Annotated in this window: 55 protein-coding genes and 4 tRNA genes (2 of these 59 cut by a window edge); 44 read left to right on the top strand and 15 right to left on the bottom strand. The window is 60.0% G+C overall.

Translation table 11 applies throughout. From position 1 onward, the window contains the following. From P3S72_RS19275 to P3S72_RS19150, 26 genes are all read left to right on the top strand, one after another. Window positions 1–652, top strand: the 3' portion of a protein-coding gene (locus P3S72_RS19275; protein ID WP_276193639.1) for a hypothetical protein. The gene continues 86 nt to the left of window position 1, outside the view; only the last 652 of its 738 coding nucleotides appear in the window; the start codon falls outside the window, past its left edge; the stop codon is at window positions 650–652. A 183-nt stretch (window positions 653–835) separates the two neighbouring features. Continuing rightward, on the top strand, window positions 836–1,387 hold the full coding sequence (locus tag P3S72_RS19270) for a terminase small subunit (RefSeq protein WP_276193638.1): 552 nt from the start codon (window positions 836–838) through the stop codon (window positions 1,385–1,387). Further along, the gene (locus P3S72_RS19265) at window positions 1,350–3,407 is read left to right on the top strand and encodes a terminase gpA endonuclease subunit (protein WP_276193637.1); all 2,058 of its coding nucleotides are present in this window, start codon (window positions 1,350–1,352) and stop codon (window positions 3,405–3,407) included. Before P3S72_RS19270 ends, P3S72_RS19265 begins: the two co-directional genes overlap by 38 nt. Continuing rightward, a complete protein-coding gene (locus tag P3S72_RS19260; RefSeq protein WP_276193636.1) occupies window positions 3,398–3,604 on the top strand; it encodes a primosomal replication protein PriB/PriC domain protein in 207 nt (68 codons plus the stop codon). The genes P3S72_RS19265 and P3S72_RS19260 overlap by 10 nt, the downstream gene beginning before the upstream one ends. Further along, window positions 3,601–5,136 (top strand): phage portal protein, encoded by a 1,536-nt coding sequence (locus P3S72_RS19255; RefSeq protein ID WP_276193635.1) that lies wholly within the window; start codon window positions 3,601–3,603, stop codon window positions 5,134–5,136. Before P3S72_RS19260 ends, P3S72_RS19255 begins: the two co-directional genes overlap by 4 nt. Next, window positions 5,102–7,120, top strand: a complete 2,019-nt coding sequence (locus P3S72_RS19250; protein ID WP_276197958.1) for a ClpP-like prohead protease/major capsid protein fusion protein — start codon at window positions 5,102–5,104, stop codon at window positions 7,118–7,120. Before P3S72_RS19255 ends, P3S72_RS19250 begins: the two co-directional genes overlap by 35 nt. A gap of 65 nt (window positions 7,121–7,185) precedes the next feature. Next, window positions 7,186–7,500 carry a hypothetical protein gene (locus tag P3S72_RS19245; RefSeq protein ID WP_017848173.1) on the top strand — a complete coding sequence of 105 codons (315 nt, stop codon included), beginning with the start codon at window positions 7,186–7,188 and terminating at the stop codon, window positions 7,498–7,500. After that, window positions 7,500–7,883, top strand: a complete 384-nt coding sequence (locus tag P3S72_RS19240; RefSeq protein WP_276193634.1) for a hypothetical protein — start codon at window positions 7,500–7,502, stop codon at window positions 7,881–7,883. The genes P3S72_RS19245 and P3S72_RS19240 overlap by 1 nt, the downstream gene beginning before the upstream one ends. Then, window positions 7,858–8,370, top strand: coding sequence for a hypothetical protein (locus P3S72_RS19235; RefSeq protein ID WP_276193633.1), 513 nt, complete (start codon window positions 7,858–7,860; stop codon window positions 8,368–8,370). Before P3S72_RS19240 ends, P3S72_RS19235 begins: the two co-directional genes overlap by 26 nt. Continuing rightward, window positions 8,367–8,972 carry a phage baseplate assembly protein V gene (locus P3S72_RS19230; protein WP_276193632.1) on the top strand — a complete coding sequence of 202 codons (606 nt, stop codon included), beginning with the start codon at window positions 8,367–8,369 and terminating at the stop codon, window positions 8,970–8,972. The genes P3S72_RS19235 and P3S72_RS19230 overlap by 4 nt, the downstream gene beginning before the upstream one ends. Window positions 8,973–9,010: 38 nt before the next feature. After that, window positions 9,011–9,247, top strand: coding sequence for a hypothetical protein (locus P3S72_RS19225; protein ID WP_276193631.1), 237 nt, complete (start codon window positions 9,011–9,013; stop codon window positions 9,245–9,247). Window positions 9,248–9,252: 5 nt separating this feature from the next. Further along, window positions 9,253–9,579, top strand: coding sequence for a GPW/gp25 family protein (locus tag P3S72_RS19220; RefSeq protein WP_276193630.1), 327 nt, complete (start codon window positions 9,253–9,255; stop codon window positions 9,577–9,579). Next, window positions 9,576–10,475, top strand: a complete 900-nt coding sequence (locus P3S72_RS19215; RefSeq protein ID WP_276193629.1) for a baseplate J/gp47 family protein — start codon at window positions 9,576–9,578, stop codon at window positions 10,473–10,475. Before P3S72_RS19220 ends, P3S72_RS19215 begins: the two co-directional genes overlap by 4 nt. After that, window positions 10,453–11,058, top strand: a complete 606-nt coding sequence (locus P3S72_RS19210) for a phage tail protein I (protein ID WP_276193628.1) — start codon at window positions 10,453–10,455, stop codon at window positions 11,056–11,058. The genes P3S72_RS19215 and P3S72_RS19210 overlap by 23 nt, the downstream gene beginning before the upstream one ends. Continuing rightward, window positions 11,055–12,845 (top strand): phage tail protein, encoded by a 1,791-nt coding sequence (locus tag P3S72_RS19205; RefSeq protein WP_276193627.1) that lies wholly within the window; start codon window positions 11,055–11,057, stop codon window positions 12,843–12,845. Before P3S72_RS19210 ends, P3S72_RS19205 begins: the two co-directional genes overlap by 4 nt. Before the next feature lie 10 nt (window positions 12,846–12,855). Further along, complete coding sequence (locus tag P3S72_RS19200; RefSeq protein WP_276193626.1) at window positions 12,856–13,242, top strand: hypothetical protein; 387 nt, start codon at window positions 12,856–12,858, stop codon at window positions 13,240–13,242. A 204-nt stretch (window positions 13,243–13,446) separates the two neighbouring features. After that, on the top strand, window positions 13,447–14,613 hold the full coding sequence (locus tag P3S72_RS19195; protein WP_276193625.1) for a phage tail sheath family protein: 1,167 nt from the start codon (window positions 13,447–13,449) through the stop codon (window positions 14,611–14,613). A gap of 12 nt (window positions 14,614–14,625) precedes the next feature. After that, window positions 14,626–15,129 (top strand): phage major tail tube protein, encoded by a 504-nt coding sequence (locus P3S72_RS19190; RefSeq protein ID WP_276193624.1) that lies wholly within the window; start codon window positions 14,626–14,628, stop codon window positions 15,127–15,129. An 11-nt stretch (window positions 15,130–15,140) separates the two neighbouring features. Next, on the top strand, window positions 15,141–15,452 hold the full coding sequence (locus P3S72_RS19185) for a phage tail assembly protein (RefSeq protein WP_276193623.1): 312 nt from the start codon (window positions 15,141–15,143) through the stop codon (window positions 15,450–15,452). A gap of 148 nt (window positions 15,453–15,600) precedes the next feature. Next, window positions 15,601–18,084, top strand: a complete 2,484-nt coding sequence (locus P3S72_RS19180) for a phage tail tape measure protein (RefSeq protein WP_276193622.1) — start codon at window positions 15,601–15,603, stop codon at window positions 18,082–18,084. Window positions 18,085–18,093: 9 nt separating this feature from the next. After that, window positions 18,094–18,939: a phage tail protein gene (locus P3S72_RS19175; protein WP_276193621.1), complete on the top strand. Its 846-nt coding sequence runs from the start codon at window positions 18,094–18,096 to the stop codon at window positions 18,937–18,939. Further along, on the top strand, window positions 18,914–19,120 hold the full coding sequence (locus P3S72_RS19170) for a tail protein X (protein WP_017848158.1): 207 nt from the start codon (window positions 18,914–18,916) through the stop codon (window positions 19,118–19,120). Before P3S72_RS19175 ends, P3S72_RS19170 begins: the two co-directional genes overlap by 26 nt. A 93-nt stretch (window positions 19,121–19,213) precedes the next feature. Continuing rightward, window positions 19,214–20,263 carry a contractile injection system protein, VgrG/Pvc8 family gene (locus P3S72_RS19165; protein WP_276193620.1) on the top strand — a complete coding sequence of 350 codons (1,050 nt, stop codon included), beginning with the start codon at window positions 19,214–19,216 and terminating at the stop codon, window positions 20,261–20,263. A gap of 54 nt (window positions 20,264–20,317) precedes the next feature. Continuing rightward, the gene (locus P3S72_RS19160) at window positions 20,318–20,923 is read left to right on the top strand and encodes a glycoside hydrolase family 19 protein (RefSeq protein ID WP_276193619.1); all 606 of its coding nucleotides are present in this window, start codon (window positions 20,318–20,320) and stop codon (window positions 20,921–20,923) included. After that, window positions 20,920–21,291 (top strand): hypothetical protein, encoded by a 372-nt coding sequence (locus P3S72_RS19155; protein WP_276193618.1) that lies wholly within the window; start codon window positions 20,920–20,922, stop codon window positions 21,289–21,291. Before P3S72_RS19160 ends, P3S72_RS19155 begins: the two co-directional genes overlap by 4 nt. Then, window positions 21,288–21,542, top strand: a complete 255-nt coding sequence (locus tag P3S72_RS19150; RefSeq protein ID WP_276193617.1) for a hypothetical protein — start codon at window positions 21,288–21,290, stop codon at window positions 21,540–21,542. Before P3S72_RS19155 ends, P3S72_RS19150 begins: the two co-directional genes overlap by 4 nt. A 61-nt stretch (window positions 21,543–21,603) precedes the next feature. On the opposite strand, the gene P3S72_RS19145 is transcribed toward P3S72_RS19150, so the two are convergent. From P3S72_RS19145 to folD, 3 genes are all read right to left on the bottom strand, one after another. After that, window positions 21,604–21,918: a hypothetical protein gene (locus tag P3S72_RS19145; RefSeq protein ID WP_276193616.1), complete on the bottom strand. Its 315-nt coding sequence runs from the start codon at window positions 21,916–21,918 to the stop codon at window positions 21,604–21,606. A 734-nt stretch (window positions 21,919–22,652) separates the two neighbouring features. Beyond that, a complete protein-coding gene (locus tag P3S72_RS19140; protein WP_276193615.1) occupies window positions 22,653–22,937 on the bottom strand; it encodes a hypothetical protein in 285 nt (94 codons plus the stop codon). A gap of 141 nt (window positions 22,938–23,078) precedes the next feature. Beyond that, entirely contained in the window at window positions 23,079–23,933 is an 855-nt protein-coding gene (gene folD, locus P3S72_RS19135; RefSeq protein ID WP_276193614.1) for a bifunctional methylenetetrahydrofolate dehydrogenase/methenyltetrahydrofolate cyclohydrolase FolD, read from the bottom strand. A 275-nt stretch (window positions 23,934–24,208) separates the two neighbouring features. Between folD and P3S72_RS19130 the strand changes: the two genes are divergently transcribed. The 10 genes from P3S72_RS19130 to P3S72_RS19085 all read left to right on the top strand — a co-directional run bounded on the left by P3S72_RS19130 (window position 24,209) and on the right by P3S72_RS19085 (window position 33,608). Next, a tRNA-Arg gene (locus P3S72_RS19130) sits at window positions 24,209–24,285 on the top strand. A 32-nt stretch (window positions 24,286–24,317) separates the two neighbouring features. Beyond that, window positions 24,318–24,393 (top strand) — tRNA-His (locus P3S72_RS19125). A 58-nt stretch (window positions 24,394–24,451) separates the two neighbouring features. After that, window positions 24,452–24,536 (top strand) — tRNA-Leu (locus P3S72_RS19120). Window positions 24,537–24,613: 77 nt separating this feature from the next. Beyond that, window positions 24,614–24,689: transfer RNA gene (locus P3S72_RS19115), tRNA-His, on the top strand. Between the two features lie 400 nt (window positions 24,690–25,089). Next, window positions 25,090–26,400 (top strand): trigger factor, encoded by a 1,311-nt coding sequence (gene tig / locus P3S72_RS19110; RefSeq protein WP_276193613.1) that lies wholly within the window; start codon window positions 25,090–25,092, stop codon window positions 26,398–26,400. A gap of 91 nt (window positions 26,401–26,491) precedes the next feature. Then, a complete protein-coding gene (clpP, locus tag P3S72_RS19105; RefSeq protein WP_048725112.1) occupies window positions 26,492–27,127 on the top strand; it encodes an ATP-dependent Clp endopeptidase proteolytic subunit ClpP in 636 nt (211 codons plus the stop codon). A 112-nt stretch (window positions 27,128–27,239) separates the two neighbouring features. Further along, window positions 27,240–28,523 carry an ATP-dependent Clp protease ATP-binding subunit ClpX gene (gene clpX, locus P3S72_RS19100; protein ID WP_017848146.1) on the top strand — a complete coding sequence of 428 codons (1,284 nt, stop codon included), beginning with the start codon at window positions 27,240–27,242 and terminating at the stop codon, window positions 28,521–28,523. Between the two features lie 161 nt (window positions 28,524–28,684). Then, window positions 28,685–31,081 (top strand): endopeptidase La, encoded by a 2,397-nt coding sequence (lon, locus tag P3S72_RS19095; RefSeq protein WP_276193612.1) that lies wholly within the window; start codon window positions 28,685–28,687, stop codon window positions 31,079–31,081. 148 nt (window positions 31,082–31,229) lie between these two features. Further along, entirely contained in the window at window positions 31,230–31,502 is a 273-nt protein-coding gene (locus P3S72_RS19090) for an HU family DNA-binding protein (protein ID WP_003174819.1), read from the top strand. A 231-nt stretch (window positions 31,503–31,733) separates the two neighbouring features. Next, on the top strand, window positions 31,734–33,608 hold the full coding sequence (locus tag P3S72_RS19085) for a SurA N-terminal domain-containing protein (RefSeq protein ID WP_276193611.1): 1,875 nt from the start codon (window positions 31,734–31,736) through the stop codon (window positions 33,606–33,608). Between the two features lie 48 nt (window positions 33,609–33,656). Here P3S72_RS19085 and P3S72_RS19080 read toward each other — a convergent pair whose 3' ends face one another. Then, window positions 33,657–34,823, bottom strand: coding sequence for an MFS transporter (locus tag P3S72_RS19080; RefSeq protein WP_276193610.1), 1,167 nt, complete (start codon window positions 34,821–34,823; stop codon window positions 33,657–33,659). Window positions 34,824–34,943: 120 nt separating this feature from the next. On the opposite strand from P3S72_RS19080, the gene P3S72_RS19075 reads away from it, so the two are divergent. Beyond that, on the top strand, window positions 34,944–35,843 hold the full coding sequence (locus P3S72_RS19075; RefSeq protein WP_276197957.1) for a LysR family transcriptional regulator: 900 nt from the start codon (window positions 34,944–34,946) through the stop codon (window positions 35,841–35,843). An 89-nt stretch (window positions 35,844–35,932) separates the two neighbouring features. Beyond that, window positions 35,933–36,703, top strand: coding sequence for a DUF2242 domain-containing protein (locus P3S72_RS19070; RefSeq protein WP_276193609.1), 771 nt, complete (start codon window positions 35,933–35,935; stop codon window positions 36,701–36,703). A 275-nt stretch (window positions 36,704–36,978) separates the two neighbouring features. On the opposite strand, the gene P3S72_RS19065 is transcribed toward P3S72_RS19070, so the two are convergent. Together P3S72_RS19065 and P3S72_RS19060 are read right to left on the bottom strand one after the other, a co-directional pair. Next, a complete protein-coding gene (locus P3S72_RS19065) occupies window positions 36,979–38,013 on the bottom strand; it encodes an AraC family transcriptional regulator (protein ID WP_276193608.1) in 1,035 nt (344 codons plus the stop codon). Between the two features lie 4 nt (window positions 38,014–38,017). Continuing rightward, the gene (locus tag P3S72_RS19060) at window positions 38,018–39,148 is read right to left on the bottom strand and encodes a nitrilase-related carbon-nitrogen hydrolase (RefSeq protein WP_276193607.1); all 1,131 of its coding nucleotides are present in this window, start codon (window positions 39,146–39,148) and stop codon (window positions 38,018–38,020) included. A 211-nt stretch (window positions 39,149–39,359) separates the two neighbouring features. Between P3S72_RS19060 and P3S72_RS19055 the strand changes: the two genes are divergently transcribed. Together P3S72_RS19055 and P3S72_RS19050 are read left to right on the top strand one after the other, a co-directional pair. After that, window positions 39,360–41,399 carry an NADPH-dependent 2,4-dienoyl-CoA reductase gene (locus P3S72_RS19055; RefSeq protein ID WP_276193606.1) on the top strand — a complete coding sequence of 680 codons (2,040 nt, stop codon included), beginning with the start codon at window positions 39,360–39,362 and terminating at the stop codon, window positions 41,397–41,399. A 58-nt stretch (window positions 41,400–41,457) separates the two neighbouring features. Beyond that, window positions 41,458–42,348: a pyridoxal-phosphate dependent enzyme gene (locus tag P3S72_RS19050; protein WP_276193605.1), complete on the top strand. Its 891-nt coding sequence runs from the start codon at window positions 41,458–41,460 to the stop codon at window positions 42,346–42,348. Here the strand turns inward: P3S72_RS19050 and P3S72_RS19045 are convergent. The 3 genes from P3S72_RS19045 to P3S72_RS19035 all read right to left on the bottom strand — a co-directional run bounded on the left by P3S72_RS19045 (window position 42,345) and on the right by P3S72_RS19035 (window position 44,969). After that, complete coding sequence (locus P3S72_RS19045) at window positions 42,345–42,890, bottom strand: cytochrome b (RefSeq protein WP_276193604.1); 546 nt, start codon at window positions 42,888–42,890, stop codon at window positions 42,345–42,347. The two genes, P3S72_RS19050 and P3S72_RS19045, sit on opposite strands and share 4 nt — an antisense overlap. A 114-nt stretch (window positions 42,891–43,004) precedes the next feature. Then, window positions 43,005–43,832, bottom strand: coding sequence for a phosphonoacetaldehyde hydrolase (gene phnX, locus P3S72_RS19040; RefSeq protein WP_276193603.1), 828 nt, complete (start codon window positions 43,830–43,832; stop codon window positions 43,005–43,007). A gap of 27 nt (window positions 43,833–43,859) precedes the next feature. Beyond that, on the bottom strand, window positions 43,860–44,969 hold the full coding sequence (locus tag P3S72_RS19035) for a 2-aminoethylphosphonate--pyruvate transaminase (RefSeq protein ID WP_276193602.1): 1,110 nt from the start codon (window positions 44,967–44,969) through the stop codon (window positions 43,860–43,862). Between the two features lie 125 nt (window positions 44,970–45,094). On the opposite strand from P3S72_RS19035, the gene P3S72_RS19030 reads away from it, so the two are divergent. Both P3S72_RS19030 and P3S72_RS19025 read left to right on the top strand, forming a co-directional pair. Continuing rightward, window positions 45,095–45,952 carry a LysR substrate-binding domain-containing protein gene (locus tag P3S72_RS19030; protein ID WP_276193601.1) on the top strand — a complete coding sequence of 286 codons (858 nt, stop codon included), beginning with the start codon at window positions 45,095–45,097 and terminating at the stop codon, window positions 45,950–45,952. Between the two features lie 101 nt (window positions 45,953–46,053). Then, the gene (locus tag P3S72_RS19025; RefSeq protein ID WP_276193600.1) at window positions 46,054–46,761 is read left to right on the top strand and encodes a YebC/PmpR family DNA-binding transcriptional regulator; all 708 of its coding nucleotides are present in this window, start codon (window positions 46,054–46,056) and stop codon (window positions 46,759–46,761) included. Between the two features lie 290 nt (window positions 46,762–47,051). Here the strand turns inward: P3S72_RS19025 and P3S72_RS19020 are convergent, their stop codons facing one another. The 6 genes from P3S72_RS19020 to P3S72_RS18995 all read right to left on the bottom strand — a co-directional run bounded on the left by P3S72_RS19020 (window position 47,052) and on the right by P3S72_RS18995 (window position 53,829). Continuing rightward, window positions 47,052–47,888 carry an IS3 family transposase gene (locus tag P3S72_RS19020; protein WP_276193551.1) on the bottom strand — a complete coding sequence of 279 codons (837 nt, stop codon included), beginning with the start codon at window positions 47,886–47,888 and terminating at the stop codon, window positions 47,052–47,054. After that, window positions 47,885–48,187: a transposase gene (locus tag P3S72_RS19015; protein ID WP_276193552.1), complete on the bottom strand. Its 303-nt coding sequence runs from the start codon at window positions 48,185–48,187 to the stop codon at window positions 47,885–47,887. The genes P3S72_RS19020 and P3S72_RS19015 overlap by 4 nt, the downstream gene beginning before the upstream one ends. Before the next feature lie 1,844 nt (window positions 48,188–50,031). Further along, entirely contained in the window at window positions 50,032–51,345 is a 1,314-nt protein-coding gene (locus P3S72_RS19010) for a protein kinase (protein ID WP_276193599.1), read from the bottom strand. Between the two features lie 40 nt (window positions 51,346–51,385). Next, a complete protein-coding gene (zapE, locus tag P3S72_RS19005) occupies window positions 51,386–52,480 on the bottom strand; it encodes a cell division protein ZapE (RefSeq protein ID WP_276193598.1) in 1,095 nt (364 codons plus the stop codon). Between the two features lie 108 nt (window positions 52,481–52,588). Further along, window positions 52,589–53,326, bottom strand: coding sequence for an anti-sigma factor (locus P3S72_RS19000; RefSeq protein WP_276193597.1), 738 nt, complete (start codon window positions 53,324–53,326; stop codon window positions 52,589–52,591). Further along, entirely contained in the window at window positions 53,323–53,829 is a 507-nt protein-coding gene (locus P3S72_RS18995) for a sigma-70 family RNA polymerase sigma factor (protein ID WP_247407728.1), read from the bottom strand. The genes P3S72_RS19000 and P3S72_RS18995 overlap by 4 nt, the downstream gene beginning before the upstream one ends. Before the next feature lie 198 nt (window positions 53,830–54,027). Between P3S72_RS18995 and P3S72_RS18990 the strand changes: the two genes are divergently transcribed. Continuing rightward, window positions 54,028–55,635, top strand: coding sequence for an amino acid adenylation domain-containing protein (locus tag P3S72_RS18990; protein WP_276193596.1), 1,608 nt, complete (start codon window positions 54,028–54,030; stop codon window positions 55,633–55,635). Next, window positions 55,628–56,185 carry the beginning of a hypothetical protein gene (locus P3S72_RS18985; protein WP_276193595.1) on the top strand. The gene runs 741 nt beyond the window's last position, so the window shows 558 of its 1,299 coding nt (coding positions 1–558); it begins with the start codon at window positions 55,628–55,630; its stop codon lies beyond the right edge, outside the window. Before P3S72_RS18990 ends, P3S72_RS18985 begins: the two co-directional genes overlap by 8 nt.

Here is a 56,185-nt window from a genome sequence, read left to right as displayed (position 1 = left end):
GGCCCTGACCGCGACCCGGCTGGCCCAGCGGGTCAAGGAAGGCACCATTATGGTGATGCGGAAGCGCCTGGATCGGCCAACCCCGACCACGCTGAATAGTCTGTTTGTGAAGATGGCCACCAAACAGCGTGCCGCTGAAGTCTATTTCAAAGACTCGTGGGCATCTGGCGTTCCTGCCGACACTTACCTGCAGCAGGCGGTAAGCGGTGGGATGCGGCCCCATAAGCGTTTCGAGAAGTCGCTGATAGCGCGGGGCATCATGCGCAGCGGCCAATACGCGGTGCCTACCACGGCTTTCATGAATCAGTACGGCAACGTGTCACGCGGCACGATGCTGAAGATCCTTTCTGGCCTGGGGGCTGCTGAGTCAGCGCGGGGCTATCAGGCCAATGCCAGTGGCAGCGCCCGAAGCCGCCGCAAGGGCAACGCCCATCGCTTCTTTTCTGGCGAGGTCGACGGTACGCAAGGTGTGTGGGAGCGCAAGTCGATGGGCATGGGGGATGCAGTGCGGCCGGTATTCATCTTCGCTGACTCGGCCCCGCGATATCGCACCATCTTCCCGTTCTTCAAGATCGCCGAGAACATCGTGAAGGCCAATCGAGAGGAAGAGTTCGCCGCCGCTTGGGCCCAGGCACTGGGCAGTGCGCGGTGATGCATGTCATTCGGTCGAAAAGGTGAAAAAGTGGCTTTTTCGTTGCTTTTCTCACCTTTTTTGCTTGACAGGCCAGCCGGGGGCAAAAACCAAAAGGTACTCCCGGACCCCACCCCCTAAGGGGGTAATTCGGGCCCCGCCTTATTGCTATGTATGACCCTTTTCCAGAGGTTGGTTGTTGTTATGTCTTCCAAGATCACCACGATCACGCGGCAGCCTGGCTGGCTGAACAAGAAGAACATGGCCGACAGCCTCGGAATTTCGGTGCAGGCCTTTGATAAATGGGACGTCGCGGCAGTCGCGAAGATCGGCCGAGAATCGTTTTATGACGTCCGTTCGGTGCTGGATAACCGCCTTCAGCACCAGACCGGTAAGCAACAACCAGACGGCGAAGAACGTGACCCGCACATTGCTTACAAAATTGATTGCGAGCGGCTGCGGCTGACCAAAGAGCAGGCCGATGCCCAGGCACGCAAAAACCGCATCGGCGACAAGGAACTGGCCCCGGTTGCTTTCATGACTTTCGCGCTCTCCAAGTTGTCGGCGCAGTTGGCCGCAACCCTTAATACCATCCCCAAACTCGTGAAGCGCAAGCACCCCGATATCGCCGTGCGTCACCTTGATGCAGTCGAGAACGAAATTGCCGTTACGCGTAACGCTGCTATTGGGCTGGCTGACCGTGTGCCGGAGCTTTTGGATGAGTACATCTCCACCTTGGATGAGGTCGCTGGTTGACGCTATCCGGCGCGGGCTGAAGAGCCTGCACAAAGATGCCCCGATGACGGCGGTCGAGTGGGCGGACGAGTATTTCTACATGTCGTCGGAGTCCTCCTACGGGGAGGGCAAATGGACCACCGAGGCGTTTCAGGTGCCCTTGCTCAACGCCATGGGCAACGACCTGATCGAAGAACTGAACCTGCTGAAGTCGGCGCGGGTGGGCTACACCAAGATGTTGGTGGCAAACATCGCCTACAAGATCGAACACAAAAAGCGCAGCGTCTGCATGTGGAGCCCGACCGACGACGACGCCAAAGACATCATGAAAAAGCACGTCGATCCGATGATTCGCGACGTGCCGGTGATCAAGGCTCTGGCGCCCTGGTGCGGAAAGAAACACGGCGACAACACCCAAGAATCCAAGGTCTTCGAAAACCGCAAGGTTCTGTGGTGGTTGGGCGGGACCGCCGGCGGTAACTACCGCGAGAAAAGTCCCGATGAGGTCGGTTACGACGAGCTGTCGAACTTCGATGAGGACATTGACGGCGAGGGTTCGCCGACGTTCCTGGGCGATAAACGCCTTGAGGGTGCTACCTACCCGAAGTCGATTCGCGGTTCCACGCCCAAGTTGGCGGGCACCTGCCAGATCACCCGGGCGGCCGAGGAGTCGGCTTACCTGATGCGCTTTCACATCCGCTGCCCGCATTGCCGTACTGAACAGACGTTGAAGTGGGGCGGCCCGGATGAGCCGTTTGGCATCAAGTGGCTGAAGGATGAGCGCAACGAGGTCGTCAAGGCTTGGTATCTGTGCGAGTCCGGTCACGGCTGCACGTTCGAACATCACGAGATGATTGAGGCGTCCCGGGCGGGCCGGTATATCTGTGAGAAAACAGGCATCTGGACGTGTGACAGCATCGAGTGGTTCGAAGCTGACGATACGCCGATGCGCACGCCGCGCCGGCTCACGTTCCATATCTGGACGGTGTATTCGACGTTCACGACCTGGGTAAAAATCGCCGACGAGCGCGTCAAGGCCGGTAAGGATCGGGGCAAGCTCAAGACCTTTACCAACACCACGTTGGGCGAGACGTGGGAAGAAGATCAGACCGAGAAAGTCGATTGGGAGCTGTTGCACGGCCGGCGTGAAGTCTACGCCGCCCAGGTGCCGCCGCGCGTTGTTGTGCTGACCGGTTCGATTGACACCCAAGACGACCGTTACGAGTTGCGGGTGTGGGGTTGGGGGGCCGGCGAAGAAGCGTGGCTGATCTATCGCAAGATTCTGTACGGCGATCCGTCCAGCGCGGTGCTCAAGCGCAAGGTAGGGCTGGAGTTGCACCGCATGTTCACCCGTGCTGACGGTGCGGTGATGCGGGTCGAGCGTTGGTGCTGGGACTCCGGCGGCCACCACTCAGACGCGGTCCGGGCTGAAAGCCGCAAGCATGGCGTGCATTGGGTGATCCCGATTTTCGGGGCCAGCACCTACGGCAAGCCGATTGCGAGCTTCCCACGGCGCAAGGAAAAGAAGTCCAAAACCTACCTGACGGAAATCGGCACCGACAACGCCAAAGAGGTGATCTACAACCGGCTCAAGTTGCAGCCGGATGGCGATCGGCCGGTGCCGGGGCTGGTGCATTTCCCTGCCGACGACCAGATCTGCGATGGCGACGAGCTGAAGCAGCTCACCAGTGAAACCAAAAAATGGATCATGGCCCGCGGACGCCGCGTGCTTCGATGGGATGCCAGCAAGAAGCGCAACGAGGCGCTCGACTGCTTTGTGTACGCCTTGGCGGCACTGCGGATCTGTCAGGAGAAATTCGGCCTCGATCTTGATCTTCTGGCCAGCCAGAACCCGGCAACGAGCGCATGGGAAGTGTCCGACGAACCTGACGAGCCGGACGATACCGAAGACGGCACCGAGCCAGAACAACCCATCGTCGAGCCGCCGCCAGAACCGGCACCGGCGTCGATCCCATCTCAACCAGACCACCAGCCTGCCGCCGGCGGCTGGATTGAAACAGGAGCGAACGCATGGCTCTGACAGCTCAGGAAATGCTTGATAAGTACCTGCAAGCCGAAGCGGACGTGCTGGCCGGCAAAGACGTGCAGTTCAACGGCCGCAGGGTCGTTATGTCCGACTTGCCGGCCATCCGCACCGGGCGGCTGGAATGGGAGCGGCGTGTGGCAGTGGCGCAGCGTGGGGGGCGTCCGGGTTATTCCCTGGCGACCTTCGGTTGAATCTGCTGGATAAAGCCCTGGCGCCGCTCTTTCCCGGCATGGTGGCCGAGCGCTTGCGCGCCCGGAACGTGATCATGGCCTTTGAGGCGGCCACGGTGACCCGCACGCACAAGGCCAAGAAGCAGCCGCGCAGCGCTGACGGCTCGCTGAATCGCACGCTGAAATCGTTGCGTGAGCAGTGCCGCAAGCTGGACGAGGATCACGACATTGTCACCGGGTTGTTTGATCGCCTGGAGGAACGCGTGGTGGGCGGCCCCGGCATTGCCGTGGAGCCGATCCCATTGGGTTACGACGGCAATGTGCATGTCGTTTTTTCCGCCGCGATCAAAGCCTTGTGGGGGGAATGGTCGCTCGCGCCGGAGTCGTCTGGGGAGCTGAGCCGGCCGCAGATGGAACGCTTGGTCTGTCGCACCTGGCTGCGCGATGGCGAGACCTTGGCGCAGAAGCTGATCGGCAAGGTGCCGGGCTACGAGCATTTGCACGGTGTGCCCTTCGCCCTGGAGCTGCTGGAGCCGGATTACCTACCCATTGAGTACACCGATTTATCCAAGGGCATCGTCCAGGGCGTCGAGCGCAACGCGTGGCGCCGGGTGCGGGCTTATCACCTGCTGAAGACCCACCCCGGGGATCTTGGCGGCAATCTGGCGCAGAAGACCAAGCGGGTGCCGGTCGAACAGATGATTCACATCGCGCACCGCAAGCGTATTGGTCAGAACCGTGGCCAGCCGCTGCTGCACGCGGTTCTGATCCGTTTGGCGGACATCAAGGACTACGAGGAAAGCGAGCGGGTCGCGGCGCGCATCAGCGCGGCGTTAGCCATGTACATCAAAAAGGGCTTGCCTGACGACTTCGTCCCGCCAACTGCGGGTGAGGCTCGCCCCGAGCGAACCTTCCCGATCGCGCCGGGCATCGTGATCGATACGCTGTTGCCCGGTGAAGACATCGGGATGATTGAAAGCAATCGACCGAATCCGTTCCTTGAGGGATTCCGCAATGGCCAGCTCAAGGCGGTCGCGGCAGGCTCGCGCAGCACCTATTCCAGCGTGGCGCGCAGCTACGACGGCACCTATTCGGCCCAGCGTCAGGAGTTGGTCGAGGGACAGTTGGGCTATGACCTGCTGCAGCACGAATTCATCGACTACTGGTGCCGTCCCGTTTATCGCGAATGGCTGCGCATCGCGATCATGAGCGGGCAATTGGTGGTGCCGGCGGACGTCGACCCGCGATCGATCTACGGGGCGTTCTATCAAGGGCCGGTGATGCCATGGATCAATCCGGTGCATGAGGCCACGGCCTGGAAACTGCTGGTCGAGGCCGGTTTTGCCGATGAGGCCGAAGTGGCCAGGTCGCGGCAGCGCAACCCTTCAGAGCTTAAGGCGTCGCGTCTGGCGGAAGTCGCCGCGAACCGCAAGGACGGGCTGGTCTTCAGCTCTGACTATTACCACCAAATCTACGGGAAGAATCAGCCCAATGATGACGAAAAACAACGGACCGCTGATGCGGCCACAGGGGTCGGCCCCAAGGACGAATGAGCCAGACGGCGGGCAGAGCTGGTATCAGTTACGCGCTGCGGCTCGGGGCGTGGTTGACCTGATGTTGTACGGCGATATCGGCGCCTGGGGGATTTCGGCCAATCAGTTCGCCCGGGATCTGAAAGCCCTGGGTGACGTGTCACAAATCAACCTGCACGTTCATTCGCCGGGTGGCGACGTGTTCGAAGGCATGGCCATGTACAACCTGCTCAAGAACCACCCAGCACGGGTGGAGGGCACCGTAGACGGTCTGGCGGCGTCCATGGGTAGCGTGGTGCTGATGGCCTCGGACGTGATCCGAATCCCGGCCAACGCCATGATCATGGTGCACAAGCCCTGGGGCATTCAGGGTGGTGACGCCGATGAAATGCGCCGCTATGCCGACTTGCTGGACAAGGTCGAGGACTCGCTGGTGGCGGCCTACACCAGCAAGACCGGCAAAACGGTCAACGAGGTCAAGGCTTTGTTGGCCGCTGAAACATGGATGACCGGCGCCGAGGCGGTCGAGCTGGGTTTCGCCGATGCACTGGTGGATGCCCTGGAAACCTTCGCCAAACTCAATTCACAACGCATGCAGGACTTCAATAAAATGCCCGAGACCTTCAAAAACCTGTTCGACCCGCGCGGCTCGGTAACCCCACCGGCCAATCCTGCGCCCGTTGTCCCGGCGCCGACTGCGCTGAACGCCGAGCAAATCATGGCTCAGGGCGTGGCAGCCGAAGCCGCGCGCCGTACCGCCATCAGTGGCGCCTTTGCCCTGTTTGCCGGGCATGAGGCACTGCGCGATACCTGCCTGGGCGACACGGCGTGCACGCTGGAACAAGCCAACGCCAAGCTGCTGGCGGCGATCGGCGCGAAGACCACTCCGACCGGCAACCTTGGTCACCCGGGGCATGTCAGCAACGGCAATCTGGTGGGTGACTCTGTGCAGGCCTCGCTGTTGGGACGCCTTGGCATCCAAGACAACCAAGCGGACAACGCATACAACCACATGACCCTGCGGGAGTTGGCCCGCGCGTCGCTGGCCGATCGCGGTATTGGCGTGGCGACCCTGCGCCCGATGGACATGGTCGGTCTGGCTTTTACCCATGATTCCAGCGACTTCGGCAACATCCTGCTGGATGCTTCGCACCGTTCGTTGTTGGCGGGCTGGGAGGATGCAGAGGAAACCTATCACCTGTGGACGCGCCAAGGCCGCTTGAGCGATTTTAAGGTGGCCAACCGCGTCGGTCTGGGTGCTATGTCGACGCTGCGTGAAGTGCGCCCAGGCGCTGAATACAAGTACATCACCCTCGGCGACACCGGCGAGACGATTCGCTTGGCCACCTACGGCGAGATCTTCAGCATCAACCGTCAAGCCATCATCAACGATGACCTCGACGCCCTGAGTGCGATTCCGCGGCTGATGGGGGCGGCGGCTCGCGCAACCATTGGTGATCTGGTGTACGACACTCTGATCAATAACGGCAAGATGAAGGATGGCAAGCCACTGTTCGAGGCCTCGCGCAAGAACCTGTTCACCGGTGCCGGCTCGGCGCTGTCGATCGCGGCAATGAGTGCGGCCAAAACCGCCATGGCGCTGCAGAAGGGCAAGCCGGCCAAGGAGGGCGAAAAGACCCGCACGCTGAACGTCCGCCCTGCGTTCCTGTTGTGCCCGGTCGCGCTGGAAGACCAAGCCAATCAGTTGATTCGCTCGACGTCGGTGCCGACCGCCCAGGTCAATGCCGGCGTGGTCAACCCGATTCAGAACTTCGCCCAGGTGATCGGCGAACCGCGTCTGGACGACAATTCGTCGACGTCGTGGTATTTGGCTGCGAAGCAAGGTAGCGACACGATCGAAGTGGCCTATCTCGACGGTGTTGATGTTCCGTACATCGACCAGATGGAAGGCTTCACCAGCGACGGCATCGCGACCAAGGTTCGCATCGACGCCGGCGTTTCTGCGCTTGATGCGCGCGGCCTGAACAAGTCCGCCGGCGCCTAACGCGTCGCCCATCCCATGACCCCGCCCAGTGCGGGGTTTGTTGTTTCTGAAGAGGGAAAAAGTCTATGTCCACCAACTATGTAAGCAATGGCGAAACCGTCACCTTGCCAGCCCCCACCGGCGGCTCTGTCGCGGGCGTGCCCCAGGTGATCAATGATCTGGCCGTGATGCCGCTGCAGGGCGGCCCCAAGGGCACGGTGATCGTCTACCGCACCGGCGGCAACTGGAGCGTGCCGGCCGATGCCGCGCTGAAGGCGGGCATGAAAGCCAGCGTCAAGGCGGGCGCCCTGGTCGCGTCGGGCACGGCGGACTCGGCCCCCTACGGCAAGCTGTTGACCGATTCGGTCGGCGGTTATGCCGAAGTGCTGATCGTTCAGTAATGGCCGGTGCCCGTTTCAGATACGTGGCCGACCGCGTGGACGCGTTACTTGTGAGTCGTTTGGGCGATCCGGTCACCCTCGCAGACGGGCGCGACATATCAGGGGCCTTTACCTCCCCCTTTGTCGGCGCAGAGATTGGCGGCGGCAAGAGCGGCGCCGCACGCCTGGGCGGAGCAATCAATGCCGACGAGGTATTAGAACCCACCCTGACCGTGCGAGTGGTTGACGTGCAAGGCGTCAAAAAGGGCGACTTTCTTACCATTGAGCTACTGCCCTTGCTGGGTGGTGGCCGCTACAAGGTCGTGCGCCTGAAGCCTGACGGCTCTGGCATGGTCGACCTTGTGCTGAGCGTGCCCAATGAGCGAACTGACGACATTACATGAAGCGATCACTCGCATTATCAGCGAGCGCATGCCCCGCGTGCTGCACGTCGAGCAGTTTCCGGAGCTGGATGCCGAGGTGAAGACTCCGGCGTTGCTGTACGGCATCACTGATATGACCCTTGGTATTGACCGGGGGGAGGGCAAGACGGCGCTCATTGGCCGCTTTCAGTCCTGTATTTTGATCGAGGCTGACCGGCCTAAGGCATCGCTACAGGCCGCTATCCTTGCGGCCCAAATGACGACAGTGCTCAAGAATCAGTTTTGGGATTTGGATTTTGTCACCGGCCCGCCGGAGCAGGTCCACGCCCAGCCTGAAGCCCCGACTGCGGAGCTTGAGCAGTTCGTCATGTGGTCGGTGCAGTGGATCCAGCCTTTTGAGGTCGGGGAGTTGGCGTGGCCATGGCCTGATGAGCCGCCTGGCTCGCTGATGTTCGGGTTCAACGATGACACAAGAGGCCAGTTTTTCCCGCCCGAGGAACTGCCGTGAGCTACGCAAGTGCGGAACATGACCGCATGATCGCCGCCATGCTGATGCCTTGTGTGGTGGTCGGTGTGGATCTGGCGGCGCCTGCGGTGCGTGTCAGCAACGGCGAGTGGACGAGCGCCTGGGTGCGCTGGCACAGCCTGGCTGCCGGCAAGGCGCGGCACTGGCGGGCGCCAAGCCTGGGCGAGCAGGGGGTATTGTTCAACCCCAGCGGCCAGGCGGGCATGGGCACGTTTATCCCTGGGCTGTACGGCAATGCCGGCGGCCCACCGGATAACCGAGATCATGTCGAGGTCTGGCGTTTTGACGATGGCGGCTCGCTGGTCTACGACTGGGCGGCCAAGACCTACACCATCACCCTGCCGACCGGTACCGTCACTATCAAAGTGGGCAGCACCGTTGTGACGGTTACGGATAACGCGGTGAATGCCACGGTCGGCGGTACCGAGTTTGATCTGGCTCCTGGCTGGGCGGCTATTAAGTCGCCGCAGATAGCGTTGATCGGTGCGGTAGAGATCGACGGTCCGTTACACGTAACGCAGAGCATCACCGGCGCCGCCGATATCCTGGCGGCCGGTAATAGCGATAACCACCACAAGCACTAACCAAATTCACCTACAGCCCGCCGCGTGCGGGTTTTTTCATGCCCGGAGAAATCATGGCCAAGACCATCGAGAAGCCCGTAACCGAAGATCAAGCCCCGGCCACGCAAGCGTCGCTGACGTTCCGCGATCTGGTCTACACGTCGCGCACGCTGGTTGTGCCTGACACCGATCGTACTTACCCGGTGGCCAAGCACCTGGTGGTGGTGCCGGAGTCCGATAAAGAGGCTGTGGCCTTCCTGAAGGCTAATAGCGAATACGCCGCCCAGGAGGGCTAAGCCAGATGATCGGAATGGATCGCCACACCGGGCAGCCCATATCCGGCATCGAGCATTTGCGACAGTCCATCGCGGACATCTTAAGTACACCCCTGGGCAGTCGCCGGCACCGGCCGGAGTACGGCAGCAAGCTACGCCTGTTTGTTGACTTGCCAATTAATGCGGGCTGGAAAAGTGCGGTTCAGGCCGAAGCGGCCCATGCCCTCGGCCGTAATGAGCCGCGCCTAAAGCTTGAGCGCGTGACGGCGCTGTCGCTGCTGGACGGGAAAATCAATATGAGCGTTGCCGGCGATTACCTGGGCGACAGCTTTGTCTTGGAGGTAAGCGTATGAGCATCGTGGACTTGTCGGCCTTGCCGGCGCCGGAGGTGCTTGAGCCGCTGGACTTCGAAGAGGTCTACGACGAAGGGCTGTCGGCGTTTCGCGCCTATATGGGCGACAACTGGAATGCCGCGCTCGAAAGTGATCCGGTTTCCAAATTGCTGGAGGTCGGGGCTTATAACAAGGTTGGTAACCGTGCCCGGGTTAACGATGCATGCAAGGCGCTGCTGTTGGCTCACGCCATCAAGGGTGACCTTGATCAGTTGGGCGCAAACGTCAACCTGCCACGCCTGGTTATTCAGGCCGAGAATCTGCTGGCGGTTCCACCGATGGCCGAAGTCCTTGAGGATGATGATCCTTATCGCGAGCGCATCCAGTTGGCCTATGAGGGCTTGACCACGGCCGGTCCGCGTAACAGCTACATCCTGCACGCACGTAACGCATCCGGCCTCGTGCGGGATGCCACGGCGGAAAGTCCGTCGCCGGCAAGCGTGACCGTAACGGTGCTGAGTACCGAGGGGGATGGTACGCCCACGCCGGAACTGTTGGCCACGGTGGCTACAGCTTTGAATGATGAGGACGTGCGGCCATTGGGTGACCGGGTAAAAGTCCAGGGTGCCCAAATTCTGAAGTACCGAATTGACGCCATCCTGCACATGAACAGCGCCGGACCAGAAGGTGACGCCGCCTTGGCCGAAGCCAAAGCCCGCCTTTCGAAATGGATCAACCCCCGTAAGCGCCTCGGCATTGAGGTAGCGCGCTCTGCTGTGGACGCCCAGGTGCATGTTGCCGGCGTTTCTCGTGTTGAGCTGCCCGGGTGGGTCGACCTGTCACCCACAAAGGCCCAGGCCGCGTACTGCACCGGTTACGACGTGAGGTTGGCGGATGAAAAGCCTGCTGCCCAGTAATAGCACCCAGCTAGAGCGGGCCATTGAGGCGGCGTTCTACGAAAAAACCATTGTTCCGTTGCGCACGCTCTACAACGCCGATACGTGTCCGGCCCATTTGCTGCTGCATCTGGCGTGGGCTTGGTCGGTCGACCGCTGGGATTACCGGTGGAGCGAGGCGACCAAGCGGGCCGCCATCAGGGCCTCGTACTACATCCACAAGCACAAAGGCACGATTGGCGCGTTGCGCCGCGTGGTCGAGCCGCTGGGCTACCTGATCGAAGTCATGGAGTGGTGGCAGACGGTGCCGGAGGGCGTGCCGGGAACTTTCGCGCTGAAGGTCGGCGTGCTGGACACCGGCATTACCGAGGAAATGTATCAGGAGCTGACTCGGCTCATTGATGACGCCAAGCCTGTCAGTCGGCATATGACCGGTCTGGCGATCAGCCTGGAATCCACCGGCTACATAGGCATTGGCGCCTGTGTAAGCGAGGGTGAAGTGATCGACGTTTACCCACCAACCCCCCGCGATATAGAGGTGACCGGCTCTTATGGCCTGGTCATGTGTATTGATGAAATTGACACCCTGGACGTGTATCCATGATTGATCAGAACAGTCAGTTCTTCGCGATCCTCACTGCTGTGGGTGAGGCGAAACAGGCAAACGCAACGGCGCTCGGCGTTTCTTGGACATTTACTCAGATGGGAGTAGGTGACGCCAATAACACGGACCCTATCCCGAGCCGAACCCAAACTAAGCTGATCAACGAGTGGCGCCGGGCGCCAGTCAATCAGGTTCGACCGGATCCGGTTAACCCGAACATCATCATCACAGAGCAGGTAATACCTGCCGACGTGGGGGGTAAGTGGATCCGTGAACTTGCTCTGTATGACGCTGATGGCGACATGGTTGCTGTGGCCAACTGTGCGCCCAGCTTCAAGCCTTTGTTGGTCCAGGGTACCGGCAAGACCCAAGTTATTCGTATGAACTTCATCGTCACAAGCACCGCGAATATTGTTCTGAAGATTGATCCGGCGGTAGTTTTGGCGACCCGTGAATACGTGGACACGCAGATTATTGAAGCGTTGGCGAAGTTGGACTTCAAGCACTCCGTGTTGGTGGCTACTACGGCCAACATTGCTCTGAACGGCTTGCAGACCATCGACGGTGTGCTGTTGCCAGCGGATGCACGCGTGCTTGTGAAGAACCAAGCAGCAGCCAATGAGAACGGCTTGTATGTGGTGTCCTCGTCAGGCGTGTGGAAGCGATCCCAGGACGCTGACAGTAGCGTCGAGGTTACGCCGGGCCTATTCGTCAGTGTCGAAAAGGGTGCCGCCAACGGCGACAGCGTTTGGCAATTGGTGACTGACGCGCCGATTGTGCTGGGCACTACTGCACTAGTCTTTGAGATGGCGGCGGGTCGCACAGGTATTGCTGCTGGCTCCTATAGAAGTGTCACCGTAGACAAGTACGGGAGGGTGATCGCGGGGACCAACCCTACGACGCTGGCCAGTAGTGGGATCACTGATGCATTGCCGCTGACCGGTGGCACGCTCACAGGTTCTTTAAATCTGACTGACGCAAAAAGCGTCTATATCCGCCCTGTTCAGTCGCCTTCCTGGGCCGCCGGACTCATCGCAGGGGAATTTAATGGAGAAAAGGCAGGTATTGGCTATCTCGGAAGTAACGACAGTGTAAATGTCGTTTTCATGGGGTTAGGTGCAACGCCCTGGGTCAATGGTTACGGTATCCGAGTATCGACCGGTGGCGTTGAAATTGCGGGCCCTATCAGTGGTGATGGGGCCGGCCTGACTGGCCTCAAGTTTTCTGCCCTAACAGGGCTACCCAATTCACTATCTGCCTACGGTGTCCCATTTGCGAGTCAGGTCGAGGCTGAAACCGGAGCCGACACCAACAAGCCAATGAACGCATTGCGCACTTTTCAGGCTATCGCGGCCAAAGTGATCCAGGCCACCGAGAGCAAGCTCGGTACTGCACAGATTGCCTCTAAAGTTCTGGTCGACGCTGGTGACGATGACAGCACCATCGTGACGCCGAAAAAACAACGCTGGGGCTTTCGAATTCTGATCGGTCGGGCGGGCTATATCGTGTTCCCAACGTGGTTGAAAGGTTGGATTGTTCAATGGAACGTTGGGGTTTCGCTAACAGGTTCAGCAATTAATACCTCCTATTTCCCCATCCCTTTCCCGACCGATGTCGGTGCGGTGGTAGTCGGGGCATATAACAACAGCGGGTCAGGTTCCTACACCGTGTGCCTGAGCGATGGCACGGGTGGTTCCAAAGGCGCTGTTTTTGCCGACCGTTTTACAACTTATAACAATGGTGTCACTGGCTCGGCGGGTATGAGCTATATCGCCGTCGGTACTTGAGGGCCGTTCTATGTACTACGCAACGTTTCATTCAGACGGAACGCTTTACCAGCGTTTGATCAAGGGAACCCATGCAATCCCGGAAGGGGCTGTGGGGGTCGATGCTGTCCTTTGGTCGAGACTTATCAACGAGGTCGACGGTATTTGGACGCTCCGCGCAGAGGGCGAGATCGTGAAACTACCGCTGCCTCCTGTTCTCCTGACTCTGCAGGACGTTGAGCGTCTGCGTATTACGGCCTATGCCGACCCCTTGAAAGGTTCGGACCGTTACTTCGCGGAGGCTAATCGCATGCAGGCTATGGGCGAATCTGGCTGGGAAGTTGTACGGGATGCAGGTATCGCGCGCTACAAGGAAATTCAGTCGCTGTACCCCTGGCCAGAAGAAGTCACGCAATAAAAAAGAGGGCGGTCAGCAGATGTTGCCTGCAAGTCAGCCAAGGCCCTCCCACTCCCGTGAGCGAGCAGGCCAATTCAAGGTCAACCCCTGGAAGTCTATTTAAGCGCCGCCGGCATTCCAGCCTAGGCGTCGTGCTTTACACGCAACACGAACAACCACGGCCTCGCTTATGCGGGGCTTTTTCGTTTCTGGAGATTGAGCCTTATGAGTTTCTTTCACGGCATCACCACCTCGCTGATCGACACCGGCGCGCGCACCATCACGCTCCCGTCGTCCTCGATCATCGGCCTATGCGACACCTTCACCCCGGGCATTCTTGGCGGCGGTAATGCCAAGGCCGGCGAGCTGAAGCTGATCACGTCCGAGCGTGAAGCCATTGCAGCGTTCGGAGCGGACTCGGCGATTACCCGCGCTTGCCAGGCGATCTATGTACGGGCGAAGGCTGTAATCGTCGCCATTGGCGTTCCTAAGCTCGCTGACGCCGCGCTTCAAACGTCCGCCATTATTGGTGGTGTTCTGGCGGATGGGCAGCGCACCGGCCTTCAGGCGCTGCTGGACGGCAAGAGCCGACACAACGCCCAGCCCAAGCTGTTGATCGCTCCGGGGCACTCGGCCACGCAGGCGGTGGCCACCGCTATGGATGCGCTGGCCGGCAAGCTGCGCGCGCTTGCAATCATTGATGGCCCGAACACCACCGATGAGGCCGCTATGGCCTACGCGTTGAACTTCGGCAGTAAGCGGATCTATCTGGTGGATCCGGGCGTGCAGTTCTGGAGCACCGTCGACAGCGCGACCGTGGATGCCCCGGCCTCGGCCTGGGTGGCGGGTCTGTTTGCCTGGACTGATGCCGAGTACGGCTACTGGGCGTCGCCATCGAACAAAGAGTTCGTAGGCATCACCGGTACCACCCGGCCGGTGGAGTACTTGGATGGCGACGCAACGTGCCGGGCAAACCTGCTCAATAACGCGAACATCACCACGATCATCCGTGACGGCGGCTACCGCCTGTGGGGTAACCGCACTTGTTCGGCTGATGCCAAGTGGTCGTTCGTCACCCGCGTGCGTACCTGCGACATCCTCATGGATGCGATCCAGGCGGGGCACAAATGGGCCGTTGACCGCTCGATCACGAAAACCTACGTCTCGGACGTTACCGCCGGGCTTCAGTCCTTCATGCGCGACCAGAAGAACTCTGGCGCGGTGATCAACTTCGAGGTCTACGCCGACACCGAGCTGAACACGACCTCCCAGTTGGAGCAGGGCAAAGTCTTCTGGCGCATTCGCTTTACCGACGTGCCGCCGGCTGAGAACCCGAATTTTCTGATCGAGGTCACCAACGAGTGGCTGACCGAAGTACTTGAAGCAGCCTAAGGGGGCCGACTGATGATTCCTGAAATGTTGACCAATTGCGTCATGTTCCTTGATGGCGTGAGCTTTTCCGGTGATGTGCCATCTATGACGCTTCCCAAGCTCTCAGTTAAATCCGAGGAATACCGGGGCGGCGGTATGAGCGGCCCTGTCGACCTTCCTACCGGCCTGGAAAAGCTGGAGGCGGCATGGACCACCAACGGCGTGCGCAAAGAGTCGCTGAAGTTCTTCGGGCTGGCGGACCAGACGGCTTGCAATGCCGTTTTCCGTGGCTCGTTCAAGGGCCAGAAAGGCACTGTCAAGGCGGTAACTGTGACGCTGCGCGGCTCGCTCAAAGAAGTGGATATGGGCGATTGGAAGCCAGGCGATAAATCCGAAATCAAGCACGCCATGTCGGTCACCTATTACAAGCTCGAAATCGACGGGCGTGTGATGTACGAAATCGACTTTGCCAACATGGTGCAGGTGATCAACGGTGTTGATCAGTTGGCCGCTGAGCGTTCGGCCCTGGGCCTTTAAGGATTGATGACATGACCAACGTATCTCTCGCTGCACCGCTTCCGTCCTGGCTGGTCCTGAGCGACGACGGCGTTACCGTAACGCTCAAGCACAAAGCCAATTTTAATGGGGTTGTGACCGATAAGCTGATGATGCGCGCGCCCAGCGTAAAGGATGTTATGGCCGCCAAAATCGCCGGCAATGGTGACCATGAAAAGGTGGAGTTGAATTTGTTTTGCAGCCTGCTCACGGCTACTGAGGCCGAACTCACGGCCCTCAAATACAAGGACTACATGCGCCTTCAGGCGGGCTATTTTCGCCTGGTTGAAGAAGACGACGTGTAACGAAGCCACGCTTAAGGTGCTGGCCAAGCGCTTGGCAAAAGAGACGGGTTTCTCGTCCGCCGAGATCCTGGCCATGCCCTTTAACGTGATGGTGTGGTGGCTCACGGATTGAGCCGCTGTTGATCTTCCCGACGTATAGGGCGCGCACATGGCAAACAAACTTGCTCTCGGCCTGGTCATTGGCGGGGCTGTCAGCTCGACGGTAGGGGCGGCGTTCAAGGACGTCAGCAACAAAATCAAGAAGCTGGAGGAACAAGGTTCCAAGGCGCGGGTGCTGGAAAAGACCATCGGCGAAACCATGCGCTTGCGGGATGAGTGGCGCAAGGCACATATGGCCGGCGACAAGGGCGCCACGGCGTTACAGCGAAAACTGGAGAACAATCTGGATGGCCTGCGCAAGCAGGGCGTGGAAGTACGCAATCTGACCAAGGCTTATGCGGCCATGGGGCAGGCGGCGACTAAGGCTGAGTTTAAGGCCAAGGGCCATATGCAGCTCGATGCTGGTAAGCAGCAGATGAAAAGCAGCATTGGCCAGGCGGCGGCCGCCACGGCAGCGATGGCCATTCCCACGAAAGTGAGCGCGGATTACGGCGCGATCATTCGTGACATTGCGATCAAGGCGAACATTGCCAACAAGCCCGAAGAAGCGCAGATGTCGAAAACGATCGTCAGTACTTCGCGTGATACCGGCATGGCGCGCAATCAGGTGGCCGAGGTGGTCAACGCCCTGGTGGGTGCCGGCATGGAGCTGGATAAGGCTCTGTCATACGCGCCTGTGGCGGCCAAGTTTGCAATTGGCCAGGGTTCGGACGGCGGAGAAACGGCCCGAATGATCAACGCCCTGGGACAGAACGCCAAAATCTCCGACCCAGCTGTGATGCAGCAGGCGCTGGAGGCTATCGCTTATCAGGGCCAAGCGGGCAGTTTTGAAGCGGCTGACATGGCTCGGTGGTTTCCTGACCTATTGGCAAAAATGGGCAATATCGGCATTACCGGCATGGATGCCGTGACGCAATTGGGCTCAATGCTTCAGGTGCAAATGAAGACCGCCGGCGGTGCTGATGAAGCGGCCAACAACCTCAAGAACTGGATGGAGAAAATCGGTTCTGGCGATACGGTCAAAGCCTACAAGGACGCCGGGATTGACTACCAAGGGTCGATGAATACCGGCCTGCAGAATGGTAAATCCACCCTGGAATCCAGCTTTGAGCTGGCACAGAAGTACATTGCGGCAACGGATCCGAAGAAGGCCGCCGCCATGGCGGCTGCTACGGCGAAGATCAGTAAGGAGACTGATCCGGAGAAAGCCAAAGCCATGATTGCGTCCCTGGAGCAGGCTTTGCGGACCGGGGATCTGTTCGCGGACATGCAGGTTAAGGGCGCTTTGACGGCCTACCTGCAGAACAAAGAGCTGTACGCGCAGCTTAAGAAAGACTCGGCCAGTGCCACCGGGATCCTTGATAAGAACCTTGAGGAGCGCCGGCAGGCGTCAGCGCAGAAATGGTCGGAAATGGCCCAGGGCATGGATGAATCCATGCGCGCCATTGGTGACGCGTTCCGACCGGTCACTGACAAAGTGGCGGATGGGTTGGCCTATGTCACCCAGGGGCTGGCCAAGCTGTCGGACGAGTCGCCCCGGGTTGTCACGGGGATCGGTGCCGCTGTGGCCGCTGTGATCGCGTTCCAGACCGTTATGAGCGGATTCAAGATTGCCAAGGGCCTGCTCAACATTGGGCGCGGCTCGCTGATGGGCAACCCGAACATCCCACAAAAAGTCATTGTCACCAACATGCCCGTTGGCGGATCTGGTGGCATGGATTTGGGCGGCGTCGATGACGCTGGCGGCAAGGATGGAAAAGGTAAGGGCGGCGGCCGTGGTGGCCGAAGCCCCGGGCGTGGCATTGGGGCAGGCATGAAGGGGCCGGCAGTATTGGCCGTGATAGAAGCCGGTTTTAAAGTCAAAGACACCTACGACAACGCTGAAACCCAGGACGAAAAAGCCGAAGGATATGGCGCTGCGGCTGGCGGACTTGCTGGCACGCTCGCCGGTGCGGCGGCCGGTGCGTTCATCGGTTCGGCGGTACCGGTAATCGGCACCGTCCTGGGCGGCTTGATTGGGGGCTGGCTGGGCAGCATGGGCGGTGACGTCCTGGGCGGTACCATCGGCAAGTCGATGTTTGGCTCTGACGACAGCAAGACGGTCATGCCCGTGGCCGGTCCGTTGATGATGAAGGATGCCGGCAAGGACATTCCGCCAGCGCTGGGGGATATCGCCAAGTCGTTTGCGCCTTCGCGCACCGGGCCGCTGATGCTGACCAACCCAGGTCAAGGTGCTTTGTCGGGAGCACCTGGCGCTGTTAATCCGGGTGATGTCGCGCGGTCCATGATGATGCCTCAGGCCAACGCAGAAGCGACGGCCGGGCCACTTGCTGCGGCCGTGGTTGCGAAGGTGCAGCCGGCGAAGTTCGAGACCAAGGTGGATATTCACGCGCCTATCACGCTGACGGTGCAAGGCGATGTCAAGGATCCAAACGAGATCATTGCCCAGTTGCGGCCGCTGATGGAGCAGCAGCAACGGGAAATCGCCCAGCAGCTCGAAAACCGCAAGCTCTACGACGCGCCGCATGTCTAAGGGGGAAATATGGAAGCACTGGCACAGCTACAGTCCGGCCTGAAGTATCTGGCCTCGGCCGGTGAAGCGGGCCGGCGCAGTATCGATGGCATGATGGGACCGGTAAATGGTGCCATCAGCGAAATCACCGGCGCCGCCAATGAACTGGAGGATCTGCCGTTTATTGGTCCTGCGGTGGGGGCGAAGCTACAGCGAGTCATGCGCGGGATTTCTACGGCCCAGGCCAAGGTTGGAAAGGTTATCGCAACCTACAATCGTGCCTCCCGCGCCTTGTCGCAGATTGATGAGCGCATGGGCACGCTAAAAGAGCAGGCAGGGAGGGCAGCAACCGCTGTCAACAAGATCGCCGGAATGATTGACCCGTCACTGGCCAACATCATTCCCACCGGTGCATTCGCCACGGATGCAACGCCGGCGAAAGAGGCGGTGAAGCCTTTCCCCCATCTGCTGATCATTCAGCCGCTGGACCCGAAGGCGCAGCCGTATTACTTCAACCTTGATACGGCGGCCTTTGACTCATTGCGCCGCTCGACGGCATACCGCTGGGCCTCACAAGAGCGCCTAACGCGCCGGTCGGCCCAGCAAGCCGTGGGCATGGGTGACGAAAAAATCACACTCAAGGGCGATATTTTTCCGGGCTATCGGGGCGGCCTAGGACAGCTAAACACGCTGCGTTCGATAGGCTCCCAGCTCAAGCCGGTAACCCTGACCACGGGCTATGGTGTTGTGCTGGGCACCTGGTGTCTCACGAGCGTTGACGAAGACCAAAGCGCGCTGATGCAGGGTGGTATCCCTCGCAAACAGGCCTTTACCTTGGAGTTTGTGCGCTATGGCGACGACATGCAGAACATCTGATGGGGATCTGCTCGATACCATTTGTCATAACTTCTATGGCCATCTGGTGGGCAGTGTCGAGGCGGTGCTTGCGGCCAATCAGGGCCTGGCGGATGAGGATCAGCCTTACCGTGCTGGTGTGGTGATTGTCTTGCCGGACCTGCCAGGCCCTGTGGATGAGCAAGTGGCCCTGTGGGATTGATTCAGTTCTATCGGCTGCGCCCTTGTTCCGTTATGCGGAACGCCCCCTTTCCCTAAAGCCCGCCCAGTGCGGGTTTTTATTGGCCAATGCCCTATGACTCCCCAATTTAGAATCGTCGCGAACGGTTCCGACATCACGTCGCTGATTAACGATCGGCTTTTGCTGTTGCGCACCACAGACAAGCCCGGCATGGAGTCGGACGAGTTTGAGTTGCGCATTGATGACCGCGACGGCCTGGTAACGCTGCCCAAGCGTGGCGCCGGAATTGAGGTCTACCTGGGCTATGCCGAAACCTCCCTGGTGCGCCTGGGTCGCTATGTGGTCGACGAGATCGAGGTATCCGGTCCGCCGGACACCATCGTTATTCGGGGCAAGGCCAGCGATATGCGCGGCACCGGTAAATCGATCCGCAGCGGTAGCTGGGAAGACGTGCCGCTGTCGAAAATCGTTTCCGATATCGCGGCGCGCAATGGCTGGACGCCGGCCTGCACCATCGCCACAAAGGTCGCCCGGGCTGATCAGCTCCACGAATCGGACTTCAGCTTTGTCACGCGCCTGGCCAAGCAATACGACTGCACCGCTAAGGTGGGCGACGGCAAGTTGATGGTTTTGCAGCGCCAAGCGGGCCTGAGTGCCAGCGGCAAGGTAATTGGCGCGATCACCCTTACGCGCAGCGACGTAAGCCGCTGGCAATTCCGCCTTGGCGACCGTAACGCGCACAAGACCGTGGCGGCCAAACATCAGGACAAGAAGACGGGCAAGTTGTCAGTGGTCTCCCTGGAGAATGACGACGTGCCGGACGGCCTGCCGGCAGTACACACAGATCGCCATATCCACCCGAACAAGACCGCTGCCGAATCCGCGGCTAAGGCGCGCTTGGCTGCGTTCAACCGATCTACGGCTGGCGTGCGTCTGGAAATGCCCGGGCGCACGGACCTATTCGCGGAGCGCTCTATCAATGCCCAGGGCTTCAAGGTAGGGCTCGATGGCGAGTATCTGGTGGATTTGGTGGAGCAGACATTCACCCAAGCCGGCTGGTCCACCACCGTTGAGTGCAACGGCGGCAAAAAGGGCAAGGCCAAAGCCAAAGGCAAGAAAACGAAGAAAGCCGCTAAGCCAGTCAAAGTCGTCAGCCTGGCGTAGCGGTCGCGCACCACAACCCCCGCCAAGTGCGGGCTACTCATGTTAGGAGCTTGTATGCCCATCACCCAGCAGCAGTTGCTGCAGATCTTCCCTAACGCCGGCCGCCAAACCGGCGTTTTTGTTCCTGCTCTGAACACGGCCATGAACCGTTACGGCATCGTCGGCACGCCGCGCGCCGCTGCATTCATTGCCCAGATCGGCCACGAGTCGGGCCAGTTGACGCGCCTGGTGGAAAACCTGAACTACAGCGTCGACGGCCTGATGAAGACCTGGCCTAGCCGGTTCGACTTGGTGCGAGCAACGGCCGCAGCTCGCAACCCTGAGCAGATCGCGAACATCGTGTATGCAGGCCGCATCGGTAACGCCGCCCCCTGCGATGGCTGGAAGTATCGCGGGCGCGGGCTGATTCAGGTGACCGGCAAGACGAACTATGCAGCCTGCGGCGAAGCCTTGGGCCTGGACCTGATAAATCAGCCTGAGTTGCTGGAGCAGCCCCAGTATGCAGCTATGTCTGCTGCATGGTTCTGGTCGGCGAATGGGCTGAATACCCTGGCCGATACGGGCGACCTGACCAAGATCACTCAGCGTATCAACGGCGGCACCAATGGTATTGCCGACCGCCAGGCGCTGTATGACAAGGCATTGAAGGTGCTGGCATGACGCCCGCGCAGAAGCTGATCGGCCTGGGCCTGGTGACAATTCTGCTGCTGGTCCTGGGTGCCGGTGGCGGGGTATGGCTTGCTGCTGGGCATTACCGACCACTACTCGACACGGCGAACACCGAACTTACCGGCGCAAAGTTGGCGCGCGACAACCTTGAAGCTCTGGCAGGGGAGCAGGGTAGGAAGCTCGGCGAGCTGGTGCAGGCCGGTAAATTGCGGGAGCAGGCCGCCGCACTGGCGCAGGAGAAGGCGCGGCAGGAGGCTCAGCCCGATTACGCGGCGGCCAATCAGCTATTGCGGGATCGAACCGGTGGTGACCCGGCCCAGGCTGCTGCCGCGATCATCGATCAGGAGTTAGGGCTATGAGGTCTTTGCTAGTGGTGCTGGCCCTGCTGGCGGGGTGCGCGGGCAAGGAGCCAGAAGTGCGCACTGTTCGTGTAGAGGTGCCGGTGCAGGTGCCATGCAGAGTGCCAGCGGCACCCGTGCTAGCCTGGGCCACGGACAGCCTCAAGAAGAACGACAGCCTGGAGCTGAAAGTGCGGGCGCTCTTAGCGGAGCGCCGACAGCGGATTGGATACGAGAAACAACTAGAAGCGTTATTGTCAGCATGCCGTTGAGCTGGGCGGCATCTATGGATGCTAGGGCTCAACTCAACGGCGGTTGAGTGGGCCTGGCTGATCAGTCGTCGAGTTCTTGAGCAGCGTCATAAAACTGGTCTTCGAACAAATCTTTCAACCATTCGTACCCAGTGTCTCCGTATTCGAATAAGCAATGCGCTTCGCCTACTGTCGCTGAAAAAAACACACCTCTACTCGGATCTGCGTAGGTGTCGACCTCAACTTGACCTAAGTATTCGTTATGATAAACCTGGATATCAGCTGTTCTGAAATACGCTACAGCAAGCGATCTCTTGCGCGCTGGAACGATCCAGTCTTCCAGTGGGCCGTAACCGTTCCGAGTTTTTATACGATAAAATCTTGATTTTTTTGCCATTTGTCCCACTCCTGATGTCTTCTGAAGCCAGAGATGTGCGTAACGCGTGTGGCTCCATGATGGCAAAATGGGGGCAATAGTGGAGATTTCAACCGAGCTTATACAATTAGCTCCGACCGCACGGGTAAAACCGAATGCCTTTGAGCAGTCCTATAATGCCCCGGTCAATACATCAGTAAAGGGTCGTGAAATGTACGATTGAGGCCGATGGGACTCTCATTTTAGAGGCTCTGCGTGTCTAACTCGAAGCGCAAGATGGCAGGGGGCCGGTCGAGGTGAACAGGGTAGCAGGCAAATTATTTGGTTTGGGAAACTGGTCGGCAGGACGCCGGGGGAGGGGATGGATCTCGTACCAATTTTTGTACCACTGACCGCGTTTCGCTATCGAATAGCAGGTATCCCAAAGTAGGCAAGGGCCCGTATTTGCAGGGTTTGGCTACTTTGGAAAACCGAGTAATACTCAAAATTAATATTAGGAGTATGGATCAGAAAACGATAGAGAGCCTTTAAATAAAGGCTGTAAGACGATGATTGGTTGGGTTTGTACGCATTCGTGGGCAAAAAAAGGGCCCGCTTATGGGCGGGCCTAATGGAGTTCTTCAAAGGAGTAGGGGTAAGTTGCGCCCGATCCCGTCGATAGCGGGTGAAAAGGATGTCGAAGAAACGAGAAACCCGGCGCTGCGCACGGGTTGTCGAGCCGGATGTTCGGGCAAGTATTTTATTGGGCGGATTTGTCAGCGTCGGCAATTCAAGGCGGCTACCTGCATTTTGCCACCGTCCCTCACATCGACGATGCTCACGCTGTCAGCGCCAACCTCGGCGGCTTTATTGAATGCCGTGTTCAGTGCGTCGCCGTTGGAGGAGCCCTCTACCGTGAATGCTTTGACGACGTGGCAAGCGTGGGCGGATGAGGCTGTGACGAGGTTGATTTGCTTGCCCGCTTCAGTGAGCTGGGTGGTGCAGGCCGAGATCAACACCGCAATGAGGATCAGCAGAGGGGCGGCATGAAGATTACGCATGACTAAAAGCACTCCTGGGGTTCCTGCGGCATTTGGTTGATACCGAAAATGTCAGCCGCAGATGCACGATAGCAGAGCATGAGGTTCACCAGAAACCAAAAGCCCTGCGATAAGGCAGGGCTTTTTCAGTGCGGCAGATGATCAGTCGTGCAGGGTTTCGGCCGCATATAGCGTGTTTTCCAGCAGGCAGGCACGGGTCATCGGGCCAACGCCGCCCGGTACCGGGGTGATCCAGCCGGCACGGGGTAGGGCGGTTTCGTACACCACGTCGCCGACCAGCTTGCCGTCTGCCTGACGGTTGATGCCGACGTCGATGACGATCGCGCCTTCCTTGATCCATTCACCCTTGACCAGGCCCGGCTTGCCGGCGGCCACCACCACCAGGTCGGCACGGCCGACGTGACCGGCGAGGTCTTTGGTGAAGCGGTGGGTCACGGTCACAGTGCAGCCGGCCAGCAGCAGTTCCATGGCCATCGGGCGCCCAACGATGTTGGAGGCGCCGACGATCACGGCGTCGAGGCCGTAAAGATTGACGCCGGTGCTCTCTAGCAGGGTCATGATGCCTTTCGGCGTGCATGGGCGCAGCAGCGGGATACGCTGGGCCAGGCGGCCGACGTTATACGGGTGGAAACCGTCGACGTCTTTGTCCGGGCGGATGCGTTCAAGCAACTGGGAGGCGTCCAGATGCGCGGGCAATGGCAGTTGCACCAGGATGCCATCGATGTTCGGGTCATCGTTGAGGCCGTCGATCAGGTCGGTAAGGGCCTGCTGGGTGGTCTCGGAAGGTAAGTCGTAGGCCTTGGAAATAAAGCCGACCTCTTCACAGTCCTTACGCTTGTGCGAGACATAAACCTGAGACGCAGGATCGCTGCCGACCAGGATCACCGCGAGGCCAGGCGTGCGCAGGCCTTGCTGGCTACGCTCGGTGACGCGTTTGGCGATCTGCTGGCGCAGGCTGGCGGCGATTGATTTGCCGTCGATAAGTTGTGCAGTCATTACGCGTGATTAACCATCGAGAGGGGGAAGAAAAGTGCGCGCATTCTCGCATGCCAACGCGCGAGGGCAAAGGCGCTTGGTCTGCAAATTGGCCTAACCCCTTAAATAAAATGAATTTTTTTCAAAAAAGATTTGACGGCTTTCTGGTGCGTCTATACTATTCGTCGCACTTGTCGGGCACAGCCTAGCACTGGTTAAGAAGGTCAAGCAGGGTTGTTGCTCTGTAAGGCTGGAAGCACTTAGTTTGTAATCCTCCAAGAGTACAGATTAATCAGGCGCCCGTAGCTCAGCTGGATAGAGCATCCGCCTTCTAAGCGGATGGTCGCAGGTTCGAGTCCTGCCGGGTGCGCCATTAGGCAGCTTTGGCACAAGTAGCGTTAGATGGTGGGCGTAGCTCAGTTGGTAGAGCACGGGATTGTGACTCCCGTTGTCGAGGGTTCGATCCCCTTCGTCCACCCCATATTTTGAAAAAGGCGCCAGATTAACCATCTGGCGCCTTTGCTTTAAGAGCTTCAAGCGCGGATGTGGTGGAATTGGTAGACACACTGGATTTAGGTTCCAGCGCCGCGAGGCGTAAGAGTTCGAGTCTCTTCATCCGCACCAATTAAAGCTTTGCCCGGCCGAAAGGCTGGGTGAGGTTAGACAAAGAAGTGGTTTGGTTTCTTTGTTAACGCAATATGGTGGGCGTAGCTCAGTTGGTAGAGCACGGGATTGTGACTCCCGTTGTCGAGGGTTCGATCCCCTTCGTCCACCCCATATTCGAAAGGCGCCAGATTTAACAGTCTGGCGCCTTTTTTGTTTTAGCGGTTCGAGTATTCCGCGGCCGCAGGTTCTGGGTCGCAAGGCAGGGCGTTTCGTCGTATTTATGTGTCTCGATGATGCCGCGCTGCCTGCCTGTCCTGTTCGCAGGGCGGGCCGTCAGGGAGATGATTGGCGACTGCTTCTATATATAGAAGGGTCGGCGCAGAGCCCTGGCGTGATTGGCTGTATTTGTCACCGGGGCGAGGCGCAACAGTGTCTTCGTACCGATAAATTGCCTGCTGTTTTTTTACCCGTTTCCAGTAGGGTGACTTCTTGAGTTTGACCCACTAGAATGCATGCCCTTGATTCTGGGGTCGGAAACGGCCGGCTAACGTCTGTGCAACGAGGAATATCCATGCAAGTTTCTGTTGAAAATACTACTGCTCTCGAGCGCCGCCTGAGCATCACCGTGCCGGCAGAGCGCATCGAGACTGCGGTCAACAAGCGTCTGCAGCAGACTGCCCAAAAGGCCAAGATCGCTGGCTTCCGTCCAGGCAAAGTGCCAATGAGCGAAATCAAGCGCCGTTTTGGTGCTGATGCGCGTCAGGAGGCGGTAGGCGACGTGATCCAGGCTTCTTTCTACGAAGCGGTTGTTGAGCAAAAGCTGAACCCGGCCGGCTCGCCGTCGATCGAGCCTAAGTCCCTGGAAGCGGGCAAGGACCTGGAGTACGTTGCTGTATTCGAAGTGTTCCCAGAGTTCGAAGTTGCCGGTTTCGAAGGTATCGCGATCGAGCGTCTGAGCGCTGAAGTGGCTGATGCTGACCTGGATAACATGCTGGAAGTCCTGCGCAAGCAGAACACGCGTTTCGAAGTGGCCGAGCGTGCTGCCCAGAACGAAGACCAACTGAACATCGATTTCGTGGGCAAGGTTGACGGCGAAGCATTCGCTGGCGGCTCCGCCAAGGGCACTCAGCTGGTGCTGGGCTCCAACCGCATGATCCCGGGTTTTGAAGAGGGTCTGGTTGGTGCAAAAGCTGGCGAAGAGCGCGTTCTGAACCTGACTTTCCCGGCTGACTACCAGAATCTGGACCTGGCCGGCAAAGCCGCCGAGTTCACCGTGACGGTCAATAGCGTTTCCGAGCCTAAGCTGCCAGAGCTGAACGAAGAGTTCTTCGCTCAATTCGGCATCAAGGAAACCGGCATCGACGGCTTCCGCACCGAAGTTCGCAAGAACATGGAGCGTGAGCTGCGTCAGGCCGTCAAGTCCAAGGTCAAGAACCAGGTCATGGACGGTCTGCTGACCGCCAACCCGATCGAAGTGCCTAAGGCTCTGCTGTCCAACGAAGTGGATCGCCTGCGCGTACAAGCTGTTCAGCAGTTTGGTGGCAACATCAAGCCTGACCAACTGCCGGCCGAGCTGTTCGAAGAACAAGCCAAGCGCCGCGTCGTGCTGGGTCTGATCGTGGCTGAAGTGGTCAAGCAGTTCGATCTCAAGCCTGACGAAGATCGCGTTCGTGAAATGATCCAGGAAATGGCTTCGGCCTACCAGGAGCCTGAGCAGGTTGTGGCTTGGTACTACAAGAACGACCAGCAGCTGAACGAAGTACGTTCGGTTGTGCTGGAAGAACAAGTTGTGGATACTGTTCTGCAGAAGGCTAAGGTGACCGATAAAGCGGTCTCTTACGAAGAAGCAGTCAAGCCGGCGGAAGCAGCACAAGCCGACTGATTGTCCAACTCGTTCGAAATACAACCATAAGCCAGCCTCGCGCTGGCTTATGCGTTTTCAAGACATGACTATTTGGGAGTAACTGCAGAGCATGTTCCGTAATTCCTATATTCAGCAGAACTCTGATATCCAGGCCGCAGGCGGCCTGGTCCCGATGGTTGTCGAGCAGTCCGCTCGTGGCGAACGCGCCTACGACATCTACTCGCGCCTGCTCAAGGAGCGAGTGATCTTTCTGGTGGGCCCAGTAGAGGACTACATGGCCAACCTGATTTGTGCGCAACTGCTGTTCCTTGAAGCGGAAAACCCGGACAAGGACATCCATCTTTACATTAACTCGCCGGGCGGTTCGGTGACCGCAGGTATGTCGATCTACGACACCATGCAGTTCATCAAGCCAAACGTGTCGACCACCTGCATCGGCCAAGCCTGCAGCATGGGCGCTTTCCTGCTGACCGCGGGTGCCGAAGGCAAGCGTTACTGCCTGCCGAACTCGCGCGTGATGATTCACCAGCCACTGGGCGGTTTCCAGGGTCAGGCATCGGACATCGAAATCCATGCCAAGGAAATCCTCTTTATTCGTGAGCGTCTTAACACGCTGATGGCCAAGCACAGCGGGCACACCTTGGAAGAAATCGAGCGTGATACCAACCGTGACAATTTCATGAGCGCTGAAGCCGCGCGTGATTACGGGTTGATCGACGCAGTGATTGAAAAGCGCCCCGCTTAATATAAGCAGCTCAAAATAGGGCTGGTCGGCAAGTCCGATCACCTGCGGGCTTGAAAAAGCCCGCATAAGCCTTCATCTTGTGTTGCAAGCCTATCGGATTTGGATCGAACGAATGACTGACACCCGCAACGGCGAGGACAACGGCAAGCTGCTCTATTGCTCCTTCTGTGGCAAAAGCCAGCATGAAGTGCGCAAATTGATTGCCGGCCCCTCGGTCTTTATCTGCGACGAGTGCGTCGACCTGTGCAATGACATCATCCGTGAGGAGGTGCAGGAAGCCCAGGCCGAGAGCAGCGCGCATAAATTGCCTTCGCCTAAAGAAATCAGCGGCATCCTTGATCAGTACGTGATTGGTCAAGAGCGTGCAAAAAAGGTTCTGGCCGTAGCGGTGTACAACCACTACAAGCGTTTGAACCAGCGTGACAAGAAAAACGACGAAGTCGAGCTCGGCAAGAGCAACATCTTGCTGATCGGTCCTACAGGCTCGGGTAAAACCCTGCTTGCAGAAACCCTTGCTCGCCTGCTGAACGTTCCGTTCACCATCGCCGACGCTACCACCCTCACCGAGGCTGGCTACGTGGGTGAAGACGTCGAGAACATCATTCAGAAGTTGCTGCAGAAGTGCGACTACGACGTAGAGAAAGCCCAGATGGGTATTGTCTATATCGACGAAATCGACAAGATTTCGCGCAAGTCCGACAACCCGTCGATCACTCGGGATGTTTCCGGTGAAGGCGTGCAGCAAGCCTTACTGAAACTGATCGAAGGCACGGTTGCTTCCGTACCGCCACAAGGTGGCCGCAAGCACCCGCAGCAGGAATTCCTTCAGGTTGATACGCGCAATATCCTGTTCATCTGCGGCGGTGCGTTCTCCGGACTGGAAAAGGTTATTCAAAACCGTTCCACCCGTGGCGGCATCGGTTTCAGTGCAGAAGTGCGCAGCAAGGAAGAAGGCAAGAAGGTGGGCGAGTCCCTGCGTGAAGTCGAACCTGACGATTTGGTCAAGTTTGGTCTGATCCCGGAATTCGTTGGTCGTCTGCCAGTTCTGGCGACATTGGACGAGTTGGATGAGGCTGCTCTGATTCAGATCCTCACCGAGCCGAAAAACGCCCTGACCAAACAATATGCCAAGCTGTTCGAAATGGAAGGCGTAGACCTCGAGTTCCGTACCGACGCACTCAAATCAGTGGCCAAGCGGGCACTGGAGCGCAAGACCGGTGCGCGTGGCCTGCGTTCGATTCTCGAAGGCGTATTGCTCGACACCATGTACGAAATTCCCTCGCAGTCCGAGGTGAGTAAAGTGGTGATCGACGAAAGCGTTATCGAAGGTAAGTCCAAGCCACTGTATATCTACGAAAACAGTGAGCCGGCTGCCAAGGCTGCACCAGACGCTTAAGCGTCCTGTAGCTGCATAACAACAAGGGGCCTTTAGGGGCCCCTTTTGTTTTAAGGGTGTGTTTTTCCTGCGTTTAACTGCTGGCATTGAGCTTGTTTTTTTTGCTAGCAGCCCCCATCTTGGTTTCATGCTTACTTTTCAACTGTCATAGAGGCGAAATCATGAAGACAACCATCGAATTGCCTCTCCTGCCGTTGCGTGATGTCGTCGTCTATCCGCACATGGTTATCCCGCTGTTCGTGGGGCGCGAGAAGTCTATCGAAGCCCTCGAGGCTGCGATGACGGGCGACAAGCAGATCCTGCTGTTGGCCCAGAGAAACCCTGCTGATGATGATCCAGGCGAAGATGCCCTGTATCGCGTCGGTACCGTTGCGACTGTCCTGCAACTGCTCAAGCTGCCCGATGGCACCGTCAAGGTGCTGGTGGAAGGTGAGCAGCGTGGTGCTGTCGAGCGTTTCATGGAGGTGGACGGCCACCTGCGTGCCGAAGTGGCGCTGATCGACGAAGTCGAGGCCCCGGAGCGCGAGTCCGAAGTATTTGTACGCAGCCTGCTCTCGCAGTTCGAGCAGTATGTGCAGTTGGGTAAGAAAGTCCCGGCTGAAGTCCTGTCTTCCCTCAACAGCATTGATGAGCCTAGCCGCCTGGTCGACACCATGGCCGCGCACATGGCGCTGAAGATCGAGCAGAAGCAAGACATCCTTGAAATCATCGACCTGCCGGCCCGTGTCGAACACGTCCTGGCGCTGCTCGATGCCGAAATCGACCTGCTGCAGGTTGAAAAACGCATCCGTGGTCGCGTGAAGAAACAAATGGAGCGCAGCCAGCGCGAGTACTACCTGAATGAGCAGATGAAGGCCATTCAGAAAGAACTCGGCGACAGCGAGGAGGGCCACAACGAAATCGAAGAGCTGAAAAAGCGCATCGATGCCGCCGGCCTGCCAAAAGACGCCCTGACCAAGGCCAATGCCGAGCTGAACAAGCTCAAGCAAATGTCGCCGATGTCGGCCGAAGCCACGGTGGTTCGTTCCTACATCGATTGGCTGGTGCAGGTGCCGTGGAAGGCTCAGACCAAGGTCCGCCTGGACCTGGCTCGCGCCGAAGATATCCTCGACGCCGACCACTATGGCCTCGAAGAAGTCAAAGAACGCATTCTCGAATACCTCGCCGTGCAAAAGCGTGTGAAGAAGATTCGTGGCCCGGTGTTGTGCCTGGTCGGTCCGCCTGGTGTGGGTAAAACCTCCCTGGCCGAGTCGATTGCCAATGCCACCAACCGTAAATTCGTGCGAATGGCCCTCGGCGGCGTGCGTGATGAAGCGGAAATTCGTGGTCATCGCCGGACATATATCGGTTCGATGCCAGGAAGATTGATTCAAAAGATGACAAAGGTGGGTGTGCGCAACCCACTGTTCCTGCTCGATGAAATCGACAAAATGGGCAGCGACATGCGCGGCGATCCGGCATCGGCGTTGCTCGAAGTGCTCGATCCCGAGCAGAACCACAATTTCAACGACCATTACCTGGAAGTCGACTACGACCTGTCCGACGTGATGTTCCTGTGTACCTCCAACTCCATGAACATTCCGCCAGCGTTGCTGGACAGGATGGAGGTGATTCGTCTGCCGGGTTACACCGAAGACGAGAAGATCAACATCGCCGTCAAATACCTCGCGCCCAAGCAGATTTCGGCCAATGGCCTGAAGAAAGGCGAGATTGAATTCGCGGTCGAGTCGATCCGCGACATGGTGCGTTACTACACCCGCGAGGCCGGTGTACGGGGGCTTGAGCGCCAGATCGCGAAGATTTGCCGCAAGGCGGTCAAGGAACATGCACTGGAAAAACGCTTCTCGGTGAAGGTCACGGCCGATGCGCTGGAGCACTACCTCGGCGTGCGTAAATTCAGTTACGGCTTGGCTGAACAGCAGGATCAGGTAGGGCAGGTGACTGGCCTGGCGTGGACCCAGGTGGGCGGTGAATTGCTGACCATCGAAGCTGCGGTGATCCCAGGCAAAGGCCAATTGATCAAGACCGGTTCCTTGGGTGACGTGATGGTCGAATCCATCACCGCTGCGCAGACCGTGGTGCGCAGCCGCGCCCGGAGCCTGGGGATTCCCCTGGACTTCCACGAGAAGCACGACATCCACATCCACATGCCGGAAGGGGCGACCCCAAAAGACGGCCCTAGCGCTGGCGTAGGCATGTGTACGGCCCTGGTATCGGCCCTGACCGGCATTCCGGTGCGCGCTGATGTGGCCATGACCGGCGAAATCACCCTGCGTGGCCAGGTATTGGCCATCGGTGGTCTGAAAGAGAAATTGCTCGCCGCACACCGGGGTGGAATCAAGACCGTGATCATTCCTGAAGAGAATGTCCGCGACTTGAAGGAAATTCCTGACAATATCAAGCAAGATCTTCAGATTAAACCAGTTAAATGGATTGACGAGGTCCTGCAAATTGCGCTGCAATACGCGCCGGAGCCCTTGCCGGATGTGGCTCCGGAGATAGTCGCTAAGGACGAAAAGCGCGAGTCTGATTCCAAGGAAAGAATTAGCACGCATTAATGCGTTAAAGCCTGGGGGCTTCCTTGACAGCTTTTTAGAGCCCTTGTTATAAAGCGGCTCTTAAGTGTCTGTAGTCCATTCAGCACTGGTTTTTGCTTTCACCAAAAAACTTAGAATCATACTCAATAGATATATAAGGGGACTTAGAGTGAACAAGTCGGAACTGATTGATGCTATCGCCGCATCCGCTGATATCCCGAAAGCTGCTGCTGGCCGTGCGCTGGACGCAGTAATCGAATCCGTCACTGGCGCTCTTAAGGCCGGCGACTCGGTGGTACTGGTAGGTTTCGGTACTTTCTCTGTGACTGACCGTCCAGCTCGCACTGGCCGTAACCCACAGACTGGCAAAGCACTGCAAATCGCTGCTGCCAAGAAACCAGGTTTCAAAGCCGGTAAAGCCCTGAAAGAAGCCGTTAACTAAGCCTCGCTCAAGCCTTTACCTACCCGGGTCCGACGCAGGTCTGGCCTGGCAGCGGAGCGGCAGCTGACCCACGTATCCATCGGGTCACCACGCCGGGGGTGTGGGTTCTAACCCCCGTCCGCTCCGCCAGTTACGAGAAGGCGCATCCTCGGATGCGCCTTTCTTCTATCCGGACTCTACCCACGCTCCACGGTTGCCAATTTTTGAAGTTCAACCGTTTCTGGGGGACGCATGCTGCAAAATATCAGGGACAATTCACAAGGCTGGATTGCCAAGACCATTATCGGGATCATCGTCGCATTGATGGCGTTCACCGGTATCGAGGCTATTTTTCAGGCTTCGACCAACACCAAGCAGGACGTGGCCAAGGTCAACGGTGAAGCAATCACCCAGACCGAACTGAGCCAGGCCGTCGACATGCAACGTCGCGAGTTGATGCAACGGTTCGGCAAGGATTTCGATGCTTCCTTGCTCGACGAAAAGCTACTGCGCGACGCCGCTCTCAAGGGGCTGATCGATCGTAAGCTGGAGCTGCAAGGCGCCGCCGATTCCAAGTTTGGCTTCTCTGAAGCTGCGCTGGATCAGGTGATCCTACAGACGCCGCAATTCCAGGTGGACGGCAAGTTCAACGCCGAACGTTTTGACCAGGTGATCCGTCAACTGGGCTACAGCCGTCTGCAGTTCCGTCAGATGCTGAGCCAGGAAATGCTGATCGGGCAAGTTCGCAACGGTATCGGCGCCAGCGCATTTGTGACTGACGCACAGGTGCTGGCATTCGCCCGTCTGGAAAAACAGACCCGCGATTTCGCCACCGTCAATATCAAGGCCAACCCTGCGGCGGTGAAACTCACTGACGACGAGGTCAAGGCTTACTACGACCAGCACGCCAAAGAGTTCATGACTCCGGACCAGGTGGTCATCGACTATCTGGAGTTGAAGAAGTCGTCCTTCTTCGACCAGGTCACCGTCAAGGACGATGAACTGCAGGCGGCGTATGAGAAAGAAACCGCTAACCTCTCTGAGCAGCGTCGTGCCGCGCACATCCTGATTGAAGTCAACGACAAGGTCACTGACGCGCAAGCCAAGGCCAAGATCGAGGAGGTCCAGGCGCGCCTGGCCAAGGGTGAGCAGTTCGAAGCCCTGGCCAAGGAGTTCTCCCAGGACCCGGGTTCGGCCAGCAATGGCGGTGACCTCGGTTTTGCCGGTCCTGGCGTCTACGATCCGGACTTCGAAGCAGCCCTGTATGCCTTGAATAAGGACCAGGTCTCGGCACCGGTGCGCAGCACCTTCGGTTGGCACCTGATCAAGCTGCTGGGCGTTGAAGCGCCAGAAGTGCCATCGTTCGCCAGCCTGAAAGGCAAGCTGACTCACGAGCTCAAGAATCAACAGGTTGAACAGCGTTTTGTCGAAGCGACCAAGCAATTGGAAGATGCGGCATTTGAAGCCTCCGACCTGGCTCAGCCAGCGTCCGACCTCAAGCTGACCGTTCACACCTCTTCGCCGTTTGGTCGCGACGGCGGGGAGGGTGTTGCAGCCAACCGTGCCGTGGTCACTGCCGCGTTCAGTCCGGAAGTGTTGGATGAGGGTGCCAACAGCACCGCCATCGAGCTCGACCCGGAAACCATCATCGTGCTGCGGGCAAAAGAACACCTGAAGCCTACGCAACTGCCGCTGGAAAGCGTGTCAGCGGCGATCCGCACACAGATGACCAAGGAACGCGCCAGCGCGGCCGCCAAGACTCACGCTGACGAGTTGATCGCCAGCCTGCGTGATGGCAAAACCCCGCTGAACCAGCCCATTGATGGTCAGGCCTGGAAAGTCACCGCCGCGGCTACCCGTAGCCAGGAAGCGATCGACCCGGTCGTGCTGCAAGCCCTGTTCCGCATGCCCAAGCCTGCGGCCAAGGACAAACCGACCTTCACCACCGTGACCCTCGCTGATGGCAGCCTGGTGATCGTGCGCTTGAACAGCGTCAACGAAGCGGCGGCGCCATCGGACGACGAGAAGGCGCAATACCGCCGTTTCCTCGCCTCCCGTGTGGGTCAGCAGGACTTCGCGGCGTACCGCAAGCAGTTGGAAACCAAGGCTGAGATCAAGAAGTACTGATCTCGGTTTGAATAAAAAGCCCCCGGCCTGAAAAGACCGGGGGCTTTTTCATGGGCGTTTGCTAAGGGCAAGCAGCATCAAAGCAACTACCGCCAAGGGAAACGCGAACACGCCCCAACTCTGCAGCAGCAACCCCCCCGCTAACCCGCCACCGGCAATGCCCAGGTTCCACACGGTCACCAGCATCGATTGCGCTGCGTCCGCCGACTCGCCAGCGGACTTGGCCAGAGCGGTTTGTAGCAAGGCCGGCAGGCCACCGAATGCCAGGCCCCAAACCGCTACGGCGGTGTAGATGACCGCCGGCGAGTCGATCCAGAACGCCAGCGCCAGCGCCGACAGGCCAAACAGCGCGCAACTGAGCAGCACCAGCGGGCGCAACCATCGATCGATCAGCAGGCCCACCAGCCAAATGCTCAACAACGCCGCGAGGCCAAACACCAGCAGCACCCGGTCGATATCGGCCTCGATTCCGGCGTGCTCCAGCAGTGGGGCGATGTAGGTGTAGAGAATGTTGTGGGCCAGCACGTAGGTAAAGGTCACCCAAAGCACCGGGCGAATGCCGCGCAACGTCATCACCTGGCGCAGGCCCAGGCGCTGTTGTGCCGCTTGACCGGCAAAGTCCGGCAGTTGCCAGCGCGCCCAGAGCAGTAGCACCAGCGTCAGTCCGGTCATGATCGCAAAGCTCAAGCGCCAGCCAACGAGAGTGCCCAGCAGTGTGCCGGCCGGCACGCCCAGGGACAGGGCCAGCGGCGCGCCAAGCATTGCGATGGCAATCGCCCGGCCTTGCAGATGAGGGGCGACCATGCGACTGGCATAACCCGCCAACAGGGCCCAGAGCAACCCGGCGAATACCCCGGCGAAAAAGCGCGCTACCAGCGTAAGCCCATAGTGACTGGATACGGCAGTCACGCTGTTGACCAGGGCAAAGCCACTAATGGCCACCAGCAGTAGAGGTCGGCGGCGCCAACCACGCGTCAGCAGCGTCAAGGGGATGGCCGCGAGCAACGATCCAAGGGCGTAGAGGGTGACCAATTGGCCAACCAGGGCGGGTGACACGCCCAGGCCTGCGCCCATCTGCGGCAGAAGCCCTGCGGGCATGGCTTCGGTGAGGATGGTAATAAATCCTGCGCAAGCCAGGGCCAGCAAACCACCGAGCGGCAGCGCGTCAGGCTGGGCGTTCGCCGGGCAATGGGTCAGTGACGGGTTGTCGCTCATAACGCTCTATCCATATAAAAGGGGCAAGGCGGCAGAGTAAGGGGCTGTGGTGCGCGGAAAAACAGGCTAAGGTTCCGAACTTATCGGACGTGGATGTCCGTAATCGGTCGGGGCGTCATCATGGACAGCTTGAGCAGCCTGTCGGTATTTGTGCAGGTGGCGGAGACACGCAGCTTTACCGTTGCGGGCCGTGTGCTGGGGGTATCCTCTTCGGCCGTGGGCAAAAGTATCGCGCGCATGGAAGAGCGCTTGGGCGTAAGGCTGTTTCACCGCAGCACGCGCAGTATCACGCTGACCAGCGAAGGCTCACTGTTTCTTGAGCGTTCGCGGCGTATTCTGGCCGAGGTCGAGGCGGCCGAGCAGGAGTTGACGGACGCCAGCGCCACGCCCCGGGGCAAGTTGCGCATCAGTCTGCCGCAGGTGCGCGGGTTGTTGATGCCGGTACTCAGTGACTTTATGCGCGCCTACCCGGATATCGAGCTGGATGTGGATTTTTCCGACCGCATGGTCGACGTGATCGAGGAAGGTTTCGATGCGGTGATTCGCACGGGCAAGCCGGAAGATTCGCGCTTGATGGCGCGTCATCTGGGCTATTACCAGTTGGTACTTGTCGGCACGCCGGGCTACTTCGTTCAATACGGCACCCCGCAGCAACCGCAGGACCTCAGCAATCACGCCTGCTTGCGCCACAAATTCTGTACCACCGGCAAGCTGGAAAACTGGCCGTTGCGTCACATCTCGGGCGCCGCCGAGCCCACGTTGCGTACACCGCTGGTCAGCACCACCATCGAGTCCCTCAAGCATGTGGTACACGAGGGGTTGGGCATCGCCTGCTTGCCGGACTACATGGTCAACGAGGCCGTGCGGGAGGGGCGCTTGCAACGGGTGTTGGATGATTATCTCGAACACCGTGGCAGTTTCTGGCTGCTGTGGCCATCAAGTCGCCATGCCTCAGCCAAGTTACGCGTGTTTATCGACCATATGTACGCCGGGCTTTTCCCCGTAGGCACCGCTGTGTAGGCTTGTGACGTTTTACCGACAGGAATGCGCGCGCCAAGGCCTCGTTCTGTTGCACAATACCGCCCAGATCGTTTTCCTCAGGATTTTCAATGTCGACATCATTTCACTTGCGTAGCCTCGGCTTGGCGCTGGTGTTGGCGGGCGCCACGGGCTGCTCGTCACCCAAGACCGCTATTTACGAGCACGAGAATTTCGACGACTCCGGTACGTTCTCCCGTGATTACCCGGTCAGTGACATCGCCGCGTGCGAGGCCGCGCGCCGTGCACTGCTGAGCCAGGGTTACATCATCACCAGCAGCGATCCGAAGCTGGTGGTGGGTAACAAGAGTTTCCAGCAGACCGGCGAAACTCATCTGCAGATCAGCTTCAACGTGGTGTGTGCGGACGATGGCAAAGGTAAAAATCATTCGACGATATTTGCCAACGCCCTGCAGGATCGCTATGCGCTGAAGAAGGTCAATAACTCCGCAAGCCTGGGTGTGGGCGTGTTGGGCTCGGTATCGATGCCGATCGGCTCCACCGACGACTCGATGGTGAAGGTGGCGAGTGAGACTGTCTCGGCACCGAAGTTCTATGAGCGGTACTTTGCGTTGGTGGATGTATTCCTGCCGCAGGAAGTGAAAAAGGCTGCGCATATTCCCGAGCAGCCTAAGGCGGAGTTGGGCGTGCCTGAGCCTAAAGCCGCGCCGGCCGCCGAAAAAGTTGAAGCGCCGAAGCAGGAGCTCGCCGCACCGGTTGTTTCCGAGCCGGTCGCACCTCCGGCCGAGCCCGCACCGATTGCTCCGCAACAAGAGCCAGCGGCTCCCACGCTGCCGCCGCCGACGGAAGCTATTCCGCCCCTGCCGACGCCTTCCCAGTGACACCGACGGCCTTCGACGGGGCGGGGCTGATTGGCACCTGATAAATTCTTGCAGCGCTGCTACGTTTAATCCTGTAGTGCAGGAACGTCATGGCGCTGACATTTTTTCGTCATGACGGCACTTTAGGCTGGTCTTGTAGGTCATTAACCTGCAGCCGCTTTCACCCTAAAGGAGCTTAATATGGACGATTATCAGGAAGAACTGCTCGAGTACCAGGCCTTTGAATGGGATCCGCTGGACCCCGCCGACGATGCCACCGAGCTATAAAACCGATTTCAGGCGGAATGCCGCTGACTGCGGCGAAACTCCCCTGGGGTCTGGTTGTTCCACCGCCTGAACGCTCGTTGAAAGGCTTGAGCCGAGGCAAAGCCGAGCAAGTAGGCAATCTCGCCGAATGCCAGTTCCGTATCGCGAATGTAGGTCATAGCCAGGTCGCGGCGGGTATCGTTGAGGATCGCCCGGAACTGAGTGCCTTCTTCGGCCAGTTTGCGGCGCAGGGTCCAGGTCGGCAGCTTCAAGCGCGCCGCCACTTCTTCCAGGTCGGGCTCCCGGCCACCATTGAGCATCGGCCCGAGCAAACGGGTAATGCGCTCGCGCAGGCTGCGGGTGCGGGTCAACTGCTCCAACTCTCTTTCACATAGCTGTAACAGCAGGTGCCAGGTGCTTGGGCAATGCTGCGGGTTGCGCAGGGCCAGGGTTGGTTGGCTTAGGCGCAGTTGATTGGCGTCGGCGCCGAAGTGGACCGGACTGTCGCCCAACGCGCGGTATTGTTCACTGTAGTCCGGTGCGTCGAATTCGATCTCGATGCGCTGCGCCTGCACCGGTTGCTGGGCCAGACTCGACAGTTGGTGCAACCAGCCGGCGATGATCGAGTCGACCACAAAGCGGTTATAGGCGTTGTAGGGGCTGATGGAATAGAAACGCAGCCAGGCGCCTTCGGCGTCTTCATGAAAGCTCGATTGCCCGCGATAGTTGGAACCATACAGCGCTTCAAAGCGCGTGAGGGTGCGGGCCGCTTCGCGCACGTTGGGCGCCTGGGCGGCCGTGACGCCCGCCAGGCCGGCCTGGTTCAAGCGGCTCAATTGGCCCATGCGCAGGCCAAGGCCCGGGTCGCCGGTCAGTTGGATGGCGGCATGGCCCAGGCGCATATAGCGCGGGATCGACAAGCGTGCGCCGGCTTCGGCGAGCCGCGCCGGGTCCAGGCCGTATTGCAGCAACAGCGGTTGCGGGTCCAGCCCGTGGTGGGTGATTGCGTCGGCCAGGGTGTGTACGAAGCCCACCGACATATCCCCCAGGCGTACCGGCTTCACGGCGTTACAACCAGAGATTCAGCAAGCGCGCACCACGGGCGTCGCCGTCGGCGAACACTTGACCGTTGCTGCTGAGAAAGCTCCGGCCGGCGCTGCCCAGGTCCCAGAACTGCCCGCGCAAAAACACACTCATGCCTGCGGTGGCCTGGCTGATGGGTTGCTGGCTGATCAAGGTCAGGCGCCGCCAGGCTTCGCCCTCGCTGAGCTCTTCGGGTTTGAGGCTGATTTCCGTGGGCGTCGACACGCTCTTGAAGCCGCGCCATGGGCGGTCCCACGTGTCGCGCCCGATGACAAACGCGGGGACGGCGATCAACTGGGCGCCTTGCTCATTGAGCTTGCGATAGTTGTCCGGGTACCAGCTGTCGCTGCCGATCAGGATGCCCAGGCGGCCGGCCGGGGTGTCGACCACGCTGACGGTGTTTTCATCGCCTGGCGCAATGAAACCGCGCTCGTCGTAGATCGGGTAGAGCTGACGCTGCGGCTGGCCCAGGGGCAGGCCATCGGCCGCAAACACCAGGCTGGCGTTGTACAGCGCGCCATCCCCGACCTGCAGTTGCCCCTGGCTTACGCTGGGGTTGGGCAGCGCGATGGAGCCGGCCACCAGGGTCACGCCAAACTCCTTGGCCAAGCCGCCGAACAACACCTGGTAGTCCCGCGCCATCGCCGGGGCTTTCATGCGTAAGTAAGCGTCGTCCATGCGGTTGTCGCCAGTGGCGCTGATCCAGGCGCGCATGAATTGCACCGGGTTGCTGATCGACAGCCAATTCATCGCGTCTTTCAGATGGGGCGCCTGATACAGCTCGTTTTTTTCGCCGCTGAGCATCAGCCAGGTGCCGATGTGTTCCGGCAGCACTACGATGGTTTTTTCATTGAGCAGCCCCTGGTCTCGGGCCGTTTGCAGGTAGGCCGCGAGCTTCAGGTGCAAGCGTTCCAGGCTCTGGTAATCGCCGGGGAACAGTTCCGGCTGGATGCCCAGCAGGTTGCCGCGATCGGCAGGCTGGCCCTCGTTGACGGCCAGGGTGATGCGCAGGTCGGACAGGTAATGCGCCACGGGGCGCTCCTGGGTCCAGACCAGATAGGCGGCGACGGCGGCAACCAACGCCATGGTGACGGTAAAAGCTAGAAGTTTACGCATGGGGGAACAGACAACGGACCAAGTGCAGGGTTCGCGACTAGGTTAGGGCCCGTGGCTCTGCTTGCCAAGGGGGGCTGTGCATTTGGATCAATAACTTGTCAGTTTCAGTCATTGAGCCCTAGCCGATCGCCTCTTAGTCTGTGGGACATAAACCGATGGCAAGCCGTTAGAGCGTGCCACGTCCCGTGATGATCCGTTGTGGAGCTTGACCATGACCGCTGCTGCGTACCCGCACCTGCTGGCCCCGTTGGACCTGGGTTTTACCACCTTGCGCAACCGTACCCTGATGGGCTCGATGCACACGGGCCTGGAAGAAAAACCGGGCGGTTTCGAACGCATGGCGGCCTATTTCGCCGAGCGCGCCCTTGGTGGCGTGGGCCTGATGGTCACCGGCGGCATTGGCCCGAACGATGAAGGTGGGGTGTATTCCGGCGCGGCCAAGCTGACCACCGACGAAGAGGCGCAGAAGCACAAGATCGTGACCCGCGCCGTACACGCCGCCGGCGGCAAGATCTGCATGCAGATCCTCCATGCCGGTCGTTATGCCTACAGCCCAAAGCAGGTTGCACCGAGCGCGATCCAGGCGCCGATCAACCCGTTCAAGCCCAAGGAACTTGACGAAGCGGGCATCGAGAAGCAGATCCAGGATTTCGTCACCTGCTCGCTGCTGGCCCAGTCTGCCGAATATGACGGCGTGGAAATCATGGGCTCCGAAGGCTACTTCATCAACCAGTTCCTCGCCGCCCACACCAACCACCGTACCGATCGTTGGGGCGGCAGCTACGAAAACCGCATGCGCCTGGCGGTGGAGATCGTGCGCCGGGTGCGCGACGCCGTCGGCCCGAATTTCATCATTATTTTCCGCCTGTCGATGCTCGACCTGGTGGAAGGCGGCAGCAGTTGGGAAGAAATCGTGCAACTGGCCAAGGCCATCGAGCAGGCCGGTGCGAGCATTATCAATACCGGGATCGGCTGGCACGAAGCGCGTATCCCGACCATCGCTACCAAGGTGCCGCGTGGCGCGTTCAGTAAAGTCACCGCCAAATTGCGTGGCGCGGTGCAGATCCCGCTGATCACCACCAACCGCATCAACACCCCGGAGATTGCCGAGCAGATCCTCGCCGCAGGCGATGCCGACATGGTCTCGATGGCGCGGCCGTTCCTCGCCGACCCAGAGTTCGTCAACAAGGCCGCCGCCGGCCGTGCCGATGAAATCAACACCTGCATTGGCTGTAACCAGGCCTGCCTGGACCACACCTTCGGCGGCAAGTTGACCACCTGCCTGGTCAACCCACGCGCGTGCTACGAGACCGAACTCAACTACTTGCCGGTCAAGCAGATCAAGAAAATCGCCGTGGTCGGCGCCGGTCCTGCGGGCCTGGCCGCGGCCACGGTGGCGGCCGAGCGTGGCCATCAGGTGACATTGTTCGATTCGGCCAGCGAGATCGGCGGCCAGTTCAACATCGCCAAGCGCGTGCCGGGCAAGGAAGAGTTTTTCGAAACCCTGCGTTACTTCAATCGCAAGTTGCAGACCACCCATGTGGAGCTGTGTCTCAACACCCGTGTCGACGTCGCGCAACTGACGGCGGGCGGGTACGACGAGATCATCCTGGCCACCGGTATCGCACCACGCACGCCGGCGATTCCGGGCATCGACAATCCCAAGGTGCTGAGCTACCTCGATGTGATCCTCGAGCGCAAACCGGTGGGCAAGCGCGTCGCGGTGATCGGTGCCGGTGGTATCGGCTTCGACGTGTCGGAGTTCCTCGTGCATCAGGGCGTGTCCACCAGCCTGGACCGCGACGCGTTCTGGAAAGAGTGGGGCATCGACACGCAGTTGCAAGCGCGTGGCGGTGTCGCCGGGATCAAGCCTCAACCCCACCCGCCGGCGCGCGAGGTGTTCCTGTTGCAGCGCAAGGCCTCCAAGGTCGGCGATGGGTTGGGCAAGACCACCGGCTGGATTCACCGCACCGGTTTGAAGAACAAGCAGGTGCAGATGCTCAACAGCGTCGAGTACCTGAAGATCGACGATGAGGGCCTGCATATCCGCATCGGCGCCGAGGGCGAGCCGCAGCTGTTGGCGGTGGACAACATTGTGATCTGCGCCGGCCAGGACCCGTTGCGCGAATTGCAGGACGGCCTGGTCGCGGCGGGCCAGAACGTCCACCTGATCGGTGGCGCCGATGTGGCGACCGAACTGGACGCCAAGCGCGCCATCAACCAGGGCTCGCGCCTGGCGGCTGAGTTGTAAAATGCCTGGAAGGGGCGGTGTTAGACTATCGCCCCTTTTTTCATGCGGACTTGCCCCGATGGGCCCTTTCGATTGGCTTCCCCATGCGCCCCTGGAACCGCTGCCGCTGGATTGGCTGAACGGGGTTGAGTTGGCCGTGCTGCGCCTGGACCGTATTGACCCGCTGATCAGCGGCAACAAGTGGTTCAAGCTCACCGAGCACCTGGCCCAGGCGCAACAGGCCGGTGCCGGCGGGATCATCAGCCTTGGAGGGGCGTACTCCAACCATCTGCATGCGCTGGCGGCGGCCGGCAAGCGTTTTGATTTTCCCACCGTCGGCCTGTTGCGCGGCCATCCCCAAGACACGCCCACTGTCCTCGACCTGAAAGCCTTCGGCATGCAGCTGCATTGGCTGGGTTATGGCGGCTACCGTGCGCGGCATGAGCCAGGTTTCTGGCTGCCGTGGCGCGAGCAATATCCCCATCTCTATCCAGTGCCCGAAGGCGGCGGGGGCGTCGCCGGGGCGTTGGGTTGCGGCGTATTGGTCGAGCAGGCGCGCGCGCAGTTGAGCAACGTGGGGTGGGATGATTACGACGCATGGTGGCTGGCGGCAGGCACCGGCACGACGCTGGCCGGGCTGGCATTGGCCGAGGAGGGCGCGCACCCGGTGTACGGCGCAATGGCGGTGCCGGACGATCACGGCGTAGCGCAGAACGTGCGCGCCATTGTGCAGGGCGGGCATGAGTTGTTGGACGCCAGCCGGGGCGGCTTCGCCAAGGTCGACCGGTTATTGCTCGACTTTATCGAGACCACGCAACAGGCCTGCGGCTTACCGCTGGAGCCGCTCTACACCGGCAAAGCACTGCTGGCGTTGAAGCAACAGGTCGCAGCCGGACGCTTCCCTGCGGGCACGCGTCTGATCTTCGTCCACACCGGCGGCTTGCAAGGCCGCCGAGGGTTGGCTGCCTAGCGTTTGGGGATCATGCGCAACACCGTGTTATCACGCATGAAGTAGTGGTGGTACAGACCGGCCGCTGCATGCAGGCCGATCAACCAATAACCGATGGCACCGCCCAGTTCATGCCACTCTTTGATCTGCTTGGACAAGTCCTTGTTTTCGCCGATCAAGGGCGGTAACTCGATTCCGTAGAACATCACGGAGTGCCCTTGAGCGCTGACGATCAGCCAGCCGGCAATCGGCATGCCGATCATCAAGGCATACAGCGCAATATGCATCAGGGTCGCGAGCAGGCTCTGCCATTGCGGCGGTGCCGGTACAATCTTCGGCGCAACCCCCAGCGAGCGCGCAAACAGGCGCAGCCAGACCAGCACAAACACGGTCAGGCCGAGCATGTAGTGCATTTCCACGATCAGTGCTCGCCCGCCACTGCCTTTGGGGAAGATCCCGCGAAACTCAATACAGGCGTAAACCACCGCCAGCAGCACAAGCATCAACCAATGCAACGCTATCGACATAGTGCTGTAACGTGACTCGGAATTTTTCCACGGCATCGCTTGGTTCCTCTCTCATCAGGGCAAATCTCCGTTCTTTGGCGACGAAGTTCTTTTACTTTAAGCCTGTTTTGCGGGGTTTGCCCGACGTGAATGCCGTTGAGTTGACCTTGATCAGTGGCTTTGCGGCATTTCACCACGTGCCAGGCGCCGGTTGATGTCGGCGATCACCCCTGGCAGGTCGGTGATGGTGTCGATTAGGTAGTGCGGCCGCGAACCTTCGAACAGGGCTTCGATACGCGTGCGCTCGCGGGCCAGGGCGGTGCTGTCCAGGGCTCGGAACTGTGCGTAGGTCAGGCCCAGGGCGTTGCCGGAGCAGGTCAGGGCCACGGTCCACATCCCGGCGCGACGGCCTTCGAGAATGCCCGGCACGGTGTCGTCGACCTTGACGCACGCCGCTACATCGTCAATCCCCAGGGCGATCACGTTGGCCAGCGCCTGCGCCGGCCATGGGCGGCCATTAGGCACTTCGTCGGTGGCGACCACGTGGTCGGCGACGTAGCCGTTGGTGGCGGCCAGCGCGACGACCTTGTCCATCACTTGCTTGGGATAGCCGGAACAGGAGCCGATCTTGAGCCCTTGCGCACGCAGCGCAGCGATGCAGTCGAGGGCGCCGGGGATCAGGGCCGAGTGCTCGGCGATTTTTTCGATCTGCAGCGGCATGAAGCGCTGGTAGATCGCGGTTACGTCGTCATCGGTCGGCGTGCGGCCGAACGCCTTGCGGTAACGCTCGGCGACCTGCGGCTGGTTGCACAGGGTGCGGATATGCTCCCATTTGCCCATGCCCATCGGGCCACGGGCTTCCTCGATAGAGACGTGCACATCGAACTCGGCGAAGGCTTCGACAAAGATCTGCGTTGGGGCGAACGAGCCGAAGTCGACCACGGTGCCGGCCCAGTCGAGGATGACGGCCTGCAGGGTGTCGGGATGTTGATAGTTCATGGTTCAGATCCTGTGGGTAAAGGGCAATCAGATGTCCAGCACTTGCATTTCTTGCAGTACCTGCGCAACCGCCGCGACCGCCGCACGCATCTCGGCCGCATTGACGTGGCCGATGCAGCCCACGCGAAAGGTGTCCACCTGGGTCAATTTGCCCGGGTACAGAATGAAACCCTTGGCCTTGACCCGTTCGTAGAACGCCTTGAACTGGTAGCGCGGGTCTTTCGGCGCATGGAAGGTGACGATGATGGGGGCCTGGATCGCCGCCGGCAGAAAGCTGCGCAGGCCCAGTTCGGCCATGCCTTCGAGCAGCACCTGGCAATTGTTGGCGTAGCGTCGGTGGCGCGTGGGCCGGCCGCCTTCTTCGTGGTATTGCAGCAGCGCTTCGTGCAGCGCGGCGACCACGTGGGTCGGCGGGGTGAAGCGCCACTGGCCGGTCTTGGTCATGTAGTGGTGCTGCTCGAAGAGGTCCATCGCGAGGGAGTGACAGTTGCCTTGGGCGGCGCCCAACGCGCGTTTTTCGGCGAAGACAAACCCCATGCCCGGCACGCCTTCCAGGCATTTGCCTGAAGCAGCGATCAGGGCATCGAACGGCACTTCGCGGGCATCGATCGGCAGCGCGCCGAAGGAACTCATCGCGTCGACGATCAGGCGCTTGCCATGCTGTTTGACCACTTGGGCGATCTGCGCCAGCGGGTTGAGGAGGCCGGTACTGGTTTCGCAGTGGATCAACGCGACGTGGGTGATGGCCGGGTCGGCGTGCAGCAGGCGGTCGACGTCGGCGGCGCTGGCGGGTTCGTCCTCGGCGGTTTCAACGGTGGTGAAGTCGCGGCCGAGCACTTCGCAGATCTTTGCCAGGCGCTTGCCATAGGCGCCGTTGATCAGCACCAGCACCTTGCCGTCGCGTGGCACCAGGGTGCCGATGGCGGCTTCGACGGCGAAGGTGCCGCTGCCTTGCAACGGCACGCAATGGTGGCTGTCTGCGCCGTTGATGATCGCCAACAGTTGCGAGCAGACGCTGGCGGTCAACTGGTTGAAACGCTCATCCCATGAACCCCAATCCACCCGCATTGCCTGGCGGGTGCGGGCAGAGGTGGTCAGGGGGCCAGGGGTCAGCAGGATCGGCGCGGCGGTGCTCATCTCAAGTCCTTGCTAGGTGTCGGGGGTTGACGTTACGGCGCCTAAATTGCAGTTTGGCTTGTCATCAATCAAATTGTTTGTTGTTATGCAAGCTATCAGTTAGGCCGATAATCAGGTCAGTCAGCATGAACTTGTTCCAACTACGCGCATTCGATGCGGTGGCCCGCGAGGGCAGCTTTACCCGTGCGGCGGCGCGGTTGTTCATCAGCCAACCGGCGGTGACCGGGCACATCAAGGCCCTGGAAGAGCACTACCAGATCCCGTTGTTGCGCCGCACTGCGCGACGTGTGGAGTTGACCGAAGAGGGCACACGCCTGGCGGCGCTCACCCGGGCGATCTTCGGCCTGGTGGATGAGGCCCAGGCGCTGCTGGAGGCGAATCGGCAGTTGCTCACCGGGCGCCTCGAAGTGGCGGCGGATGGTCCGCACCTGGTGATGCCGATGATCGCCAGCCTGCGCGCGCGCTACCCGGGCATTACCGTTAACCTGCGGCTGGGCAATGCCCAGGAAACCCTGGCGGCGCTGCTGTCCGAGCACGCGGATGTGGCGGTGCTCACCGAAGTTGAACCGCGCAACGGCCTGCACCTGCAAGCGTTGAGCGAGTCGCGGATCTGCGCGTTGGTACCGGCCGGCCACCCGTGGGCGACGCTGGCCGAGGGCATTCAACTGGCGCAATTGCACGAGGTGATCATGGTGCTGCGCGAGCCCGGGTCCATCACGCGGCGCACCTTTGACCACGCCTGCCTGGGGGCGGGTGTGCAACCGAAAGTACTGCTGGAGTTGGACAGCCGGGAGGCGGTGACCGAAGCCGTTGCCGCGCAGTTGGGGGTGGGCGTGGTGTCCTCGATGGAGGTCAGCCCGGACCCACGCGTGCGTGCGCTGCCGATCCACGGGGAGGGGCTGGTCAACCGACACAGCCTGGGGTGCATGGAGCGCCGTCGGTCGCTGCGTTTGATTCAGGCGTTTTTCGAGCTGGCGCCGTGAAGGTTTTTTGGTGGAACGTTGCGTTTTTGCCCTATAAACTCTGCCCCCAAAGCGCTGGCCAGTAGACGTCTCGGCGCGATGGACGAGAAAGAGAGTGAGTCATGGGCGCACAGTGGAAAGTCAAACATAAAGAAGCGGCATCCAATGCCAAGGGCAAGATCTTCGGCAAACTGGTGAAAGAGATCACCATCGCCGCCCGTAACGGTGCCGACACCGCGACCAACGCCCACTTGCGTCTGGTGGTGGAGCAGGCCAAAAAAGCCTCGATGCCCAAGGAAACCCTGGACCGCGCCATCAAGAAAGGCGCCGGTCTGCTCGGTGAAACCGTGCAGTACCACCGCGTGACCTACGAAGGGTTCGCCCCGCACCAGGTGCCGCTGATCGTTGAATGCGTGACCGACAACATCAACCGCACCGTGGCCGAAATCCGCGTGGCGTTCCGCAAGGGCCAGTTGGGCGCTTCCGGCTCCGTGGCCTGGGACTTCAACCACGTCGGCCTGATCGAAGCCGCGCCGGACAGCCCGGATGCCGATCCTGAAATGGCGGCCATTGAAGCCGGCGCCCAGGATTTCGAAGAGGGCGAAGAAGAGGGCACCACTCAGTTCATCACCGAAACCACCGACCTCGACGCCGTGCAGAAAGCGCTGCCGGAGCAGGGCTTTACCGTGCTGTCGGCCAAGCTGGGCTATATCGCGAAGAACCCGGTGTCGGGTTTGACCGACGAGCAGATGGCTGAAGTCGAAGCCTTCCTCGAAGGCCTGGACAACCACGATGACGTGCAGGATATGTTCGTCGGCTTGGCTGGCTGATTCGTAGCTGAATAAACGCGCTCCAAACGGTGGGAGGGGGCTTGCTCCCGATAGCGGTGCCTCAGTCAACGATGATGTTGAATGTGCTACTGCCATCGGGGGCAAGCCCCCTCCCACATTGGGTTCAGTGGTGTGGAATAGATTGCGTTGCAGCGCCCTGGTTTCCACGATGAGCAGATTCGAAGCCTTTCTCGAAGGCTTGGCTGGCTGATTCGTAGCTGAATAAACGCGCTCCAAACGGTGGGAGGGGGCTTGAACTGGTCAACTAATTTTGGACACCAGTTAAGGTTTCACGCCGCCAGTTTCTCCATAGCTACCGGCGACCGGTAGCCGTTGTAGCTGTGGAGCCTGACGTTGTTGTAACGCATCAAATAACGCTGCAAATCCACTCGGGCTTCATGCTCTGAGCTGTAGCCATCTTCTGGTACCCATTCTGATTTAAGGCTCCCAAAGAAACGCTCCATCGGGGCGTTGTCCCAGCACTCACCTTTGCGACTCATGCTTTGCAGGAGTCCATGCTTGCGCATTTCATTCCTGAATTTGTGGCTGGTGTACTGACAGCCTTGGTCGGAGTGAAACAGCACCTCTTTTGGACGGCCTCGCAACTCGACCGCCATTCGCAACGCTTCGCAGGTCAGCGTGGCATCGGAAATCATCGAAAACGACCACCCCACAATCCGGCGAGCGAACAGATCCAGAACTGCCGCGAAATACATCCAGCGCTTGCCGACTTTGATATACGTCACATCGCCACACCACACCTGGTTGATCGCTGTGACATCAAACTGGCGCTTGAGCACATGCGGCGCTACCAGCGCTTCCACGCCGGATGATTTGTACTTATGCCGCCGGCGTTGACGACTGATGACGCCCGCTTCACGCATCAGGCTGCGCGCCATGTACCGCCCGACGCGATGCCCCTTGGCTTGCAGTTCCTTAGCTAAAGTGCGCGATCCAGCAGATGCTCTGGACTCCTTGTGATGCTCGACCAGGGCGGCTTTGAGCTTTTCCCGCTCAGGTTTCACCTTGCCTTGGCGCTGACGCCAGGCGTAAAAGCTGCTGCGGTTAACACCGAACGCCCGACAGCAATTGTTAACGCCGTACTGCTCGTCCAGCTCACAGATCAACGTGAATGATCTTTGGCGTCCAACAGCAAGAGAGCACTGGCCTTTTTTAGGATTTCGATGTCCAGGTCTTTTTGCCTGAGTAACGCTTTGAGCTGCTGAATCTCTCGTTGATCGGCGGTAATAGCCTTGGCGCCAATCGGAGTCGAGCCCAGCCGCTCTTTGCGAACCTGATCGACCCAGCGGCGCAACGCAGTCGGGCCAATATCCAGACTGGCACAGACGTCGGGAACCGACTGCCCCTCGTCCAGCACCATGCTGGCCGCCTTGAGTTTGAACTCACTCGAATAAGATTTACGCATATCCAAACACCTCAGATTTGGGCGCCATCATAGCGCCCGATTGAAGTGTCCAAAATCATTAGGCCAGTTCAGCTTGCTCCCGATAGCGGTGCCTCAGTCAACGATGATGTTGAATGTGTTACTGCCATCGGGAGCAAGCCCCCTCCCACATTGGGTTCAGTGGTGTGGAATAGATTGCGTTGCAGCGCCCTGGTTTCCACGATGAGCAGATTCGAAGCCTTTCTCGAAGGCTTGGCTGGCTGATTCGTAGCTGAATAAACGCGCTCCAAACGGTGGGAGGGGGCTTGCTCCCGATAGCGGTGCCTCAGTCAACGATGATGTTGAATGTGCTACTGCCATCGGGAGCAAGCCCCCTCCCACATTGGGTTCAGTGGTGTGGAATAGACTGCGTTGCAGCGCCCTGGTTTCCACGATGAGCAGATTCGAAGCCTTTCTCGAAGGCTTGGCTGGCTGATTCGTGGCTGAATAAACGCGCTCCAAACGGTGGGAGGGGGCTTGCTCCCGATAGCGGTGCCTCAGTCAACGATGATGTTGAATGTGCTACTGCCATCGGGAGCAAGCCCCCTCCCACATTGGGTTCAGTGGTGTGGAATAGACTGCGTTGCAGCGCCCTGGTTTCCACGATGAGCAGATTCGAAGCCTTTCTCGAAGGCTTGGCTGGCTGATTCGTGGCTGAATAAACGCGCTCCAAACGGTGGGAGGGGGCTTGCTCCCGATAGCGGTGCCTCAGTCAACGATGATGTTGAATGTGCTACTGCCATCGGGGGCAAGCCCCCTCCCACATTGGGTTCAGTGGTGTGGAATAGACTGCGTTGCAGCGCCCTGGTTTCCACGATGAGCAGATTCGAAGCCTTTCTCGAAGGCTTGGCTGGCTGATTCGTGGCTGAATAAACGCGCTCCAAACGGTGGGAGGGGGCTTGCTCCCGATAGCGGTGCCTCAGTCAACGATGATGTTGAATGTGCTACTGCCATCGGGAGCAAGCCCCCTCCCACATTGGGTTCAGTGGTGTGGAATAGACTGCGTTGCAGCGCCCTGGTTTCCACGATGAGCAGATTCGAAGCCTTTCTCGAAGGCTTGGCTGGCTGATTCGTGGCTGAATAAACGCGCTCCAAACGGTGGGAGGGGGCTTGCTCCCGATAGCGGTGCCTCAGTCAACGATGATGTTGAATGTGCTACTGCCATCGGGAGCAAGCCCCCTCCCACATTGGGTTCAGTGGTGTGGAATAGACTGCGTTGCAGCGCCCTGGTTTCCACGATGAGCAGATTCGAAGCCTTTCTCGAAGGCTTGGCTGGCTGATTCGTGGCTGAATAAACGCGCTCCAAACGGTGGGAGGGGGCTTGCTCCCGATAGCGGTGCCTCAGTCAACGATGATGTTGAATGTGTTACTGCCATCGGGAGCAAGCCCCCTCCCACATTGGGTTCAGTGGTGTGGAATAGACTGCGTTGCAGCGCCCTGGTTTCCACGATGAGCAGATTCGAAGCCTTTCTCGAAGGCTTGGCTGGCTGATTCGTGGCTGAATAAACGCGCTCCAAACGGTGGGAGGGGGCTTGCTCCCGATAGCGGTGCCTCAGTCAACGATGATGTTGAATGTGCTACTGCCATCGGGAGCAAGCCCCCTCCCACATTGGGTTCAGTGGTGTGGAATAGACTGCGTTGCAGCGCCCTGGTTTCCACGATGAGCAGATTCGAAGCCTTTCTCGAAGGCTTGGCTGGCTGATTCGTAGCTGAATAAACGCGCTCCAAACGGTGGGAGGGGGCTTGCTCCCGATAGCGGTGCCTCAGTCAACGATGATGTTGAATGTGCTACTGCCATCGGGAGCAAGCCCCCTCCCACATTGGGTTCAGTGGTGTGGAATAGATTGCAGCAGCGCTTCGACTTCTTTGAAGCTCGGCCGCGCCAACACCTCGGGCTGACAGCAACGCCCCTGCAAGCCTTCCAGTGCCTGGCGCGTGGCGTCGCTCAAGCCCGTGTCAATCCGCTCCAGCAACTCCCCGAGCAACACCCCGAACGCCCGTACTTCAATGCGTTGCAGCGCCCGGGTTTCCACGGTGTCCGCCGAGGCATGGAACGATGCCGCGCCGAAATCCCCGAGCAAGCAGTCGCCCGCCGCGTTCCACAGAATATTGTGGCCGTACAGGTCGCCATGGGTGATGCCGTGGCGGTGCAGGTGCGCGGCCACCGAGGCGATGCCGCGTGCCATGCGCAATGCCACGGCGAGGCTGAAGCGGGTGGCCGGTTCGTAGATATCGCGGGTGCAGGACGCCAGGCTCGGCAGGGCGGCGAGGTTGCGGTAGCTCGGCTCGATCAGGTCCATCACCAGCGCGGCCTGGTCATCCGGGTGGTCAACCACGCGGCCTTCCACCTTGATCAGGTTGGGATGCAGCCCGGCGGCAATGCACGCCTGCATTTCGTGCAGCGGTGAGCCATCGCTGGTGATGCTGCCTTTATACAACTTGACCGCCACCGGCTTGGCCGAGGGTTGCCAGAGCGCCTTGCGAATCACCCCGGAGGCGCCTTCTCCGAGGACCTCGGCCAGTTCCAGTGCCGACCACGGAATGTCCGGCGTCGCGTCGTCGTCAGCTACGTCTACCGCCATTTCCACCGGGTTGCCGGCGTAGGCCAGCCAGGTCAGGCTGGGCAGTGCCAGGAGCCAGTGCGGCAGGCCGGTGAGGCGGTTGGAGGCGATGCGGATCAGCTCGAGGTTGTGGCAGTTGGCCAGGCTTGGCGGCAGGTGCGCCAGGTGGTTGCCGGCCAGCATCAGTTTTTGCAGCAGCGGCCGCTGGCCCAATTCGTCGGGCAGTTGGCTGATGCAGTTGTCGGTGAGGATCAACCAGCGCAACAGCGGCGGTAGCGCGGCGGCCGGCACGTGGCTGATCCGGTTGGCTTTGAAGCCTATCATGCTCAGCTTTGCGCATTGGCCCAGGCAGGCCGGCAGTTCGGTAAAGGCGTTGTCCGAGCAGAACAGCACGCGCAGGTGCGGCAGGCGATGCAGGTCGTCGGGCAGGCTACTCAGGGCGTTGCCGCTGAGGTTGAGGATTTCCAGGGAGTCGGCCAGTTCGAAGATTTCCCGGGGGAATTCGGTCAGCCCGCAGGACAGGTCCAGGCGCTGGATGCCGGCCAATTGGCCGGCCTTGAGTTGGGCGAGGGTATTCATGAACGGCGCGGTCACTCGGCAAGGGGGGTGTAAAAGGCGCTCATGATAGCGGGTCGGGCGTGTGTTGCGGGTGGACCACTTGCAATTGGTTCAGGCGACTGGCAGTGCGCGCCAGATCAATGGCTTGGCCGCTCAAGGCCTGCTCCAGCGGGTGCGCACCGATCAGGATCAGCTGTTTATCCTGGTCGTAGAGCACGTCCACCAAATTGATAAAGCGCTGTTGCACGGCAATCGGGCAGTCTGCCAGGTGCGGCAGCCCGTCGATGATCCAGTGGTCGAAGTCCTGGCACAGCAGCAGGTAATCCATCACCGCCGTGAGTTGTTCGCAGAGGTCAGCGAACGTGAAGGCGATGCGCCGTGCCTGCTGGCTGCGGCAGCGCAACTGGCGGTTGCCGACCCTCAGCACCTGCGCCGGGCAATCCGTGGCCGGCAGCCCGAGCGCGGCGCGCTGCGCCGTCGTGCCTGGCCACACGTACTGACCGCTGCTGAAGCGCTGTTCGGCATGGGCCTGGGGCAGGCTGCGGAAATCCTCGGGCGAGCTGACTTCCAGCACGTCCATGCGCGCCGCGATCAGCTCGATCACCGGTTTGAAGCGCTCGTGGTACAGCGGGTTGGGCAACAGCCCGTGCGGCGGGTAATTGGACGTCACCAGCACCAGCACGCGACGTTGGAACAACGCCTTAAACAGGCGATTTATCAGCATTGCATCGCCGATATCGTGGACGTGGAATTCGTCGAAACACAGCACGCGGCAACCGTCCAGCAGCGCATCAAGGGTCATGGCCAGCGCGTCGTGGTGCTGACGATGGGCGAACATGCCCCGGTGCAGGTGGGCGAAAAAGTCATGGAAATGCACGCGTTGTTTTTCAGCAATCGGCAATGCCTGGAAAAAACCATCCAGCAGCCAACTTTTGCCGCGCCCCACCGGCCCGTGCAAATACAGGCTGCGGGTAGGCTGGCCGGCGAGCAGGTGCCGGGTCTCGCGCGCCATCGCGGCAATCGCTTGGGCCTGTGCGGCGCTGAGGGTATAGCCGTGCTGCGCGGCCTTGGTCTGAAAGAACGTCGGGATGGGCGAGTCGTCGTGGGTGTGGTGTTTTTTACCGAGCAAACGACGGATCAGGGAACGCGGCGCCAATGGGAGTCACTCTGTGTGCGGTGGTCGCTCACTTTAGGGCGACACCTTGGATTTGACCAATAGAGAAACGCGCCGCCAGCTATCTCGAAAACGCCTGGCCGTCGGTTTCTAGAAGCGCAGCAGCGGCGTGGCCGGCTGACCCACCGGGCTGACCATCGCGTAGTTGTACCCGCCGCCGGACCAGTACTCGGCCTGCAAGCCATCGGCGCTGCGGCTGCCACGGGGCAGGAAGGCGTTTTCCGGGCCCGGTGGGCGGATATAGAAACTGATGTGCCGGCCTTGCAGATCCTCGTACAGCACCATCGCCGCCGCGCCTTGTTCGGTGCTGAGCAAGCGCCCGCTGACAGGGCTGAAGCCCGCCTGGCTCAGGTCGGGCAGGCGCTGGGCCTGGTTGAAATAGCGGTCGAGCCAGGCTTGCATGGTGTCGCTGCCCTGGGCGTGATAGTCGGCGGGCAGCACACCGTCCTGGGCAAACAGACGGTAGGCCTGCATGGCATCGGTCATGGGCAGCATGGGCGATTGCGTGGCTTCGCGGGCCTGCCAGCCGCCCAGACCGCCAAGGCTGATCGCTATCAGCAGCAGCGCCGCCGTGGCGAAATGGCGGCGCGACTGCTGCTTGATGCGCTGGCGGATCAGCGCCGGGTCCAGGTTCGGGTTGGCCGGCTGCTGGAGTGCGCCACTCAAGGCGGCGCGCAATACGTGCGCGTCCTGCTGCCAGGCATGGACCTGGGCGGCGACCTCGGGGTGGGCAGCCAAGTAGGTTTCCAGCACGCGCCGATCGCTCTCTGGCAGTTGCTGATCGACGTAGGCATGCAAATCATGTTCGCTGGGGGGCAGGCTGATCATTTGAGTATCCGCAGGGAAGGGCGGCTAATTTCGCCATCGCTGAGTTGACGCAGGGCTTGGCGCGCCCTGGACAGGCGCGACATTACGGTGCCGATGGGCACATCGAGAATCTGCGCGACTTCCTTGTAGCTCAAGCCTTCGACCGACACCCACAACAGCAGGGCGCGCTGTTCGCTGTTGAGCTGGTCGAAGGCTTGCAGGGTCGACTGGGCGATCACCGTGCGTTCGACCGAGGGCTGCACATCATCGCGGCCAGTAAACAACTCGAGCATGCGTGCATAGCGCCGGGTGCGCCGATGGGCATCGAGGAACTGCCGGTAGAGGATCGAGAACAGCCAGGCGCGCAGGTCGCCGTCGACGGTTTTGTCGGCCCAGCGCGTGATCGCTCGTTCCAGGGTCGATTGCACCAGGTCGTCGGCGCTGCTGGCGTTACGGCTCAGGGACACGGCAAAGCGCCGCAGCCTGGGGATGAGTTCACGTAACTGTTCGTCGAGTTCATGCATGGGGAGTTGAGTCTAGCCGGTTGTATGCAGGTAGACGCTGCTCCCTGTAGGTTATTCCACTCGCGATGAAAAGAAACGTTACGCGTGTCGGTGAGACGTTTCTGTAAATCCTGAGCACCTGTAATCAAAGGCTCGCGCCTCAATCCACCCTCGTACCTGCCAGCTATTTTTCGGCAGTCAACCGATGAGGGTGTATCCATGACGTTTTCACCGACCGACAAGCGGCTTTTTTCCCACCCGGTGCTGGCGCATCTGTCTGTCCTGCAGCGAGTCTTGTTCGAGCAATGGGGCTTTGGTCCGTCAACCCCTCCGGGCTACGGCTGTATCCACCACGCCATCGAAGCGCAAGCGGCGCTGGCGCCGCACGCGACGGCGGCGGTGTGGGCGGGACAGCGCATCAGTTACGAACAACTCAACCGCCAAGCCAATCGTTTGGCCGCGCGCCTGGTCGAACAGGGCGTGAAACGCGGCGACACCGTGGCGCTGTTCGTCGAGCGTTCGATCCCCATGGTGGTGGGCCTGTTGGCGGTGTTGAAGGTCGGCGCCGCCTACGTGCCGCAGGACGCCAGAATCGTACCGACCCTGCAACTGGCCATGGTCCTCGAGTCCTTGACCAGCCCGGTGATTCTGACCCTGTCGAACCTGGCGGATCGCATTCCGCCGGACGCCGCCCAGCGCCGCCTGTGCCTGGACAGCTTCCTGGCCGAAGAGCCCTGGATCACCCAGGATAATCATCACGCATTCGCCGCCGCCGACACCCATGACCTGTGTTTCGTGCTGTTCACCTCCGGCACGACAGGGCGCCCCAACGGCGTGTGTGTCAGTCACCGTAACGTCTGCAACATCCTGCTGACGCAGCCCGGGCGGATGGGCATGGCGCCGGGCCGCAACGTGGGGCAGATCCTCAATATCGGGTTCGACATGGCGGCCTGGGAAATACTCGGTTGCCTGGCCCATGGCGCGACCTTGCTGATTCGCGGCAAAGCCATTGCACAGACCGCTGCACAGTGCCATGTGTTGATTGCAACCCCCTCGATGCTGGCGCGCCTCGACCCTCGGCAGTGCCCCGATCTCCAGGTGGTCGCGGTCGCCGGAGAACCCTGTTCCCAGGCCCTGGCCGAGCGTTGGGCCGAGCACTGTACGTTCTACAACGGCTGCGGGCCCACCGAAACCACCATCGTCAACACGTTGCATCGGCATGTGCCTGGCGCGCCATTGACCATCGGCCAGCCGACACCCAACAACAGCGTGTACGTGCTCGACGAACAGGGACGCCCCTGTGAGTTGGGGCAAACCGGGGAAATGTGGGCAGGCGGCGCCGGGGTGACGGCGGGCTACCTGAACAACCGCGCACTGACCCACGAACGCTACCGCCCGGACCCCTTTCTGGGCGGCGATGCCATGATGTTCCGCACGCGCGACCTGGGGCGCTGGACGGCCGACGGGCAACTCGAACACTTGGGGCGCGTCGATGACCAAGTGAAAGTCCGCGGGTTCCGCGTGGAACTGGACGCGGTGTCCACCGCCCTGGAGGCCGGCGATGGCTGCACGCGGGCGGTCACGCTGAAGCTCGACAGCCGCACCTTGGTGGCCTTTGTTTCGCCGGCCAGCGCCGACGTGGCGTCTTGCCGATTGCAGTGCGAGCAACGCCTGGCCTACTACTGCGTGCCGTCACTGATTGACGTGGTGGAGCATTTTCCACTGACCGCCAGGGGCAAGATCGACAAGGCGCTGTTGCTGCAACGGGCGCGCGAAAGGTGGGTGGCATGGCAGGCGTTCGCGCCGCAGGAGTCTGGCCATGCTTGATGCGCTGAGCCAAACCGTGGTGCCACCCAAACCGGCGCTCTGGCGGCGCTGGACGGCGTTGCCGGTGTTTTCCTACTACAACCGCCTGGTGGCGCTGGTGTTGATCAGCAACCTCGCGTTTGCCGTGTTCGGCGTCGGCCTGCCGGGCATCAGCGCCCAGACGTTGTCGGAGCTGGTGCTGATCAACCTGTCGCTGGCCATCCTGATTCGCCAGCAATACCTGATCAATGCGTTGTTCTGGTTGGCGACGCGTGTTCCCGTCACCTGGCCGCTGCGTGTGCGGCGCAGTGCGGCCAAGGTGTACCACTTCGGTGGGCTGCACAGCGGCGCGGCCCTGGCGGCCACGGGTTGGTTCGCGGGGTGGGTCGGTGTGCGGGCCACGGACTATCTGCAGCAGCCGGGCAGTGTTTCGCTCGCCGAGTTGTGGCTCGGCGCTACGTTGCTCGGCGTGTTGCTGTTGATGGTGGTCATGGCTCAACCACGCATTCGGGGGCGGTTTCACAATGGCTTCGAGCGGGTTCATCGGTTTGCGGGGTGGGCTGCGTTGCTG

The sequence above is a fragment of the Pseudomonas sp. D3 genome (genome assembly GCF_029320995.1).
GTDB lineage: Bacteria > Pseudomonadota > Gammaproteobacteria > Pseudomonadales > Pseudomonadaceae > Aquipseudomonas > Aquipseudomonas paraveronii.
This window is presented reverse-complemented; position numbering and strand designations above follow the sequence as displayed.

Bases quoted from the DNA above. Each gene is read 5' to 3' on its own strand.
- P3S72_RS19235 (WP_276193633.1), top strand. From the start codon at position 7,858: ATGAGCGAACTGACGACATTACATGAAGCGATCACTCGCATTATCAGC.
- P3S72_RS19270 (WP_276193638.1), top strand. From the start codon at position 836: ATGTCTTCCAAGATCACCACGATCACGCGGCAGCCTGGCTGGCTGAAC.
- P3S72_RS19035 (WP_276193602.1), bottom strand. From the start codon at position 44,969: ATGAGCACCGCCGCGCCGATCCTGCTGACCCCTGGCCCCCTGACCACC.
- P3S72_RS19155 (WP_276193618.1), top strand. From the start codon at position 20,920: ATGACGCCCGCGCAGAAGCTGATCGGCCTGGGCCTGGTGACAATTCTG.
- P3S72_RS19175 (WP_276193621.1), top strand. From the start codon at position 18,094: ATGGAAGCACTGGCACAGCTACAGTCCGGCCTGAAGTATCTGGCCTCG.
- P3S72_RS19215 (WP_276193629.1), top strand. From the start codon at position 9,576: ATGAGCATCGTGGACTTGTCGGCCTTGCCGGCGCCGGAGGTGCTTGAG.
- clpP (WP_048725112.1), top strand. From the start codon at position 26,492: ATGTTCCGTAATTCCTATATTCAGCAGAACTCTGATATCCAGGCCGCA.
- clpX (WP_017848146.1), top strand. From the start codon at position 27,240: ATGACTGACACCCGCAACGGCGAGGACAACGGCAAGCTGCTCTATTGC.
- P3S72_RS19010 (WP_276193599.1), bottom strand. From the start codon at position 51,345: ATGAATACCCTCGCCCAACTCAAGGCCGGCCAATTGGCCGGCATCCAG.
- P3S72_RS19165 (WP_276193620.1), top strand. From the start codon at position 19,214: ATGACTCCCCAATTTAGAATCGTCGCGAACGGTTCCGACATCACGTCG.
- P3S72_RS19265 (WP_276193637.1), top strand. From the start codon at position 1,350: ATGAGTACATCTCCACCTTGGATGAGGTCGCTGGTTGACGCTATCCGG.
- P3S72_RS19180 (WP_276193622.1), top strand. From the start codon at position 15,601: ATGGCAAACAAACTTGCTCTCGGCCTGGTCATTGGCGGGGCTGTCAGC.
- P3S72_RS18990 (WP_276193596.1), top strand. From the start codon at position 54,028: ATGACGTTTTCACCGACCGACAAGCGGCTTTTTTCCCACCCGGTGCTG.
- P3S72_RS19045 (WP_276193604.1), bottom strand. From the start codon at position 42,890: ATGCCGTGGAAAAATTCCGAGTCACGTTACAGCACTATGTCGATAGCG.
- P3S72_RS19150 (WP_276193617.1), top strand. From the start codon at position 21,288: ATGAGGTCTTTGCTAGTGGTGCTGGCCCTGCTGGCGGGGTGCGCGGGC.
- P3S72_RS19200 (WP_276193626.1), top strand. From the start codon at position 12,856: ATGTACTACGCAACGTTTCATTCAGACGGAACGCTTTACCAGCGTTTG.
- P3S72_RS19140 (WP_276193615.1), bottom strand. From the start codon at position 22,937: ATGCGTAATCTTCATGCCGCCCCTCTGCTGATCCTCATTGCGGTGTTG.
- P3S72_RS19070 (WP_276193609.1), top strand. From the start codon at position 35,933: ATGTCGACATCATTTCACTTGCGTAGCCTCGGCTTGGCGCTGGTGTTG.
- P3S72_RS19080 (WP_276193610.1), bottom strand. From the start codon at position 34,823: ATGAGCGACAACCCGTCACTGACCCATTGCCCGGCGAACGCCCAGCCT.
- P3S72_RS19030 (WP_276193601.1), top strand. From the start codon at position 45,095: ATGAACTTGTTCCAACTACGCGCATTCGATGCGGTGGCCCGCGAGGGC.
- P3S72_RS19210 (WP_276193628.1), top strand. From the start codon at position 10,453: ATGAAAAGCCTGCTGCCCAGTAATAGCACCCAGCTAGAGCGGGCCATT.
- P3S72_RS19205 (WP_276193627.1), top strand. From the start codon at position 11,055: ATGATTGATCAGAACAGTCAGTTCTTCGCGATCCTCACTGCTGTGGGT.
- P3S72_RS18995 (WP_247407728.1), bottom strand. From the start codon at position 53,829: ATGCATGAACTCGACGAACAGTTACGTGAACTCATCCCCAGGCTGCGG.
- P3S72_RS19160 (WP_276193619.1), top strand. From the start codon at position 20,318: ATGCCCATCACCCAGCAGCAGTTGCTGCAGATCTTCCCTAACGCCGGC.
- P3S72_RS19220 (WP_276193630.1), top strand. From the start codon at position 9,253: ATGATCGGAATGGATCGCCACACCGGGCAGCCCATATCCGGCATCGAG.
- P3S72_RS19170 (WP_017848158.1), top strand. From the start codon at position 18,914: ATGGCGACGACATGCAGAACATCTGATGGGGATCTGCTCGATACCATT.
- P3S72_RS19000 (WP_276193597.1), bottom strand. From the start codon at position 53,326: ATGATCAGCCTGCCCCCCAGCGAACATGATTTGCATGCCTACGTCGAT.
- lon (WP_276193612.1), top strand. From the start codon at position 28,685: ATGAAGACAACCATCGAATTGCCTCTCCTGCCGTTGCGTGATGTCGTC.
- P3S72_RS19060 (WP_276193607.1), bottom strand. From the start codon at position 39,148: ATGCGTAAACTTCTAGCTTTTACCGTCACCATGGCGTTGGTTGCCGCC.
- P3S72_RS19190 (WP_276193624.1), top strand. From the start codon at position 14,626: ATGATTCCTGAAATGTTGACCAATTGCGTCATGTTCCTTGATGGCGTG.
- P3S72_RS19240 (WP_276193634.1), top strand. From the start codon at position 7,500: ATGGCCGGTGCCCGTTTCAGATACGTGGCCGACCGCGTGGACGCGTTA.
- tig (WP_276193613.1), top strand. From the start codon at position 25,090: ATGCAAGTTTCTGTTGAAAATACTACTGCTCTCGAGCGCCGCCTGAGC.
- P3S72_RS19245 (WP_017848173.1), top strand. From the start codon at position 7,186: ATGTCCACCAACTATGTAAGCAATGGCGAAACCGTCACCTTGCCAGCC.
- P3S72_RS19055 (WP_276193606.1), top strand. From the start codon at position 39,360: ATGACCGCTGCTGCGTACCCGCACCTGCTGGCCCCGTTGGACCTGGGT.
- P3S72_RS19225 (WP_276193631.1), top strand. From the start codon at position 9,011: ATGCCCGGAGAAATCATGGCCAAGACCATCGAGAAGCCCGTAACCGAA.
- P3S72_RS19015 (WP_276193552.1), bottom strand. From the start codon at position 48,187: ATGCGTAAATCTTATTCGAGTGAGTTCAAACTCAAGGCGGCCAGCATG.
- folD (WP_276193614.1), bottom strand. From the start codon at position 23,933: ATGACTGCACAACTTATCGACGGCAAATCAATCGCCGCCAGCCTGCGC.
- P3S72_RS19195 (WP_276193625.1), top strand. From the start codon at position 13,447: ATGAGTTTCTTTCACGGCATCACCACCTCGCTGATCGACACCGGCGCG.
- phnX (WP_276193603.1), bottom strand. From the start codon at position 43,832: ATGAACTATCAACATCCCGACACCCTGCAGGCCGTCATCCTCGACTGG.
- P3S72_RS19250 (WP_276197958.1), top strand. From the start codon at position 5,102: ATGCGGCCACAGGGGTCGGCCCCAAGGACGAATGAGCCAGACGGCGGG.
- P3S72_RS19025 (WP_276193600.1), top strand. From the start codon at position 46,054: ATGGGCGCACAGTGGAAAGTCAAACATAAAGAAGCGGCATCCAATGCC.
- P3S72_RS19185 (WP_276193623.1), top strand. From the start codon at position 15,141: ATGACCAACGTATCTCTCGCTGCACCGCTTCCGTCCTGGCTGGTCCTG.
- P3S72_RS19085 (WP_276193611.1), top strand. From the start codon at position 31,734: ATGCTGCAAAATATCAGGGACAATTCACAAGGCTGGATTGCCAAGACC.
- P3S72_RS19075 (WP_276197957.1), top strand. From the start codon at position 34,944: ATGGACAGCTTGAGCAGCCTGTCGGTATTTGTGCAGGTGGCGGAGACA.
- P3S72_RS19260 (WP_276193636.1), top strand. From the start codon at position 3,398: ATGGCTCTGACAGCTCAGGAAATGCTTGATAAGTACCTGCAAGCCGAA.
- P3S72_RS19145 (WP_276193616.1), bottom strand. From the start codon at position 21,918: ATGGCAAAAAAATCAAGATTTTATCGTATAAAAACTCGGAACGGTTAC.
- P3S72_RS19050 (WP_276193605.1), top strand. From the start codon at position 41,458: ATGGGCCCTTTCGATTGGCTTCCCCATGCGCCCCTGGAACCGCTGCCG.